Source organism: Synechococcus sp. NOUM97013 (genome assembly GCF_014279815.1).
In the GTDB taxonomy this organism is placed as follows: domain Bacteria; phylum Cyanobacteriota; class Cyanobacteriia; order PCC-6307; family Cyanobiaceae; genus Synechococcus_C.
In genome coordinates, this window is sequence record NZ_CP047941.1 from 1,905,403 (window position 1) to 1,959,012 (window position 53,610).

Consider the following 53,610-nt stretch of genomic DNA (forward strand, 5'->3'; position numbering starts at 1 on the left):
GGCTGGCATCGGACCCCGCCGTCCTTTCGAGATCGAACCTTCCAGGAACGTGCAGAGATGATCCGCCAGGGGCATCAGCGTCTGCTCCCGCGCCAGACGTAGACCGTCGGCAATCACGTGATCCGAGCGGTAGAGCAGCGACCACACCTCCTGCAGCTGCTTGAGCTCCTCGCCATCAAGGCCCCGTCGCCGCAGACCCACGCGGTTCAGGCCACGAACGCGGCCGGGGTGACCCTCCACCAGGCAATAGGGGGGCACATCCCGATCCACCCGGGTCATGCCGCCCACCATGGCCATGCCACCGATGTGCACGAACTGGTGAATGCCCAGGCAACCGCCGATCACGGCCTTGTCTTCGATCAGCACATGGCCAGCCACCTGAATGCCGTTCGACATCACGATGCCGTTGCCCAGGACGCAGTTGTGGCCCAGATGGCAATAAGCCATCAGCAGGTTGTGATCACCGATGCGGGTCTCCTCGCCCTCTTCAGTGGCCCGGTTGATGGTCACGCATTCACGAATGGCGTTGTGATCACCGATCACAACCTGCGTCGGGGCACCTTTGTATTTGAGGTCCTGAGGCTCGAGCCCCAGACAGGCACCCGGAAAGATCTTGTTATGCGCACCGATCGTCAGCCGACCATCGAGCACAGCATTGGGGCCCACCCAGGTGTTGGCTCCGATCCGCACCTCAGGGCCTACGACGGCACCAGGGCCGATCACCACCCCGTTCGCCAGTTCAGCGCCAGGGTCGACCGCTGCCAGGGGGTGAACCTGTGGAGGACGGTCCTCAGCAGTCACGGCGGGAGATCGCTGTTCGCTCATCATGCTCAGTCCACCAACGAGAACATGAGATCGCCAGAACACACCAGCTGGCCGTCCACCTTGGCCTCGGCTTTCACCTTGCCGAAACGCTGACGCTTGAGACTGATCAGCTCACAGGTGATGCGCAGCTGATCGCCGGGCACCACCGGACGGCGGAAGCGCACACCGTCGATGCCTGCAAACACGAACAACCCCTTGGGCAGATCCGGCATCTGGGTGACGATCAATCCACCCACCTGGGCCATCGCTTCAACAATCAGCACGCCCGGCATCAACGGTCGCCCGGGGAAATGCCCCTGAAACTGCGGCTCGTTCATGGTGACGTTCTTAAGCGCCACCGCTTTTTCACCGGGGACATGCTCAATCACGCGATCCACCAGCGCGAAGGGATAGCGATGCGGCAGCAACCCCATGATCTGCTCGGCATTGAGCAAGGTTTCAGGAGCTGGTGCAGCAGCAGTGGCGTCGGTGGTGGAGGTGGAAGTCAAATCAGTCAGAGCTGAACAGCGGAACAATCGGCCAGGGCCGCCGCGAGGTCGGTGTGCAGACCATGGGAGCCGCGGTAGACCAGCACCTGGGCACGTGGGAAACCCACCAGTGCCAGATCACCGATCAGGTCCAGCAGCTTATGGCGCACCGGCTCGTCGGCAAAACGCAGGGGTGGATTGACCCAATGATCCCCGTCGCAGACCAGAGCATTGTCCAAAGCCCCGCCTTGAATCAAGCCCGCGGCACGCAACTGCTCCACCTGTTCACGGAAACCGAAGGTGCGGGCGGGGGCGATCTCCGCAACGAAACGCTCTGGGGTGAGCGCCACGGTGCATTGCTGACGGCCAATCGCCGGCTGCGGGAAATCGATCACACCCACCAGCGTGAACTGATCCGCAGGCGTCGCGGTGATCACACTGTTGCCACGGTGAAGTGCCACTGGACCCTCCAGCACAGGGCGACGGGCCGCGGGTGTGGCGGCATGCGTGATCCCCGCCTCAGCGATCGCCTCAACCCAGCCCTGGGCTGAACCATCCAGCAACGGCACTTCACCGCCGTCCACCTCCAGATGCACATGGGTCAGGCCGCAGCCAGCCAACGCCGCCAGCAGGTGTTCCACAGTGGCCAGTCGCCGATCACCCAGCTCCAGCGTGGTACAGAGCTGACTGTCGCGCACCTGAGAGGGCTGGAGACGCACGGGGGGTTGGGCATCACCTGACCAGCTCACCCAGACGCCAGCCTCAGGCCAGGGATGCAGCACCACAGCCACCTCATCGCCGCTGTGGAGACCGATGCCGCTGCGACGGGCTGAACCGGCCAGGGTCCATGCACCGTCGTAATCAGTGGGCCAGGAGACCATTAGAACTTCCAGCCGACACCCAGGTTGAAGCGGTACTCATCGGTGAAATTCTGGCTGGCCACCTCCAAACGCAGGGGACCCACCGGCGTAGTCATGATCACACCGATACCCGGTGACACACCAGAACCGGGCTTGTCGAGCAAATCGCCGGGCCTGCCGGGAACATTGCCCTGGGAGCCGAAGTCGGTGCCGGCATCAAGGAAGACTTCACCCGCAAAGATGCTGATCAGTGGGAAGCGGTATTCGATCGTGGCTTCACCGAAGCTGCGGCCCACAGCCAGGTCGCAGTCAAACCAACCCCGCACAGAGTTGGAACCACCCAGACAGAAAGCCTCATAGGGCGGCAGCTGACCCAGCACGGTGCCAGCCTTGAACTGGAAGGCCAGTGCCTGCGGGCAGTTCTCCGGCTCACCCTCCTTCGGTCGGCAACCCTTGAACAGCTTCAGCCAACGCACTGGAATGAAGTGTGTGTAGGTGCCGCGAACACGGTTGAAGGTGGGTGAGTTCTCACCCACGGAGACGTACTGCTCCGTGCTCACCGTGAAGAAGTTGCCCGATGTTGGATTGCGGGCATCGTTCAGGTTGTTGTACGAGGCGGCCAGACGCACACTGGCAAGATTGTTCTCGTTGGCGCAGTTGAACGCCACGCAGATAATTTCATCGTCGGGGATCTTGCCGTCGCGGAAGCGATCGTTGGGGATGCCGTAAGGACGCGTATCGCCACTGAAGTTGATCGGGCGAACGTTCTGCAGATTCAAACCGGCCAGCACAGACCAGGGCACCCGCTTGAAGGGATCACCACCGTTCAACGGTCTGGCAAAGATCACATTGCCGCCAACCCGCTGGAGGGCCACGGAATCGCCTTCGTAATCAAACCAACTGACGTTGGGAAATTCATTGCCAGCCTCAGCGACATTGTCGAACTTGCTATCAGCCGGGTTGTTGTCGGAGTTGATCGAGTAAGCGTTCCTGGAGCCGTTGTCCTCGTAGCCCTCCAGGGTGCGGATGTCGCCGTCGTTCTGGCTCTGGAACACCTGCGGCACTTCACGGCTGAGGAACAGCGAGGTGCGGAAGGACGTGCGGTGCGAATCGCCTTTGATCCAGGGATCGGAGAAAGTGAGGTTCGCCAGGCCACCGAACTGGCCGTAGGTGATGTTGAGCGCAAGATTCCAGGCACGTCCGAACAGGTTGCTGTCTGACAGCTGAACCTGACCGAACACACCCTGGCTTTGGCTGTAGCCAAGACCGCCGGAGAGCGAGCCTGTGGACTGCTCAACGATGCCGAGCACGATGGTGATCGCTCCCGGCTCACCGGTCACAGGCTTCAGGGTCACCTTCACGTCGCTGAACAGTGAGGTGGCGTAGAGGCGACGAATGTCGCCCTCAAGCTGCGTTCGATTGAATGGCTCGCCCGGTTTGAGGGAGATTTCGCGGGAGACCACCCAGGGTCTGGTCTTGCCTTTGAGGGGCTCGCCCTTCTCGTTGGTGTCTTCACCCTCCTTGTTGACGAATTTGACCTCCACGCCGGCGACGGTGCCGATCAGCACCTTGAGCTCCACCACACCATCCGGGCTCACCCGAGTCGGTCCGCTCACCCGAGCGAGGGAGTACCCCTGGTCGGCGTACCACTTCTGCAGCTCCTTCATGCGCAGCTGCAGCTCACTGAGATTGAGCGTGCGGCCATAGTCCGCACTGAAGGTGTCCTCAATCACCTGAGGCTCGATGTAACTGTCCTCCGGCTCAAGCACCACCTTGCTGAGCACCGGATTGGGCATCACCTGCACCACCAGCTGCACGCCCAGCGGGCCGTTGATCGGCTCGATGCGCACATCGGAGAACCAACCAGTGGCGTAGATCGCATCGAGGTCGAGCTTCAGCTCATCCCGGGTGACGCGGCTGCCAGGACGCACGGCCATGGCGTCATAGGCGGCCAGTTCAAGACGCTCCTGCTCGGGGTGACCATCGATGCCCTCAATGATCACCTCCGTGATCAGCACCCGCGCTTGCTCCGACGTCTCCGGGATCGGCTCGGCCACCGGACCGGAAGCGGGAGCGGGCACCACCTCGATGGGCTCGGCCGCACCAGGCTCCCCGCTCAGACCATCGCCCTGCACGTCTTCGAGCTGGGTCTCATCGCGTTCCGTTCCAGCGGCCTCGCTCTGGGCCTGCGTCGGCAAACCCGCGACCAGAGGCAAGGCCAGCGCCAGACCCAACGCACCGTGCCGAACGGCATTCCGGGTTCGGCGGGAGGAGAAAGCGGCCATGGGGGAGGGCGGAACTTGGCCGTAAAGGCCACAAACGTCGCCGAAATTAATCGCAGATGCGGGGTTTCGGGCACGCCCCTTGTACCCGTTTGCAGACCTCCCCGTAGGCCTCGATCACGCCACCGAGGTCTTTACGGAAACGATCTTTGTCCAGGATCCGCTCATTCACATCGGCACTGCGCAGATCCCAGAGCCGGCAGGTATCCGGGCTGATCTCATCAGCCACCAGCAGTTCACCGGCGGCATTCACCCCAAGCTCCAGCTTGAAATCAACAAGCTGCAGGTCGACGGATTGAAAGAAGGGAATCAGCACGGCATTCACCTGCCGGGCCAACACCTCGATCCGCTCCCGCATCTCCGCCGACACCACACCCAGCAGCGCCAGACGGGCATCGGTAAGCAGCGGATCACCTAAATCATCGTCCTTGTAATAAAGATCCAACAGGGCTGGATCGAGGGCTGTTCCCTGGGCAATCGGCGTTTCCCGGCAGAGGGAGCCGGTGGCGGTGTTGCGCAGCACCACTTCCACAGGGATCACAGCCACCCGCTGCACCGCCATCCAGGTGTCGTTCACCAGACCCTGGTAGTGCGTGGGGATGCCCTGCGCGTCCAGCAGCTCGAACAAACAAGCGGAGATCTGACAGTTCAGACGCCCCTTGTCGTCGAGCTGGGCCTTTTTTTGGGCATTGAAGGCCGTGGCGTCGTTCTTGAACTCCACCAGCACCTGTTGATCGTTGTCGCAGGAGTAGATGCGCTTGGCCTTGCCCTCGTAGAGGAGATCACCGTGGGGGATGGTCATGGCTGGTCGTCGACACCGGACGCGCCGGCTTCAGGATTCGGCGATTCTCCCAGCGCGGCGTGCCCCCCCGGCTCCCGGGGGGAGCGCAGCTGCTGCTCAAGCTGCTGACGTTGCTCCGGGTTCAGCCGTGGATCGTCCGTCTCCAGCTCGAGCAGGGTGAACTGGTCATCCACACGCGTGGCCAGACGACGCAGGCGCTGCCTCGGCCGCTCACCACTGCCGCCGTTGGCCAGCTCCAATCGCAATTGCAGACGCAGCAGCTCCTCCGCCAGGCTCCAGGCCTGTTCGGCAGCCGCCTGATCCAGCGCAGTCTCCAACAGAGGTGCGCTGCGATCCGGTTCGACTTGCGCCAGCAGGTCCGCGACGATCGCCAGCCGGCGAGCGGCCACCGTGCCGGGCGTGCGACCGGCCAGCAGTGTCTGCACCGCATCCAGCGGCTGGCCGGACGCGACCTGTGCCTGCGCCAGCACATCCAGGCCGGACCGCACCAGGGGCTGTCCCTGCGCGTCCCGACCCACCACCAGCTGCTCCGCTTCCAGACGACCGGGCTGTCCGTCGGCCAGTCGCAACAGCGCCAAGATGGCGCGCTCCTGATCCAGTGCTGCACTAGCGGCATGCCAGGAGAGCAGCAGCCATTCGCGCCGTTGACGCGCTGAACCTGGCCCGTAACGACTCAGCACGCGCTGCGCACCGACCGGGTCCTTGCAGGTCATCAGAGCCCTGGCGTTCTCCATCACCACCGAGAACGGCTGGGGAGCCGGCGCCACCTCCATCAGGCGATCGCGCAGCTGCTGCAGCCGCTCATTGACACCGAAACTGGCGGACTGCTCGCAGGCCTGCTGCAACGCAGACAGGTCACCCTCCAGCAGAAGCGCGTCAAAGGCCTCCTGTGCCATTGGCAGCGAGGCGGATGCAGGGGTGGACTGCAGCGGAGTCACCACAGGAGCCGCCGCCAGCAGCAATGACAGGGGCAAAGGGAGCAATCCCATGGGCTGGCAGGCGCTCAACAAAGATGGAACGGTCTCTCCAATGCCGACAGCGAAGGCTGACCGCGCCGGAGCGACGATCAAACCTAAGGGTCTTCGCCCGCCACGCCTGCCTCCATGGCCCATTCCAGTCCCCGTCCCCAAGCCCTGCCTTCTCTTCGACATCTGCTGGTGGTGGGCGGCGGCGGCCGCGAACAGGCCTTGGCCTGGGCCCTGCGCCGCTGCCCGGGAGTGGAGGCGGTCTGGGTGACGCCCGGCAATGGCGGCACTGCTGCGCTGGGTGACTGCAGGCAGTTGAATGTTGGCGAATGCGACGCCAACGGCCTGATTGCCGCCTGCCGCGAGCAGGCGATTGATCTGGTGGTGATCGGACCTGAAGCGCCCCTCGCGGCCGGGGTGGCCGATCGCCTGCGCGACGCCGGCCTGGCGGTCTTTGGACCTTCCGCCGCCGGCGCGCAGCTGGAAGCCAGCAAAGCCTGGGCCAAGGCCTTGATGCAGGAGGCGGACATTCCCACCGCAGGCCACTGGGCTGTGGCCGATGCCGACGAGGGCCTCGCGGTGCTCGAGCGCATTCAACGGCCGCTGGTCGTCAAGGCCGACGGCCTGGCCGCCGGCAAGGGCGTCACCGTGGCGGAAACCATCGAAGAATCCGCAACCGCCATCCGTGAAGCCTTCGCCGGTCGTTTCGGTGCTGCCGGCGAGCGGGTGGTGCTGGAGGAACGGTTGCAGGGGCCGGAAGTGTCGGTGTTCGCCCTCTGTGATGGGAAGCGGATGGTGCTGCTTCCTCCCGCCCAGGACCACAAACGATTGCTGGAAGGAGATCGCGGCCCCAACACCGGTGGCATGGGTGCCTATGCCCCCGCCCCCCTTCTGGACCAAGCAGGACTCGAACAGGTGCGTGCACTGGTGCTCGAGCCCACGCTCAAGGCCCTGCAAGCCAAAGGGATTCAATACAGAGGCGTGATTTACGCCGGTCTGATGCTCACGGCAGAAGGCCCCCAGGTGATCGAATTCAACTGCCGATTCGGCGACCCCGAGTGCCAGACCCTGATGCCATTGCTTGGCCCGGAACTGGCTCAAGTGCTTCAGGCCTGCGCCTTGGGTTGTCTCGACCTCGCCCCCAGCCTGTCGATCACCGAGGCCTGCAGTGCCTGCATCGTGGCCGCTGCCGAGGGCTACCCAGACGCACCACGCAAGGGGGATGCCATTCAACTTCAGAACGATGCCGATGCCAGCCGGCAGCTGTTCCATGCCGGCACACGCCTTCAGGACAACGGCGCGCTGGTGACAGCCGGGGGGCGAGTGCTGACCCAGGTGGCCCAAGCCGAGGACTTCGACCAGGCGTTTGCCCGTGCCTACGCGGCCCTAGACCTGGTGCAGTTCGACGGCATGCAATTCCGCAGAGACATCGGCCATCAGGTCCGCCGGTCCTAGGCTGCCATCATGCATCCCGGCGGCATGGCCAGCGATCCAGAAACGGCTCCGAACAACGTTCCGGCGGATTGGGCCGCCTCGATTTCAGGCTCGAGTGCAAGCGACGACAGCAGCCTCTGGCAGAGAACGTTGTCGTGGTGGGCTGAGTTCAGTCTTCAAACCAAGCTGCTGGCCGTGGCCACCCTGGTGGTGAGCCTGATGATGACCGGCATCACCTTCTTCTCGCTTAACGGCATCCAGCGCGATACGGCGATGAACGACACCCGCTACGCGCGGGATCTCGGACTGCTGCTGGCGGGCAATGTGACCGAGCTGGTCGCGGAGGGACGCGACCGCGAGCTGGCCAACGTCACCGAAACCTTCTGGCGCTCCAGCCGCAGCCTTCGCTACATCTTTTTCGCCGATCCGGACGGAATCGTCTACTTGGGGATTCCCATCAGCGGCAGTAACGACGCCAGCAGTGCCGACATGCGCCTGAGCCGCCGCCTCGAACTGCCGGATGAACTGCGCAGCCGTCCCCAGAACCCCCTGGTGCGTCAGCACATCACGCCCCAGGGCCAGGTCACGGATGTGTTCGTTCCCTTGGTGGACAACAAGAACTATCTCGGCGTTCTGGCCCTGGGGGTCAACCCCAACGAAACCGCCCTGGCTAGTGCCGCCCTTACCCGCGAAGTGACGGTGGCCGTATTCATCTCCATCTGGGTGCTGGTGATCCTGGGAGCCGTGTTCAACGCGCTCACCATCACCCGTCCCGTGAAGGAGCTGTTGCGGGGTGTGCGCTCGATCGGCGATGGAGACTTCCGCGCCCGCATCGGCCTGCCAATGGGTGGAGAACTGGGTGAATTGCTGGATGGCTTCAATGCAATGGCCTCCCAGCTGCAGGCCTACGACGCGGCCAATATCGAGGAACTGCAAGCCGCGCAGGTGAAGCAGTCATCACTGATCGCGACCATGGCCGACGGAGCCCTGCTGCTCGATGGAGACGGTCGCATCGTGTTAGCCAACCCAACAGCGCGTCGTCTGTTCCGCTGGGAAGGGCGCAATCTCGAGGGTCAGGAATTCCTCAGCGAACTCCCCGAACTGCTGGCGGTTGAGCTCTACGAACCGCTGGGAGCCGTGTTCGAGAACAAGACCGACACCAACGAACTTCGGAGCAGCGTCGGGGATCCGCCGCGCACACTGCGCTTCGTGTTGCAGGCCGTGCGCGAACCCAGCAGCGATGTACTCAAGGGCATCGCCGTGACCATCCAGGATCTCACCCGTGAGGTGGAGCTGAACGCAGCCCAGAGCCGTTTCATCAGCAACGTCTCCCATGAGTTGCGCACGCCGTTGTTCAACATCAAGAGCTACGTGGAGACACTCCACGACATGGGTGACCAGCTCAGCGAAGACGACCGCAAGGAGTTTCTGGGGGTCGCCAATTCCGAAACCGATCGACTCACACGGCTGGTGAATGACGTGCTCGATCTATCCCGCCTGGAATCAAACCGGTCGGTGGAATTCGCGCCGATCGATCTAAGGCCCGGACTGGAACAGACCCTACGCAGCTACAAGCTCAACGCCAACGACAAAGAGGTGGAACTGAACTTGGAAGCCGACGCCGACCTGCCTGAAGTGCTTGGCAACTGGGACCTGCTTCTGCAGGTGCTCGACAACCTTGTGGGCAATGCACTCAAGTTCAGCCGCAGTGGCGGTCGTTTGGTGATCCGGGCCTACACCTGGCCCGATAGCTGTCTGATGATGTCCCCAGCCACCAACAGCGTGGGGGAAGACGGACCGACCTGCACGCTGAGTTCACCGCTGCCGAAGATCCGGATCGAAGTGTGCGACACGGGATACGGCATCAGCGAAGCCAATCAGCAACGCATCTTCGAACGCTTCTATCGCGTTGAAAACGCTGTTCACACCGAAGTGGGAACCGGCCTGGGCTTGTCGATCGTGCGCGGGATCCTCGAAAAGCACGGCACCCAGATCCGCATGGTGAGCGAGCTGGATGTGGGCACCACCTTCTGGTTCGACCTGCCCCTCACCCTCGAGGATCCAGACGAATTGAGGTGGCGGGCCGAACGCCAGAACCCCGAAGAGCGCCGACCACTGAGCGCGTCGCCTGGCTCGATTGACTGATTGATCAGTCAGGCGCCACACCACGGGCGATGCGCGAGAGCTCACTGCGTTCATCGGTGCTCACCCGATGAGGGACACCCGAAATGATCCGCTCGAAGTTGGAGAAGGAATCTTTGATCTGCGGACCATTACCCGTAATCACGAACTCGCGGATGCCCTTGTCATGCCAAGAACCACGCATTTTGAACACATTCAGGGCCCGGGCCATCTCACCGCGGATCTCCACGTACTGCAGCATCAGGATCGTGTCGGTGATCGTGGAGATGTGGGAATCGGTGATCGAATGGCTACCCATGAACTCCTCTGAGGTGTTCGTGAAGAAGCCGGCGATCTCCTCCTGCTTGGCGTAACCCGTCACACCGATCACGAACTGGCGGAAGGCGTTGTGGCTGACTCCCCGTGCCAGAGCCGAGAGCGAATCGATCGCCATCCGTGAGGGCTTGAACTGGGTGATCTCCGTCTTGATGATCTGCAGGTGGTCCTCCAGACCAGTGGATTCCGGATAGGCACAAATGATCTTGAGCAAGCCATCCTGCTCCATCTGCTCGAAATCAATGCCCCAGCTAGTGGCGTTGCGCAGCAACTGCGCCCTGGATTCCTCGTAGGCGAACAGGATCGCGCGCTCCTTGTTGCGGCAGGCATCTTCGATGAACTTGGACACCAGCAACGTCTTGCCAGTGCCCGTAGCACCGGTGGCAAGGATGATCGAGTCCTTAAAGAATCCACCGCCGCACATCTCATCAAGGCGCGGCACACCGGAACTCACCCGCACGTTCGATGAACGCTGCGTGAGACGCATGGCTCCCAGCGGGAAGATGCTGATGCCATGGGCGCCCATGGTGAAAGGGAACTCCCCTTTCATGTGCGTAGTGCCGCGTAGCTTGAGAATTTCCACCGTCCGGCGGCGACGTTCGCCCTCCAGAACGTTGCGCAGGATCACCACGTTGTCGGAGACAAATTCCTCAACGCCGTAGCGCGCAATAGGACCGTACTCATCGATGCGTTCGGTGGTCATCACCGTGGTGACGCCAATCTCCTTGAGACGGGCAATCAGGCGGAAGATCTCACGACGCACCACGAAGACGGCGTCGTACTGCTGAAACACCGCAGTGATCGAGTCGATCGCCACCCGCTTCGCCTTGTATTTGCGGATGGCGTAGTTGATCCGCTCAATTAGTCCGGAGAGGTCAAAGCTACCGGCCACATCCTGGCCATCAGGATCGGGCGAGGCATCGAGGATGAACAGCTTGTCCTGCTCAACCATCTCCTGCAGATTCCAACCGAAGCTGGCGGCATTGCGCAGGATGTCGAGCGGTGACTCCTCAAAGGTGACAAAGATCCCCGGCTCATCAAAGTGCTGAATGCCGTTGTGCAAAAAGTGGAGCGAAAAGACTGTTTTTCCTGTCCCGGACGTGCCGCTGATCAGGGTGCTGCGACCGATCGGCAGGCCGCCTTGGCACACATCATCAAAGCCCTCGATCCCAGTCGGGAGCTTTTGAACCTGCATCTGTGGGGAACCACTGGAGCTGGAGATCTGCATAACGGCGACCTTATGGAGCCAAGCTAAAGAGAAAAGATGTGCTGATCTGCGGGTGCACCGTCGGGCTTAAGAATCTGATTCGACTGTGTCGACTTCCTCAAGCGACTCCATCAAGGAAGAGGTGAGGTTGTTGTCGGTGAGCTCGTCGTAGAGCAGATCAAGGCCGATCAACACCCGTTCCCGATCCGAGAGATCGCCGATGATGCGCCGCACCGGAGGTGGAAGAATCTTGGACAGGGTTGGCGTTGCCAGGATCTTGTCCTCCTCTGCCAGCTGCGGATTTTTGAGCACATCGATCACCTTCAGGGCATAAACCCCCTTGAACTCCGTTTCGAGGATGTTGCGCAGGGTTTTGAGCGCCCGCATGGAGTTGGGGGTGTTCCCTGCGACGTAGAGCTTGAGGATGTAGGTCTTGCGTGGGCTCATGGGGACACCTCCGGATCGTTGAGAACGCGACGTTCCCGGGCAGCGGGCGTCAGGGAGACCTCAGCGGGAATCGAACGTCGATACATCTCGCAGAGGTGAGCCATGACATCGAGCAACGCGAGGCGATAGTCCTGAAGGAAATCGTTCTTATGCCCCTCAAGTCTGAGTTGCTTCCAGAAGTCGTCAATCAGATTCATGTGGATCTCCACAGCGCGGGTGATCGGCAAGTCACCGAAAAAGGCCGTGTTCACAAAGCTTTCCAAGGCCTGGTTGGCAGCAGCCGGATCCCGGAAGTAGCTGATTAGCAGATCCCGATAGGTGCGCTGCAGCGACAGCACCAGATCGCGCTGTTCATCGGGGGGAAGATTGGCGAGAAACCGTGACGGATCTCGCTTGTAAAAAACACCGAGATAACCGAGCCGTTCTTGAAGGCGGCTGGACATCCTCCAGGCGCTGCCATCAATGGCAGGCTTGGAGTTCTGCTCGGCGCCATCCTCCGGTATCACCTCCTTCTGGCCTTGACGCAGAAAGCGTGAGATAGCGGCATCCACGTTGTAACCCAGCTGCTCCAGCTGATCAGCGGGCAGATGCACTTCCTCCGGGTGGCAATCCACCCGCCCCATCCGCTCCCCGACAACCACGGCCGGGAAGAGCAGACCCTCTTCGCCGAGAGATTCACGCGTGGTGTCATCCAGCAAGGACTGTTCGATCACCACTGCATCCACCGCCTCGCGCTGATGCGAAAGCAGCTCCAGCACCTGCTGACCCGATTGCACCTCCCCCAGATCCACTGGGGCATAACGATTCACCGGCAACCACTGACAACAGACATCAACCAGCGCTCTGGTGCGCAGCAGCAAGGCGATCGTGAGTGCCGGACGGGCCATCCACCGCGAAAGGGTCCTGAGTTGAATCTTGACGAAAGGCAGAGCGAAGAACGAAGATCTTTGTTTGTCTTTCGATTGCGGCTCAGGCCGAATCGGCTTGTCCGAGCCTGACCGCGTCTTTTCGTTTCATGGCCGAAACCAGTCCCACCACCTCTGCAGCCCCCGAAACGGGCAGCTACGCCATCGTTGAAGCTTCCGGCCAGCAGTTCTGGCTGCAGCCCAACCGTTATTACGACCTGGACCGCCTCCAGGCCGATGTTGACGCCACGGTGACGCTCGACAACGTTCTCCTCGTGAAGGACGCCAAGGGCACCACTCTGGGCAAGCCTTATGTGAAGGATGCAAGCGTCGAACTGAAGGTGATGGCTCACCGTCGCGGTCCCAAGGTGATCGTTTACAAGATGCGCCCCAAAAAGAAGACCCGTCGCAAGAATGGTCATCGTCAGGAACTGACCCGCGTCATGGTTCAGTCCATCTCTGTCGGCGGCAAGGCCATCAGCTGATCAAGCCAGTTTCAGCTCGCTTCTCACCTCTCCACTTCGTTCCATCTCATGGCTCATAAGAAAGGCACAGGTTCAACCCGAAACGGTCGCGATTCCAATTCCAAGCGCCTGGGCGTCAAGGCCTACGGCGGCGAATCCGTTACCGCCGGTTCCATCCTGATCCGCCAGCGCGGCACCGCCGTGCTGCCCGGCGTCAACGTTGGCCAAGGCAAGGACGACACCCTGTTCGCCCTCACCGATGGCGTGGTCAAGTTCGAGACCATCCGTCGTGGACTGCGCAACCGCAAGCGCATCAACATCACGGCCACGGCCTGATTGACTGCCTGATCGGGCCAGCGCAGCGGCGGCATCAATGTCCGCGCACCGAACGCAGAGCCTGACGGGTGGTAAGTACCAACCCAAGGACAGTGAGCCCCAGGACGACCAACGTCCTGGGGCTTTGTTCATGCAGGGCATGCATGATTTCCAGGGGAAGAGCCAAGGCCAGGACCCCGACTAACAACCACTCACCCCAACGGCGGCCAACCCAGGTAGCCCAGGCGGCCACAAGGATCAACAACGCATAGAAGCCCGACACCACCGCCAGTCGCATCAGGCGGGTGGGCCCCAGCACCGTGCCCTTTTGGGCCATCGCGGACAAGAACTGGCGATCAGCCTGCCCCCAGCTGTCAGCAAAGTCCGAAAGCTGCGCGTAATGGACGTCACCGAACAAGGCCGCCAGGCTGATCAACAACAGCACAAGCGCGAGCAGGACTTTTTTGATCACGATCAAACGGATCAGCCAACGTCCTTGGCCCGCGGATTGGCTCATCGAGGCATCAGACGCCACTGTCCAGCGGACGGTAAGCCCGGGTTGTGATCAAGAGGGGATGGAACACCTCCAGGTAATGGCGCTGCAGGGTGCGGAAGAAGTGGTCTACCAGCTGCGGGTCATCGAAATGGAACGGATACTCGCCGTCATGACCCTTGAAGAAGTACCAGTTCAGCAGGGCTCGGCCATCAGGAGTCAAACGCTGGTGAAACTCCATCAGCTGCGCCGAAGGCTCGGGGAGGTGCTCCAACACATCGAGGCACACGACGGTGTCGAATGACTGATCAGGAACACTGGCGAGATCGCGATGCACCGACACCCGGTCGGACAGACCGAGGCGCGCGGCACGATCCTTCACAAACGCCCGGTTCTGCGGATTGAGATCCACGAACCACACATGACGCACGCTCTCCAGACCGGCCGCCGCTAACGCATGCGTGCCGATGCCGCCGCCGAAGTCGAGCACATTCCCACGGGCGAACTGCTGCTGCAGACGCAAGGTGTCGGCGATGTAATCCGCACTGCTCAGATGCCAGGCCGCAAGCTCGAACAGGTGACCGGTGCCCACCGTGTCTTCGTAGAAATCCTCAGCCCGATCCGGATCAAAGGCACCCGGATGCATCGCAGCGAGGTCTTCTTTGCTCTGCGGAAGCCGCTGGCACACCTCCTCAGCAGTTAAACCCAAATAAGAGGCCAAATGCTCCTTCACCGCAAAACCGCTGGCCAGGAACTCCTCGATGCCCACAGGGGCTGAAGCGTGAACAGGCGGCATGGAGCATCACGGGCGATCTCGCAAACCTACGCGCGAGCCGGTAGCAGCCGAGGGCTAGGTGCCACAGTCAGAGGCCCAGGACCTCTCGCACGTTGACAGCGCCCATCGGCTTCGCCGTGATCGACAAGCCGGCGGGGCTCACCTCCCATGCCTGTGTGGCCCGCATCCGCAGGGTGCTGGGCACCCGCCGCGTCGGCCATGGAGGCACCCTCGATCCGGCCGTGACGGGCGTGCTGCCGATTGCCGTCGGACAAGCCACTCGGCTGCTGCCCTATCTGCCCGGAGACAAGACCTACCGCGGCGTGATCCAGCTCGGAGTGACCACCGGCACCGATGACCTACAGGGAGAGGTGCTGAGCCGCAAGCCGCTGCCGGAGCTGAACCGCATCAGCCTGGAGCAGGCCCTGTCAGCGTTCCGCGGCAGCATCCGTCAACGTCCTCCCCAGGTCTCCGCCGTGCACGTGAATGGGGAAAGGGCCCACGCCCGGGCCCGACGCGGTGAAGTGATGGACCTGCCGGCCCGGACGGTGACCCTGCATCGGCTGGAGCTACTGGACTGGGACCCGGCGCAGGCTCAGCTGGAGGTGGAGGTCCACTGCACAGCGGGCACCTACATCCGATCCCTGGCCAGAGACCTGGGCGACGCGCTCGGTTGCGGTGGCGCCCTCGCCCAGCTCCGGCGCATCCAAGCCCTGGGGTTCAGCGCTGATCAGGCCGTCCCCCTGCCTGAAGCACCCGATGACGTGGGAGCTGGAAACCTGACGCTGCTGCGCCCGGAATTAGCGCTGCCGCACCTGCGGCAGCGGACGCTCAATGCCAGCGAGCAGGAGGACTGGAGCTGTGGCCGCAGGCTCGGAGCTGAACCCCATGAAACGCCGCCAGCCGATCCGGTAGTGGTGCTCAGCGAAGGGGGGCGAATGCTCGGACTGGGACTGCCAGATGGCGACGGTGGACTGAAACCCAAAGTGGTGTTCGAGGCCAGGGGCTGAAGCCAGAAGCCTGGTTAGGTTTCAGACATAGACAGACTTCAGAGCGGCCAATGGCAGGCCACAGCAAATGGTCCCAGATCAAGCGCACCAAGGCCGTGGTGGATGCCAAGCGGGGGGCTGTGTTCACCCGCATCGGACGCGAAATCACAGTGGCCGCACGCCAGGGCAGTGACCCTGAGGGCAACTTTCAACTGCGCACCGCCATTGCCAAAGCCAAAGCAGCCGGCGTGCCGGCGGGGAACATCGAACGCGCCATCGCCAAGGGCTCCGGCCAAAGCGGGGAGGGCATGCAACTGGAAGCGATGCGCTACGAGGGCTATGGCCCCGGTGGCATGGCAGTGCTGGTGGAAGTCCTGAGCGACAACCGCAACCGCACGGCGGCGGAACTGCGTCTGGCCTTCAGCAAGCACGGCGGAAACCTGGGCGAAACCGGTTGCGTCAGCTACCTCTTCCAGCACAGAAGCGAAGTGCTGATCAAAGCCAACGCCTTGGATGAGGACGCTCTACTGGAAGCGCTGATTGAACTGAATGCCGACGGCTACGAGCTCACCCAAGCCGACCAGGCTCTGGTGCACGGCCCTTACGAAGCACTCGAAACGCTGCAGAACGGCCTTCGAACACGAGGCTTTGAGGTGGAGGAATGGGAACACTGCTGGCATCCCCTCACCCAGGTCGCACCCAGCGATCAGCCCACAGCGCAGCAAAGCCTCAAGCTGCTGCAGGCCCTCGAAGACCTGGAAGACGTGAGCAGCGTCAGCGCCAATCTGGACCTGCCTGCAGAGATGCAGCTCCACTGACCAAGCAGCACTTAGGCGGGCACTGCTCAACAAAGCTCTGAAACGACGTGAACAGCAGAACGCATCAAGAGTTTTGATGCGCTTCGCCCGCGAAAGCCTTGCATCGTGCTTACAACCCCGCTCGCGGCGGGGCAGGCGCGTTCATACAGAGTGATGAATGCGTTGTTGATAATCCAAATACTCTCTGACTTGAAGATCAGGCATTGCCATCACCTTTTTGATGAGATCTTGCCTGTAGTTATACAGACCTTTGCATCCTTTCAGTGGTTCAAGCAGCATCTCAACGAGCTGCGCTTTCGCGGTAGTTCCAGTCATCAATGAATTCGTTGGTTGCATAATGCTCAGAGCGATTAACTCGATTTTTTATCGGGAGATTGGGCGCAAAATCAGCAACACCCTTCCTCAATCTCGAACATCATTCCACTCATTCGTCTTAATTTGATAAGCATGACTCTCACTCTTTGACAATGATGAGCCAGCACCCTTTGCAAACAAACTGATCTTGACAGTGAATCCAATGAGAACTGACTGAGGGAAAGACTGTTGAGCCCTTCTTCCCTCAATGACACCTTCTCAGCTCGAACCGGAATGTTCATCACTCATTCGAGTGAAACCGGCTCCTCCTCTGATCCCCCTTTCGAGGGATCGCCTCCATACGTAAGCCGCTCGCCGCCCCGCCTCCCCCAACCTCAAGGTTGAGACAGCCAAGAGAGCCCAAGGGATATCGCCAGACTGTTGGAATCAAAGCCAGACCCATGCAGCCAACTCCAGAAGCAACGCGTGAAGCCCTGCTGAAACTGCTGGCACTCGCCGCTGGCCCAGGCTTGTCTGACGACAAAGGAACCGAGATTGTGAACGATCAGATTGAACGCTGCATCGAACGCACCAAAGCCGAAGCGTCCGAAGGCGCTGCTCTGGTTGATGCCTGCGCACCGCATGGGAAAGCGATGCTCACACAGGCGCAAAAGCGACTCGAACAACTCCAAGCCGTCAAGACACTGGAGATCGTTGCCCGTGAAAACTTTGGGGTGCTTTAGTCAATCCATTGTCCAAAAGCACAGATCCATCCCTGACAGACCTGAGGCCTAAAGGACTTCTTTGACTGCAACAAAACCCAAGACTCAAACTCCCTCAGAAATTCAACAGTGCTGGTACTTTCACCAGACATGCAAGCAGCCTGCACGTCTCGGACGAGCAAAAGCAACTTCGGTACTCAGCGAACGGGCGCTGCACAACGCCGCCAACCCAAATTGAGCATGTGCTGCCAGGCATCAACGGCGCTGGAACGAGGCATGCGGCGTTGACTTTGAGGAACCGGCAGATGAGGGCGCACCCACCGGAACGTCCTCAACTCCACCCATTGGGACTGGGGCGCTGCGCCGAAGGGCCTGAACTGCACAACAAGCTCCTGCGCACCATTGACCAACCAGCCTTCACCGCCGCGCTGATGAAGGGATCGATCGGTAGTCAGGTCAGAACGATCCTGCATGCGGACCAGCTTGATCGAAAAAGGAGCGCACTCAGCTCTGCAGCACAGCCAATCCAACCGAAATCAGCACGCAAGGGACCAGGAGCATCCCCCCTCAAAGCATCCAGACAACCAGCCCACATCAACAGATCTGCCACAGCACAGGTGACAGCAATCGCAAGATCAACCTCAGGAGCACACGATCAAGGCCATTATTTTTCATCTTTCAAGCATTAACTTCTCTAAAGACAGGGGCCGATTCTGACCACCTCATCACAGGAAATTCATGAAGTGAGGTAACAAGCGGATGTAATCTGGTCGGAATAGCAATCTTCCGAAACGTTGGAGCTGCTGATTCCCTTTCGATTCTTTGGTGCATTGCTGGTGGGCTCATCCCTTCTGCTCATGGCACAGAGTCCGAAAGAATTTGCACTGCTTGGAGGAGTGTTCCTCTTTGGTCTCGGAGCACTTGAAATCTGTCTGCGACTGGTCGGCTACTGAAACAGCGAATAGTCAATCCTGATCGACGCACTTAGGCGGCATTCTTGCGAGACCTGAAACACCGTTGTGTTTGGGAATCAACAGCCGAGACGGCGACCACGGAGAGGGTGACTGCAGATGCGAACAGAACCATGGACCGCGCTCAAAATCTCGCCGCTCTCGAGACCGTTCTCGAAGCCATGCGCACACAACAGACGGACTCCCAGGGCATGGATCACCTGCGCCAGGCTGCCTATCTGCACACGATTGTCGCGGCCATGCTCAGTGACCAGGTTGCTTGCCTTCCTGACACCGGCAAGGTCTGCTCCTGACGCGACAACCATCAGACGTCCTCTGACTCGACCACAGCAGCAGTGGATCCCCAGCCACCACCACCCGGCGTGGCAATCAGCAAGCAATCGCCAGGACTGACGGCAATCTGCACACAGCCACCAAGCGCTTCCACCGAGCCATCGGCGCGGGTGAGCCGAGCGCTACCTGGGGCCCCAGGATCACCGCCAGCCAGTCCGAAAGGGGCCACCGTTCTCGACCCCGACAGCAACGCCGCCGTCATCGGCTGCAGAAAACGGATTTCACGCAGCAAACCATCACCGCCCTTCCAGCGCCCGTAGCCACCGCTGCCGCGGCGGAAACCGAACCGTTTCAGCTGCACCGGAAAACGCTGCTCAAGAATTTCAGGATCGGTGAGTCTGGAGTTGGTCATGTGGGTCTGCACACCGCTGGACCCCCTGAATCCCTCTCCAGCCCCGCCGCCTCCAGCGATGGTTTCGTAGTACTGGCGGCGACCGTCACCGAAGGTGAGATTGTTCATCGTTCCCTGAGCGGCAGCCATCACGCCGAAACAGGCAAACAGCAGGTTGCAAACCGCTTGAGAGGTCTCCACATTGCCTGCGACCACTGCGGCTGGCGGCTTGGGATTCAGCAGAGACCCCTCAGGAACCACCAGCGTGAGCGGCAGGAAGCAGCCTGCATTTAACGGAATGGGCTCATCCACCAGACAACGCAGGACGTAAAGCACCGCAGCCTTGGTGACCGCCAGTGGGGCATGGAAGTTGTGATCCCCCTGGGCACTGGTGCCGCTGAAATCGAGCGTGGCGCTGCGTTGATCCCGATCCATGCGCACGGCGAGCTTCAGGCAGGCGCCGTTATCCAGCTCCACCTGAAACGCCCGATCCTGAAAGCCATCGAGCAGCCGACGCACGGTGGCAGCCGCATGATCCTGCACATGCTGCAAATAACTGAGCAGACGGGCTTCACCCTCGCTCTGCAGCAACTCCTGCAGCAGATCCACCCCCAGACGATTGGCAGCCGCCTGGGCCTGCAGATCGGCCCAGAGCAGCGCAGGATCGCGGGGCGGGACCGCCGCCTCCTGCAGACAGGAGACCCATGACTTCTTGCACAGCTCATCCGCACGGATGAGCCAGTGATTGCGCACCAGCCACCCCTCCTGATCAATCGTCTGGCTGAAAGGAGGCATTGACCCAGGGGTGAGCCCACCTACATCAGCGTGGTGACCACGGCAAGCCACAAAGGCCAAGGGATGGGGTGCTCCCGGCGCAAACACCGGCGTGATGGCGGTGATATCGGGCAGATGGGTGCCGCCATGAAAAGGGTCGTTGCTGATCACGGTGTCGCCAGCCACCAGGGCCGGACGCTCACCGCGCCGAATCTGCTCCAGCAGATCGGCGACCGCATCCCCCATCGAACCCAGATGCACGGGGATGTGCGGCGCGTTGGCCACCAATGCCCCACGGGCATCAAACAGCGCACAGGAAAAGTCCAGGCGCTCGCGGATGTTCACGGAGCGACTGGTCTGGCGGAGGCGCTCGCCCATGCGCTCCGCGATCTGCATGAAGCGGTGATGGAAGAGGCTCAGATCCACGGGATCCGGCCGAGCGTCCACCGCATCGGGCGTGATCACCGCATCGTTGCTGCTGGATGGCCGGGGGGCCGGCGCGGACGGATGGTGTTGCAGCAACACGCTGCCATTGCTCGAACGGCAAGCCGTCCAGGCCGGTTCCAACACGATGCCGGCAGTGGAATCCAGGATCAGAGACGGACCCTCCAGGGGCTGATCCAGCGGCAGCTGCCAACGCCGCAGCACCGGCACATCGCACCATCCAGCCTCTCGCCAATGCACACGCGCATGCCGCGGGGCCGCTGGCGAGGGCGTGCCTCCCTCCGCCTCTGCAGCCGCAACGCAGCCGTCATCCAGTAGCTGCATCTCCAACACCTCCACCTCCAGGCGCTCGGCCATCAGCGGTGCTGTGCGAGAGGCGACGTAACCGAAGCGTTGCCGATGGGCGCGATCGAACTGGTCCTCCAGTACGTGAAGGGCCAGGCCTTCTGGGCTGGTCTCCAGGCTCAGCATCAGGCCCTGCTCCGATGACGCATCGCGAAGCTCGAGCCGGATCTGATGGTCCACGGCGTCCGCGCTGCCGCTGCCTTCCCGACGCAGGGCATCCGTGGCGCTGACCAGGTCGGCGCGGACCATCGATGGCAACCGCTTCAGCAAGTCAGCGTCCAGAGGACGGCGGATAGCCCGTTGATGCAGCTGCCGCTGCCGCGCCTGGCCGATGCCATAGGCCGAGAGCACACCCGCCAACGGGTGCAGCAGCACCGCATGCAATCCCAGGGCTTCCGCCAATCGACAGGCCAGCTGACCTGCGGCACCGCCGTAGGCGATCAAGACGCCCCCACGGATGTCATGCCCACGAAACAACGACACCTGACGGATGGCCGCAGCCATGGCATCGACCGCCAGATCGAGCGCGCCTTCCGCCAGTTGTTCCGGGGTCTGGCCCAGCTCCGCGGCAAGCCTGTGAAAGCCCGCACGGGTGGCCTCCAGGTCTGGGCGCTGATCCCTGGAAGGACCGAACACGGCAGGAAATGCGCCTGCCTGCAGCCGGCCGAGCAGCAGGTGGGCATCGGTGATGGTGAGCGGACCGCCCCTGCGGTAACAGGCCGGGCCTGGATCGGCTCCGGCGGAGCGAGGCCCCACCAACAGTCGTCCGGCATCCGGCTCAATGATCGAGCCACCTCCGGCCGCAACGGTATGAATCGGCAGGCGCGAGGCCGTCAACAGCAACCCTGCGATCTCGGTCTCGGCACTGCGTTCCCAGTCGCGATCAGCCGCACCGGCCGGCAGGCAGAACACATCCGCGCTGGTGCCGCCCATATCCACCCCCACCAGCGCCTTCGCCCCGAGGCCAGCCTGCTGGGCGGCAGCCACCGCGCCGACCATGCCGCCGGCAGGCCCCGACAGGATCGTGTCCTTGGCCAACAAGGTCCCGGAGGACTGCAACGCCCCGCTCGAGGTCATCACTTGCAGTTGAGTGCGCTCCCCGAGTGCCCGTTGCACCTGATCCAGATACGCCGAGAGCACCGGCCGCACCGCGGCCTCCACCAGGGTCGTCTGACCGCGCGGGACCAAACGCGGCATCGGGCTGGCCTGGTGCGAACACACCACCGTCTCGAAACCAAGCGCACGCACCAGCTCCGCCAGCGACTGTTCATGCACCGGATCACGCCAGGCATGCATCAGCGCAATGGCGCAGCAGCGGATTCCGGCCTGATGGTGACGACGCAAGCGCTGGCGTAACTCGGCCCCCAACTGCAATGCAGCGATCTCATGGCCCTCCGCATCCAGACGGCCCTCCACCTCTTCCACCGCCGTGATCAGGGATGGCGGCTCGGGGATCGCCAGGGCAAAGAGATCCTGGCGGTGCTGATCACCGATGCGCAGCAGATCCGCCAGACCCCTGTTGGCAAGGAGCAGCACAGGCTCCCCGGCCCCCTCCAGCAGGGCGTTGGTGGCCACGGTGGTGCCAAGCCGAACTGCATCAATCACCCCGGAAGCGATGGCCTGGCTTGGTCCGAGGCCCAGCAGCTCACGGATCGCCGCCACCGCGGGGTCCCCAGGGACACCCGGTTGCACGGACAGCACCTTGCGCACCACCAGCTGCCCATCGGGTTGCCGACCCACCAGGTCGGTGAAGGTGCCACCGCGGTCAATCCAGAACTTCCAACCGCTCAAGAGCTGGGGAGATGTGCACTGGCCGCATCATCCACCCACAGATGCACCCGGGGATGGCGCTGCAGCCAGCTGGCCGGCACCGCCTCCTGGCAGGGCTCCAGCAAGGACCTGCGCAGGATCTCCGCCTTGGCGGCACCGGTGACGATCAAATGGATTTCGTCAGCCGAGAGGATGTCGTCGAGGCCGAGGGTGATCGCCCGCGACGGAACGGCAGCGGGATCGCCCCCGAAGGCTCCGGCGTTCTGCTGCCGCGTGGCTGGCTGCAAGGTCACCACACGGCAAACCGCGTCAGAGGCGGACGGCGGTTCGTTGAAGCCCACATGTCCATTGCCACCGAGGCCCAACAACTGCAGCCCGATGCCCCCAGCGCGGTGCAGATCGGCGCGATAGCGCAGAGCCTCATCGGCAGGATCCGCAGCCATGCCATCAGGCAGCCGCAATTGGGAAGCAGGCAGTTGAAGAGGACCACCGAGCTGCGACTGCATGTAGAAGGCAAAACTTGTTGGATCGCTGCTGGCCAATCCCACATATTCATCGAGGTTGAAACTGCTCCAACAACCTCTCAACTGCGCAAGGCGCTGCTCGGGCCACTGCGACAGACGTCGCACCAGCTCCCGATAAAGGGGTTCCATCGTGCGCCCGGTCGCCAGTCCCAATGGTTTGAACGATTGCTGATTCAGAGCCGCAGCCAGATGCGTCTCAAGGTGATCAGCAACCGCCTGCATCAAGGCTTCCGGCTCTGGCCGGCGTTGCACCACAAGACGGGTGGAAAGCAGAGGCACGCAGCGTCAGGACAGCTCAACCCCTCCACACTGGCCCGGGTGGAGGGCTCGCTGCCACCGAGGGGTCATCACTCGGGCGATAGGGCCTGATCTGGGCACCGCGGTAGTAGTGACGAAGAATTTCGCGGAAATCAGCACCCTTCAGTGCCAGGCCGTGCGCTCCCCACTGGCTCATGCCAACACCGTGGCCGAAACCTCGCCCCTGTGCCTCGAGCACTGGCGCCGTAGCGGGAGCGATCACGCGGGCAGGCGCCGAGATGAGGAGCTCTGGCAGCGGTGGCGGCGCCGGTGGTGGCGTCGGCGACCCGGCCAGCGAGGGCTGTGCGAGAGAGCGTGATGGCAATGGTGAAGGCGACACGCTGGGACCACTGGCGGAGTCACGCCAGAGCCCAATCAGCTGTGGTGCGGGCTCAGCCCTGTCAGGTCCCGCGCGCCGTTCCAGACCATCGCTGGCACCAGCACCCTGGAGCATCGAAAACTGCACCATGGTGCTCTTCAAACCAAGCCGTTGACGCAGCTCACGCCCTGTCAGCACCAGGGATCCACGCGGCCCCTGAATCCGGGCTGAACGCACCCTGCCCGTGGAACTGGTGGCGAGAACGCTCAACTGGTCGACGCCTCCGGTTTCCTGAAAACGACGACGCAACTCCAGGGCATCGAACCGTTGATTCCAGCGATGCACCGGACTGTGGTCGTCGTGGTCCGCGACGCTCACCAGGTAGGGAAGCTGGGTTCTCCAGACCTCACCGCTGGGCTCGGTGGCCCCACCGGAGCTGCTGTGAAACACAGCGTTGATGAGGCGTCCGCCATGCACCAGCACCAGGGAGCGGGTCGTGGCCACCGCTTCGAGGGTGCTGGGGGTCTCCGATTCAATGCCTTTATAAACCTGGCTGCTCACCGTGGCCCGCACATCGAAATCCCCCTTGCTGCCGCGTTGGCGCAGGGCATAGGTGCGAGCCGCCACAGCCTGGGCCTGAAGAGCGGCTAGAGGCCACTTCGACGGCATTTCGCTGCCGACAACGCTGGGCAGGTAGGTCTCGATGCCCAGCTGGTTGATGGCCAGGATCCTGCCATCACGCACGAGCAGTCGCAGGTCTCCGCGGTAGCGCCGCGTGCCCAGCCAGATGCCGCGGGGATCACTGCTGCTGATGCGCAGGGAAGTCGCCACACCGCCTCCGGCCAGATGCAGTCGACCACCACGCAACTGCACCTTCAACCGCTTCAGCCGCCGCTCCTGTCGTCCAAGACCACGCACCCGCAGGGGCTCATCCGCATCAGCCCGCAGCAACAGCTGCGAGCCCTCTGCCACCAGCACACGCATCTGGGGCTCCTGGGCGCTGATCGCAGCCCGCGGTTCAGCCGCCAGCACCACCAGAGCCATGGAGAGGGGCAGGAGCACTCCAGTGATGGGCGAGGGGGCTCAGTGTGCCCCGCATTCAGCCATGCAGCCAGGCCTGCATGGCAGATTGACCATTGAGCCCGCCCGATCGTGCAGGTCACCTTTCTCGGCACCAGTTCCGGAGTTCCAACGCGCGCGCGCAACGTTTCAGCAGTGGCAGTCCGCCTGCCTCAGCGCGCCGAACTGTGGTTGTTCGACTGCGGTGAAGGCACCCAGCACCAGTTCATGCGCAGTGATCTGCGCCTGTCCCAGCTGCGCAGAATCTTCGTCACCCATATGCATGGGGATCACGTGTTCGGGCTGCCTGGCCTGCTGGCCAGCCTCGGGCTCAGCGGCAGCAGCAACGGCGTGGATCTCTACGGGCCGGATCCGCTCGACAACTATCTGCAGGGAGTACTGCGCACCAGCTCCACACGGATCGGTTACCCCCTGGCGGTGCATCGCGTGCGCGAGGCCGCCGAAACCGATCGGATCGTCTTCGAGGACGACGACCTCCGCGTGCGCGCGACACCGCTTCACCATCGGGTGCCGGCCTATGCGTACCGCATCGATCAGAAACCGCGTCCTGGTCGATTCGATGTGGACAAAGCCCGGGAGCTCAACATCCCGCCCGGTCCGATCTATGCCGCCCTGAAACGCGGCGAGACCGTGACCCTGGAAGACGGACGCCGCATCGAGGGACAGGAGCTGTGCGGACCTGAACGCCCAGGCTCCAGCCTCGTTTATTGCACCGACACGGTGTTCTGCGAATCAGCCGTGAAACTCGCTGAGGGGGCGGATCTATTGATCCATGAATCGACCTTCTCCCACGCCGAAGCTGACATGGCTTTTCAGAAACAGCACTCCACGAGCACCATGGCGGCGCAGACGGCCAGAGAAGCCGCCGTGGGCCAGCTCGTACTGACCCATCTCAGCCCCCGCTATGCCCCTGGGAACGCAGTAACAGCAGACGATCTGCTGACTGAAGCGCAGGCGATCTTCCCTAACACGATCCTGGCTAAGGACTTCCTCTCTGTGGACGTGACCCCCAGCATCCAGAACTCCGGCTGCAACAGTTCGTGATCGCCGGAGCGGAATCCCCCACGCGTGGTTCCCACTCCGTGATACAAGAACGTGTGCGCTGTATTCGTCAGTTTCTGGCATCCTTCATGGCCTCTCTTTTTTCCAACCTGCGTCAGTCGCTGAGTCGACTGCTGATCGTGCTGCCTGTACTGGCAGGTCTCTGGATCAGCGCCCCCGCCCAGGCCGCCCAGTGGGATGCCGAAACGCTCACCGTTCCGTCCAATCCAGACGGAAGCCTGGTCACCTTCAGTGAGCAGCAGGTGAAAGCAGGACGCAAAGTGTTCAACACCAGCTGCGGCACCTGCCATGCCGGTGGCATTACCAAGACCAATCACAACGTCGGCCTTGACCCCGAGACGCTGGCGCTGGCTACTCCTTCCCGCGACAACATCGCGGCCCTGGTGGATTACTTGCAGGACCCCACGTCTTACGACGGTGAATACAGCATCGCCGACTTGCACCCCAGCATGCGCAGCCGCGACCTCTATCCCGCCATGCGTGATCTCACCGACGAAGACCTGGAGCTGATGTCGGCCTACATCCTTGTGGCTCCTAAGGTTCTCGGTCCCGAGTGGGGCGGCGGCAAGATTTACTTCTGATCCGCAGCTCTACCGACCAGTCGTTCAGCGCGATCCAACAAAAGCCTGCCCGTATGGGCAGGCTTTTTTAGTGGGTTCCCGCGACACACCCCTCGCTATGGAGAGAGATTGCTGGCCTCCATGGAGCTGGGGCGGCGGCTGTACCACCACTCCTGCATCTCTGGAGTGAAGCGCTGCGGAAAGAGCGTCAACACCGTCTGCGTGGGCCGGGATCCGGGCTGGAGCAGCTCCACGGCGTAGGACGGACAGCGACGCGACGCCAGATCCGGCACGAAACGGCGACCGACGCGGCGCCAGCTGGGCTCCTTGCTGCGCCAGGCGAGACGACAACAGGGCCAGGGCAGCTCCTCCCGATCAAACAAGCGGCAGCATGGGCCGATCACCCGAAAGCTGTATTGACCTCCAGGACTGGTGTGAACCGTGCCGTGATCCAGAAGGCTGACCATCTCAGTGCCCAAGGATGCAGCAGAAACAGCCGTCATCAGCGAAGGATCGGTGCCGCACCACCCTGACAGCAAAAAGCCACCCCTGTGGAGGGGTGGCTGGAGTCTCCGACGATGAATCGCTTGGAGCGGAGCTGATGGCTCAATAGAGCTCTTCTTCAGCGTGGGTCTTGATGGTGCAATCAGAAGTGGGGTAGGCCACGCAGGTCAGCACGAAACCAGCTTCGATCTGGTCGTCGTCCAGGAAGCTCTGATCGGACTGATCGACGGTGCCAGCGGTGATCTTGCCTGCACAGGTGGAGCAGGCACCGGCACGGCAGGAATAGGGGAGGTCAATGCCCTGCTCTTCAGCGGCATCGAGGATGTACTGATCGTCGGGCACTTCGATGGTCTTGTTGAGACCTTCGCTTTCGGCGACCAGGGTGACCTTGTAAGAAGCCATGAGTGGGGAGAATTTGCAGAGGCTCGTATCAAACGAACCTGCAGGACGGCATATATCTACATCCTCCAAGCGTCCAGACAGTCACTTGATGGCCCGTTTGCAGGCAAGGCCAATCAAAGCGGAAACACCCATAAGGCCCGCTTATCAAGCCTGACGTTGAATCTCCAGCAGACCCCAGCGACCCTGCTCAGCCAGCGGCTGCACCGACCAGCCAAGGCCCTGTAGCACTTCAGTGAGCCGGGGAGCCTGTTCCACCAGCAGACCACTGAGCAGCCCTCGTCCACCGGCACGCAAGACCCCTTGAAACTGGGGTGCCAGCGCCTCGATCACCGGAGCAAGGATGTTGCAGAGCAACAGATCTGCCGGCTCCCCAGACAGAAGCTCCTGAAGCACCTCCACCGATCCCTGACGCACTCTCAGGGTGTCAGGCGCCAGAGCATTGATCGCAGCGTTATCGGTCGTCGCACGCACCGCAAGGGAGTCCGTATCGGCAGCCAGCACTTCACGGGCACCCAGCCCCAGGGCGGCCAGTCCCAGCACACCGCTACCGCAGCCCAGATCAGCCACACGCAAACCTTTTGGAGGCGTCGCTTCAAGCGCTTCCAGGCAGAGCCGGGTGGTGGGATGACTGCCCGTTCCGAAGGCACTACCGGGGTCCATCTTCAAAACAAGGCGGCCGGCATGTTCCTCGGGCACCTCCAACCAGGCCGGCAGGATGAGCATGCCGCGGCCGACGGGATCCGGCTGCCAGTGCTGCTTCCAGCTCCGGCTCCAGTCCTCATCAGCCAGCTCATCCCACTGGGGCGCCGCGAGAGCCAGGCCAAAGGTGTCTGCGAGGGGCGCAAGACTGGCGAGGAGTTGATGGCGCTGATCTTCCGGCCACTCATGGGCTGGCAACCATGCCAGCAAGGTCCGCTGATCGGGTGTCTCCGGTGCGTGTTGCACTGCAACCCGATGCAGACCAAGCGCGTTGAGCTTCCAGAGAAGCGATTCCTCAAGCTCGGGCTGAACCGGAAGGGACAGTCGCCACCACATCACAGCGTCACGGGGTGAGCTTCCTGGATGCCATTGATGCTGTTGATTGTGGCCAGCAGAGCCGGCGGGATCGGATCATCAATGCTCAGGACCATCACGGCATCACCCCGGACGATGCGGCGACCCACCTGCATCGACGCGATATTCACATTGTGTTCACCGAGCAGAGAGCCAAGGTGGCCGATGATCCCGGGCATGTCCCGGTGACGGGTGAACAGCATGTGGCGGCTCGGCGGCACGTTCACCGGAAACTCATCAATCGTGGTGACACGCAATTCCCCGTCCGCAAACACTGCACCAGTGACGCTGTGTCCCCCCTGAGAGCCACGGGTGGTGAGCTGCAGGGAACCGCCCGCAAAATCACGACTGGCGTCATCCTTCACTTCCACAACCTTGATGCCACGCCCCTTGGCCTCAAGGGAGGCATTGACGTAATTGATGCGGTCACCAAGGGCACTGGTGAGCAGTCCCTTCAAGGCCGCCACCACCAGAGGCTGGGAGGGATGGTTGGCGAATTCACCCTGGAGGCGCACCTCCAGTTCCTGAAGCTGCCCACCACTGAACTGGCTCACCAGCAATCCAAGGGTTTCCGCCAGCTGGAGATGCGGCTTCAGCCGCTCCATGATCTCGGCGCTCAGCCCAGGAATATTGACGGCACTGCGTGCCGGCAACCCAAGCAACACGTCTCGGATCTGCTCGGCCACGTCAACGGCCACATTTTCCTGCGCCTCTTCGGTGGAAGCCCCCAAGTGGGGCGTCAGCACCAGGCCGCGCTCCACGGCGCGCAGCGGAGAATCCTGAGCGAGTGGCTCCGAGGCAAACACATCGAGCCCAGCACCAGCGATCACACCGGTCTCAATCGCTTCCGCAATGGCGGCCTCATCCACGATGCCGCCGCGAGCACAGTTCACGATGCGCGCCGTGGGCTTCATCGTGCGCAGCAACTCGGCGTTCACCAGGTTTTCGGTGTCGGGAGTGCGCGGGATGTGCAGGGTGATGTAGTCCGCCTGCCGGAACAGATCCTCCAGGGTCGTCAGACGCACTTGCATCTGCTGCGCACGCTCGGCGGACACGAAAGGGTCGAAGGCGATCACATCCATGCCCATCGCCTTGGCGACCTTGGCCACATGGGAACCGATCTTGCCCAGACCGACCACACCGAGAACCTTCTTGTAGAGCTCGTTGCCGACGTATTTCTTGCGATCCCAAGCGCCGGCACGCATCGACCCATGGGCCTGGGGCACATGGCGGGAGAGTGAGAGCAACAGCGTCAGAGCATGTTCGGCGGCGGCAATGGTGTTGCCTTCGGGAGAATTCACCACCAGCACACCGCGCTGCGTGGCCGCCGGCACGTCCACGTTGTCGACACCCACGCCGGCTCGCCCAATGATGCGCAGACGATCAGCCGCCTCGATCACATCAGCGGTGACCTGCGTTCCGGAACGGATCATCAGGGCGTCGTACTCGCCAATGATCGCCTTGAGTTCATCAGCGGAGAGGCCGGTGCGTTGGTCCACCTGGGCTACCTGCCCCAGGATGTCTAGGCCCGCCTGATCGATGGGGTCTGAAACGAGAACTTTGGTCATCCAGCGGCGGGGAAAAAGCCGTCATTCACTCTAGAGATCGGCCTGAACAGCTCCCGCCACCGAGCCGCCAGCGACGGAAAGCAGCATCGAGCCCTCAAGAACCCACCACAGATCGGGTTCACCATGGAGAATGGCGGCCCGCACCGATCCGCTCATGCCTGCCTGCGTCCTGGTGCTCAAGCAACGCGCCTCCGCCGAGACCCTGTATGGATCGCTGCAGGACGCTGGCGTCCCCTTGACCCGTGTGGCCCTGGTGGCCCCCGATCAAGTGGATCCAGGCCAGGGAGTGCTCACGCCTGAACCTATGGAGCAGGTTGAACTGCTCAACCCCAGCATCGCCCGGAACCGCCGCCAGAAGTCGATGTCGCGCTGGCTGCTGCCGTTCGGGTTCATGGCCGGTCTCACCTTCACGCAGATCACCACCCTCGATACCTTCTCCCAATTCGGCCCGGTCGGCGAAGCCCTGATCGGCGGACTGCTGGGCATGGGGTCGGGCCTGATGGGCAGTTACGCCGCCGCCGCCAGCGTTCCTTCGGAAAACGAAGACGGTGTACGCATCCTGCGCAACCGTCACAAGGAACAACTCTGGTTGCTGTTGCTGGAAACACCCGCCGGACGTGAGGTGCCCTGGCAATTAGTCCAGAAGACACGTCCCCAGCAAGTGGTGCGCTTGAGCGAACTGTGAGCCTCCCCCGCGATCAGCTGCTCAATGGCGCCTCACATCCCGAACGGATGGCGCAACTGATCGACCAAGCCGAGGAGACCCTACGCACCTGGCAGCCGAGCTGGAGCCCCTTTCTCAGCGGACCTGAGCTAGAGGAAGCAAGACGCCTAGAGGACCTCAGCGAACTGCGACTGGTGCAGGACGGAGGTCGTGCCGACGCGGAACGTTGCCGTTTGCAATTGAGCCGCAGCGATCAGGAGACCACTCCGACGCCAGCCCCCATGGCCGGCCTGCGCCTGGAGGGCAACTTTCTATTCGACCGCGCCGAGCCTGAAGACATGCGTCAGGCCCTGATCGAACTGGGAGCGACAGCCGAGTCCATCGGCGATCTCTGGCTGCGGGGCGACCGTGGGGCCCAAGCGGTTTGCACCCCGGAGGCGTCAACACTGCTCAACGGTCGAACCGGACAGGTCCGAGACGTTCCCCTCCTGGTGGAAGCGGTGACATTGGAAGAGCTGCAGTGGCCAGCGCAGAGATCCCCGAAAACGTTCCACAGCGTGGAGGCCTCCTGCCGGCTGGATGCCATCGCATCAGCTGGATTCGGCCTGTCACGGGCCAAGGTCACTCGGCAGATTCGCGAAGGGCGGCTTCGGCTGAACTGGCAACCCGTACGCCAGGCCAGCCGTGATCTGAAAGTGGGTGATTGCCTGCAACTGCAGGACCGAGGCAGCGTGGAGGTCTTGAGTCTTCAGCTGACCAAACGTGATCGCTGGAGGGTGGAGATGCTGCGCCGGTGAGCTGCTAGCTTCAGTCGCATCCGGTTGAGGGAATGCTCAGCCGAGCCATGGATTCACTCGAAGAGTGAACTTTCGGGCGATTAGCTCAGAGGTAGAGCACTACCTTGACACGGTAGGAGTCACTGGTTCGATTCCAGTATCGCCCATTTCCCTTGTGGGGACAGGAGTCAGGCCATGAGCTGCACCATCGTCGTCGGGCTCGGACGCTCGGGAGTCGGTGCCGCACGGCTGCTCAAGGCCCATGGCGCTGAAGTGATCGTGCTGGAGCGTGCCAATGACGCGGCGGCCCAGCGCAAAGCCACTGCCCTGGAAGAGCAAGGCATTGAGGTCAAACTCGGGCAGGCGCTGGAACTCGCCAGTTTCGAGCCCTGGCTCGGTGCAATCGACCAGGTCGTGATCAGTCCAGGGATTGCCTGGACCCATCCAACCCTCGCAGCGCTGCGTGAACGCGGTGTGACCATCCGAGGAGAGATGGCCATCGCCTGGCAGGCGCTCGGTCATCGCCCCTGGATCGGCATCACCGGAACCAACGGCAAGACCACCGTCACGCACCTGCTGCACCATGTGCTCACCCAGGCAGGCCTGGAAGCACCGATGGCAGGCAATGTGGGCTTCTCGGCCGCGGAACTCGCCCTGTCCTGCAGGGATGGCTCAACACCTCCACCCGATTGGGTGGTGATGGAGATGAGCAGCTATCAGATCGAAGCCGCCGCCGAGGTGGCACCCCGGATCGGGATCTGGACCACGCTGACCCCTGACCATCTGGAACGTCATGGAACGCTGGAGATCTACCGCTCGATCAAGCGCGGGCTGCTGGAGCGCTCTGAGCTGGCACTGCTTAATGGCGATGATCCCGACATCAGCCGCAGCCGAGACCAGTGGCGTCATCCACAGGTGCGTTGGGTCAGCACCCAGGCCGAAAGCACAGACACCGACCTGAGCATCAGCGCAGATCACTGGGTGTGTCGCGGCAAGGAGCGACTCTTCAGCGCCGACGCTCTGCCGATGCAAGGAGCGCACAACCGTCAGAACATGCTTCTGGTCACCGCGGCTGCACTGGAGGCCGGACTGTCGCCGGCCAGCATCGAATCGGGCCTGCGCAGCTTCCCCGGAGTGCCCCATCGGCTCGAACCGCTCGGATGCCTGCACGACGTGGCTGTCTTCAACGACAGCAAAGCCACCAATTACGACGCCGCAGCCGTCGGCCTGCGCTCCGTGACAGCGCCCGTCGTGCTTCTGGCCGGCGGACAGACCAAGCAAGGCGACGCTCAGGATTGGCTGCAGCTGGTGAATCAGCGTTGCAGTGCTGTGATCTTGTTTGGAGCGGGTGCCGAAGAACTGCGCACCCTGATTGCAAGCACACCGTTTTCAGGGTCTGTGGCGATGTTCGAGGGGCTGGAGGCGTCCCTTGACCATGGTTTGTCATTAGCCAGGGAGCAGAAGGCGGCAAGCCTTCTGCTATCACCCGCCTGTGCCAGCTTCGATCAGTACTCGGATTTCGAAGCGCGCGGAGATCATTTCCGATCGCTGATCGAAGCCAGACAAGCCGCTTAGGCTGAGCACAGCTTCCTCGAGCCTGTGGCCTACTGGCTGATGAAAAGCGAGCCCGATGTTTACGGGATCGATCATCTACAGAAGGAACAGACCACGCTCTGGGATGGCATCCGCAACTATCAGGCGCGCAACTTCATGCGCACGATGGCCGTGGGTGACCAAGCATTTTTTTATCACTCCAACTGCAAGCCGCCCGGGATTGTGGGCCTGATGGAAGTGGTGGAAACAGGCCTGGTGGATCCGACCCAGTTCGACCCTTCATCGAAATATCACGACGCCGCCTCGAAACCTGAGGCACCACGCTGGGACTGTGTGCGCCTCGCTTATCGCGGCCGCTTTCAGACGATGCTCAGTCTCGAAGAACTGCGCCAGGCATACGAGCCAGAGCAACTAACCGTGGTGCGTCGCGGTAACCGACTGTCCATCCTTCCCGTGGATGAACCGATCGCCCGCGATCTGCTCGAACGCCTTGGCGAACTCCATTGACAACGCTGGATGTCGTCCGATCGAACGACTTCCCATCACCACGATCATCCCGCGGGCCTGGATCGGTTTCAGTAGGGCCCCCTGGCGATGCGTCGGCTTGACCGCACTGATGCTGATCATCCTGACGGGCCTTGGGGTGACTGCCGGCGATCTGCAGCAGAGCAGCCACTGGTGGCTGGCCACGCTCGGGGATGCGCTGTTAGTGATCAGCATTCCGGCAGCATTGATGCCTCTGGTCGCCCTACTGCATCTGGCTGACAGGCTTCTGCCTCAAGGCTCATCGAGTGAGGTCGGCGCTGTCCCTTCTTCAACCCGGCAGCTGCTCTGGCTGTTCAAACAGACCGCTGCCCTGGCGGTGCTCGAAGGCGTGATTCTGATCGGGGCTCTGAATCTGATCAGGGTGGCCAGTGCTGTCGTCGCGGACCACAGCGGCGTTCTCTCCAATCTAATTCTGGCTGCCGGAGTCGCGGCCCTTGCCATCTGGACCTTGGGGCAATCCCTAGCACTGCCCCTGCTCGTGCATCACGGCCACCGCCCTCTGGCAGCCATGGAACACAGCCGCAGGCTGGTGCAGACCAATCGACTGAAAGTTCTGGCCCTGCTGGGATTGCTGCTGGGGATCAATTTGGTGGGCCTAATGGGTGCCTGTCTCGGCCTGCTTCTCAGTCTCCCCATCAGCGCTCTGTTGCTGATGGCCAGCTGCCGCACTCAGACGCCCTGGGTAAGGGAGTCTCGCCGGAACATGTTGCCCACGTAAAGGCGGGTGATCTCACGGGATTCCACCCCGTTCTGAATGAGGAAGCCGGCGAGAGCCGCCTGCACAAGGCGGTACTGGTCCCAGTTCGGACAACGCTCGATAAAGCTCACCATGGCTTGCTGAAGGGGCTGAGGGAGCTCGGAATGAAAGCTCACCACGGACTCCTCCGGCGGGCTGGTCTCTGCGGAGGACACGCGGAACTGGTGCGTCTGCACCGGTGTGGAGGCCTTGGATTGTGAGGCCTGGAACTGCCCAATTCCCTGCATTCGTTCCGTTCAAGTGAGCACTAGTTCTCCACATCCCGGCGCTGGAGTCAAGGCACCGCAAAAAGCCCGTTCTCAGCTCGTCTCAACACAAGACTTCAGACCTTGGAACCATTTCCAGCCTGAGATTTTCGCCAGGCAAGCCTGAAGAGACAGGCCGAACATCCGTCAACCAACAACTTCTCCACAAAGAGGGTTTTCCACAGAAGTCCATCAAATGGACCAAACACGCCGCAAGCCTGTGGAAAACCATGCCAGAGCCGTGGGGAATCCCCGGGGAAAATCAATCAGGAGCGATTGATTAGCCGCCCTAATCATGAGTGCTGTCCCACATGGTTCTCATCGCCGCGGCCATCGCCTGAGCGGCGGGCGCCGGCCAACTCACCTCCAGGCCACGGGCACCCGAGGCCCCAGCACTCAAAATCACCCTCAGTGACCAGGTCGAACGGTCTCCATCCAGACAAGCCCACCACTGCAAACACTCAAGTTCAAGGGTGATCGCCTCATCAGGCATCAGCTGATCCCGGATAGACCGGTGCTGATCAACAAGCCGTCGAAGGACGGAAGCCAACGCGCAGGCTTCCGACTCGGTTAATTCCAGAGCCCAGGCTTCCCCTCCGATCAGAATGGGGAAGCCTGAACGCTGCGGATCACGGGCCAACCTCCAGCCCGGCCCCTCCTGCTGGATCATCCAGGCAGAAGATCAGGCTGATCTTGCTCATCGCTGAGTTCGACGATGGCGCGCTGAACGGGCTTCACGCTGGATTCTTCCAACAGCCCGTCGAAGTCGTCGAAGCGACGCTGCTTGGCGCGAAAAGCAATCCGTACTGTCGTCAGGTAACGGTTGCTGGACTGACGGATCAGACTTTCTCCGCGCTTGGCGAGATCCTGATGATCGACTCCTGCCGTGAGCATGCCCAAACCTCAGCAATTCCCAATCTTAGGAGAAGAGATCGCTGTGGAAAGGAATGCGCATTGGGTAACAGCGTTGAGGCCGTCCCGGCACCCGCAGAATGATTTGCCGTCCCAGCCCCATCGCGACCAGGGGCCGCCGCAGGTGACTGAGCAGAGCACTCACTTCCTCGAGATGCTGGGCATCGACGCACTCAATGCGAATGGTGCCCCAGCTTCGAGACATGCGGCAATCCCGCAGCGGTTCCAGCTCCGCTTCGATCTGAGGATCTTCCCGATAAAAGGAAAACACCAGCCGTCTTAACCGATCCATCGTTGACCCCCGTAGCCTCGACCTATCCCCAACCTGCCCATAGCGGTGGTTCAGCCCCCTGCTGGCGAACAAAACCTTCATCTTTCGGATCCACCCGTGCGCGTCGGAACCCTGGCGATCGATCTGGGCAGCTCCACCACGGTGGTGGCCTTCCAACGCGCCAACCAGTCGGAAATCGAACTACTTGAGCTGCCCGCGATCACGCGCGAACCAGGGTCGGTCCCATCCCTGATCTGGGCCGAACATTCCGGTGACGGAGCCGTGCTGGTGGGACGCCAGGTGCTCGAAGGAGGTCTGAATGAACGCGATGCCCCTCAGTTACATCGCGACTTCAAACGGCAGATCGGTCAGGCCGCAATCGCCGAGACAACAACGCGGCGTCTCAGCCCAGAGCAGGCCGGTGCGCGCTTGCTTCTGGAGATCTGGAAGCGCATGCCGCCTGAACTCACCATCGAGCGCCTTGTGCTCACCGCTCCTGTGGATCAGGGCTCTGCCTACTGCGACTGGCTTGTTCAAGCCTGCGCCCCCATGGATGTGGACGAGGTCGCGCTGGTGGATGAGCCCACTGCCGCAGCGCTGGGTGCAGGCCTTGCGGCGGGATCCAGGCTGCTGGTCGTGGATCTGGGAGGGGGCACCCTCGACCTGTCATTGGTGGCTCTCGAGGGAGGAGAAGGCCGGGCAGCTCCCTTAGCTCAGCTTCTGCGCTTCCGCGGAAAAGATCTGAAGGACAGCCGTCAGACCCTGCGTCAGGCGAGAGTGCTGGGCAAAGCAGGGATCAATCTCGGCGGTCGGGATTTCGACCGCTGGATTCTCGACGCCTTACAACCGGCTGGACTGCCTGCGGAGGGCGATGGACTGATGGCGCTGCTCAATGCAGCGGAACGTCTGAAGTGCCGCCTGAGCGAGAGCGCTCTCTCCGAGCGTGAAACGATCACCGAGCTAGCGAGCAGCAGGGATCTGGACCGCCCGGCGTCGCTGAGCATGAACCGACAGACCTTCAGTCAGCTGCTCAGCGATCGGGGATTATTCACCGCGCTCGAAGGGCTGCTGGAGCAGACCCTGAAGGATGCCGAACTCCAGGGCTGCCGCAGTGAGGATCTCGATGCGGTGGTGCTGGTGGGCGGTGGCGCCCACCTGCCCCAGCTGAGGGCGTGGCTGGAGCAGACCCTGATCTCCACACCGATGCTCACCCCTCCACCCATGGCAGCCGTGGCCCAGGGGGCCTTAAGCCTCACGCCCGGGGTGCGCATGCAGGACCTGCTCCAGAAGGGGATTTCCTTGCGCTGCTGGAATCGACGCAGCCATGCTCATCACTGGCACCCCCTGTTTCTGCGTGGCCAGCCTTGGCCTTCCAGCCAGCCACTGGAGCTCGTTCTGAGCGCCAGCAGCCCCGACCAGAGCAGTGTGGAACTGGTGCTGGGCGAAGCACAACCCCAAATGCGCCACGAGGTGGTGATGGTTGACGGTCTGCCGCGAGTGCTGGAAACCAGCGACAGCTGGACCGACGTCATCCGCCGTGATGGCATCACCTGTGAGCTGCCACTGGTGCCTGCGGGGCAACCGGGTGAAGACTGCCTGAAGCTGCGTTTTCACCTGAGCGACAAAGCCGAGCTGATCCTGGAGGGAGACGATCTGCGCACTGGGGCGCCATTGGAGCGCCAGGTTCTCGGCACCGTGCGGTGAGCGGGCCGTCCACAGAAACGTGTGCGCTCACAGAGTCATCCATAGAAAGGTGACTGTTTGCCATTCAGCCTTGGCGCTTCGACGCCATCTGCCACGTTTCTGGTTAATCGCCACATTGAGTGGTGTGGCAGGTCTGTGCGGAGTTGCGTACTGGTGGGAGCAGCAGCTGCCGGCTCGCCTGCGAGACGCAGCCTCAAGTGGTGATTTCGAAGCTTGTCTGCGCTACGGAGAACAGTTGGCAGCCTTGCGCTGGCTCGCGCAGGATGCACCGACGGAACAGGCCGTGTGTCGACGCCGCCAGGCGGAACTGGCCTGGGAAGCTGGCGACGCCGACAAGGCACTGCAACTTCAGTCGCAGTTGGTGATTTCAGAGGTTGGCTCGGAAACACAACGCCAAGGGGATCGCGAGCGCTTGAGCCGCTGGCGCAAGCAATTGCAGGATCGTGCCTTGGAACAGTTTCGTGCCGGCGATTTGGACGCAGCGCTAGCCACGCTCCAGCCGCTCGAACTCAAAGGCCAGCGACCCGGCAGCCAGCTGAGTGACAGCCTTCGCGAAACCTGGAACCGCAATCGCGTTGACCACGAACGCCTGAAGAGCAAGGTGAAGCGGCAGCAGTGGTGGGAAGCACTCAGCGTGCTCAATCAGCTTGATCATCCCTGGTGGCAGACCCATGCGCTGCCCCTGCGGCAAGAGGTGGAGCAGGCGATTCAGAGTCTCCGGGACCAGCAGGAACACCACAGCCATGGAACCCTCCCTGCCCATACCGTCGACGCAGAGCGCCTGAATGGAGCTGTCGAAGATCGTCTGGCCAGTGGCATGGATCCCTGGAGTGCATTCGTTGCAGGTTGCTCAGATCTGGGCGGGGTTCTGGTGGAAGAAGGTCCCGAGAGCCTCTGCAAGGCGAAGCAGCCATGAGCGTGCAGCCATAACCACCTGCGAACCAGCCATCTGCGAAGCAGCCATCTGCGAAGCAGCCGTGACAGGATGAGCCCCATTGGGATCAATCGCGCATGCAGCCGGGTGACAAGGTCGTGGTGACCTCATCAGTGATCGTCTACAACCACCCTCAGCATCGAGGCGAAGCCTTCGATATGAAAGGAAGCGAAGGCGACGTAGTCAACGTGCTCTCGGAATGGAAAGGGCGTCCGATCAGTCCGACGCTTCCGGTGATCGTGGCCTTCGGTCGCTACAAGGCCCACTTCCGCGACGACGAACTTCAGTCCGCCTCCTGAAGGCTGCGGAGGAAGACGCCTTCCTCCCCATCCACATCCAGCAAACGCAGCTCGATCGTTTCTGTGCGCCGTGTGGGCACCGCCCTTCCGCAGAAGTCAGGCTGAATCGGCAGTTCGCGATGGCCACGATCGACCATCACGAGCAATAAAACCCTTCGGGGCCGCCCCCAGGCCTGAATCGCCTCAAGGGCGGCACGAATCGTGCGCCCGGTGAAAATCACATCGTCAACCAGCAGAACGTCACGTCCTTCGACGCTGACGGGAAGGTCGGTGGCCTGCACGGGACGCATCGCCACCCGCTCCAGATCGTCGCGGTGAAAGGTGGGATCCAGGCTTCCCTGTGCCACCGGATGACCGGTTTGCTCTTCGAGACAACGGGCGAGCACTGCGGAGAGCTGAACTCCGCGAGTGGGAATCCCCAGCAGCACAAGTTGGTCAACGCCGCCAACGCATTCGAGCACCTGTGAAGCCAGCCTGGACAGGGTTCTCCTGACGTCATCAGCGGAAAGAATCTCGATTCGCTCACCATTCCCGGGGAACACCATGACCGAAGCGATGGAAGGCAGGACTTTATGCCGTTTTTCCGCCTGCAAATGCGCAAAAGCTGACGGTTCCGCGCTTAACCATTCCCTGAGAGAGGGATCCGGAGGTAACTTGTGAATCTGGAGAAGACCTTAAGAACGGATAGAGCGTTTTGACCGTTGCTGAAAGTGATACGCGAAATCCATTCAAAGAACGGGCTGTAGCACCGGTGGTGCTGGCAATCCTTGATGGATGGGGCGAACGCACTGACACCGAACACAACGCGATCCGGTCAGCCGAAACCCCTGTGATGGATGCACTGCGGCATGCATATCCCCAGACGTTGATTCAGGCCAGTGGTTCCCATGTGGGCTTGCCCGATGGCCAGATGGGTAACTCCGAAGTCGGCCACCTCACCATTGGCGCCGGACGGATCATTCGCCAGGAATTGGTTCGAATCGGCGATACGGTCCGCGACAAGCAGCTGGGCGCCGTCCCCAGCCTTCAGGCCCTGGCCGATCGACTTCGGACGAAGGGTGGAACCCTTCATCTGCTCGGACTCTGCTCCGACGGCGGCGTTCACAGCCATGTGGATCACCTCTGCGGATTGCTCCAGTGGGCCGCTGAACAGGGACTGAACGATGTCGCCATCCATGTGGTCACCGATGGACGCGACACGCCCACCCAGAGCGGACCCACTTACCTGAACCAGATCGAGAACGCCATCACCTCGAGTGGCGTCGGCCAAATCGTGAGCATGTGCGGCCGCTACTGGGCCATGGACCGAGATCAGCGCTGGGAGCGCACGGAAAAGGCCTATGACTTGCTGACCAACCCCGTCTTGCCGGTGAGTCCGCTCGCGGCCACTGAGGCCCTTAAGGCGAGCTACGCGAGCGACATCACCGATGAGTTCGTGGAACCCATCCGGCTCGCCGACAGCCACCTCAAAGACGGCGACGCGCTGCTGATGTTCAACTTCAGACCGGATCGAGCGCGCCAGATCGTGCAGTGTCTGGTTCGCGAGAGCTTCGATGGGTTTGAGCGGCCCCAACAGCCCCAACTCGATGTGGTGACCTTCACCCAATACGAAGCGAGTCTGCCGGTTGAGGTCGCCTTCCCACCCGAATCGCTTGATGACCTGCTGGGACAAGTGGTGTCAGCACAAGGTCTACGTCAGTACCGAACAGCCGAAACCGAAAAGTACCCCCACGTCACTTACTTCATGAACGGCGGGGTGGAGCAACCTCTTGAAGGAGAAGATCGCCATCTTGTGCCCTCGCCTCGCGTGGCGACCTACGACCAAGCTCCTGCGATGGCTGCGGACACATTGACCGACAGCTGCATCGAAGCCATTCAGAAAGGCGTGTATTCGCTGGTGGTGATCAACTATGCGAATCCAGACATGGTGGGGCATACCGGCGTGATGGAAGCCGCTACCGAGGCCATCCAAACGGTGGATCGATGCATCGGCAGGCTCCTGGATGCCGTCGGCCGCATGGGAGGAACGCTGATGATCACCGCCGATCACGGCAACGCCGAGCGGATGCAAGGTGACGATGGCCAGGCCTGGACGGCGCACACCACCAACCCCGTGCCGTTGATCCTCGTGGAGGGAGAACGCCGCAAAGTGCCGGGCATGGGCAATGCCATCCGCCTCAGAGAGAATGGCGGCCTTGCGGATATCGCCCCGACCCTGCTTCAGCTCCTGGATCTCGACAAACCTGCCGCGATGACCGGAAGCACTCTGATCGAACCGATCGAGACCGCTGTGCCAGCAACGGCTCGCCTTCCCCAGCCAGCCTGAACCACCTGCCCATAAGATCAGGTCATGATTACAACCGTCCTCTCCTGGGTCTGGATCGGCAGCGGCCTGCTGCTGATCCTGTTTGTGCTCCTTCACAGTCCGAAGGGGGATGGCATGGGAGGCCTTGCCGCAAGTGGCAGTTCGTCGTTCACCAGCGCCAGCAGTGCTGAGGCGACGCTGAACCGCTTCACCTGGACCACACTGGCCATCTTCCTATCGCTCGCGGTGATCCTGAGCGCCGGCTGGCTGAGCTGAACTGAGCTGAACTGAGCTGGGCTGAGCTGGGCTGAGCGCGACAGACACGCCGAACCCAGAGCCGTAGAGGGGGCTGAATCAGTTACAACCCCCGTTGAATGCATCAAAGATCGGCTTCGGTGGAAGGCCGGTTGCGCACCTTGTCCATACCTGCTTCAGCCAGGCGCTGAGAGCGATTGATTGCTTTGACAATCATGAACAACGCCCAGCCCACCAGGACGGAGTTCAAGAGCACATTCAGGGCATGGCCAATCAGAAGCTCCCCGCCGCCGAAAGGGATTCCCCAGGTCTCCCAACCACCGCGACGGATCAAGGGGTTAAGCAGGGGCATGAGCAGATCCTTGGTGAGCGCATCGACGATCTGCTGAAACTGGCTGCCAACCACCACCGCGATGGCCAGATTCAACGCGTTGCCCTTCTGGAAGAAGAATTCCGTGAATTCGCGAAGCCAGCGACGGAAAAACATGGGAGGCCTGGAAAAGGACCTTCCATTGCACCACAGGCATAAAAAAAGCCCCCGCTTGCACGGGAGCTGAACTGACCGCCAAAACCTTGGCGGCCATAGGAGTTGGGATCAGTAGTCGAAGTCGCCGCCGCCCATGCCGCCGCCGGCTGGAGCTGCTTCCTTCTTCTCGGGCATGTCAGCCACGATGCATTCGGTGGTCAGCACCATGCCAGCGATGGATGCCGCGTTCTGCATTCCGGAACGTGTCACCTTGGCGGGATCCACGATGCCGGCGGCGAGCATGTCGACATACTCACCGTTGGCCGCGTTGTAGCCATCGTTGAAGGCCTTGGCCTTCACGTTCTCAGCCACCACAGCGCCGTTCACACCTGCGTTCTCGGCGATGCGCATCAGAGGCGCCGTCAGAGCGGCCGCCACGATGTTGGCACCGATCAACTCTTCGCCGCTGAGGTTGGCAGATGCCCACTCTTCCAGGGCGGGCGCCAGGTGAGCCAGGGTGGTGCCACCGCCAGGGACGATGCCTTCTTCAACAGCCGCCTTGGTGGCGTTGATGGCGTCCTCGAGGCGAAGCTTTTTGTCCTTCATCTCGGTTTCGGTGGCCGCACCCACCTTCACCACAGCCACGCCACCGGCCAATTTGGCCAGACGCTCCTGCAGCTTCTCCTTGTCGTAGGTGGACTCGGTCTCGTCCATCTGCTTGCGGATCTGCTCACAGCGCGCTTTCACAGCCACATCATTGCCTTCGGCAACGATGGTGGTGGTGTCCTTGTTGATCGTGATGCGACGGGCCGTGCCCAGCATCTCGATCTTGGCGTTCTCCAGCTTCAGACCGGCGTCTTCAGTGATCAGCTGACCATTGGTCAGAACGGCCATGTCTTCCAGCATCGCCTTGCGACGGTCGCCGAAACCGGGGGCTTTCACGGCCGCCACGTTCAGCACGCCACGCAGACGGTTGACCACGAGGGTCGCCAGGGCTTCCTTCTCGATGTCTTCAGCAATGATCAGGAGCGGCTTGCCGGTGCGGGCGATCTGCTCGAGCACCGGGACCAGATCCTGCACTAGTCCAATTTTCTTGTCGGTGAGGAGGATGTAGGGCTCGTCAAGGACGGCTTCCATCCGCTCGGTGTCGGTGGCGAAGTAAGGGGAGATGTAGCCCTTGTCAAAGCGCATGCCTTCGGTGACCTCCAGTTCGGTGGTCATCGACTTGCCCTCTTCCAGGGAAATCACTCCTTCCTTACCGACCTTGTCCATGGCGTCGGCGATCATCCGACCCACTTCCTCGTCATTGCCAGCAGAAATGGTGCCCACCTGAGCGATGGCATTGCTGTCAGCAATCGGCTTGGCGTTTTCCTTGATTTTTTCGACCAGGAACTCGGAAGCCTTATCAATGCCTTTCTTCAGGGTGATGGCATTGGCACCGGCAGCGACATTGCGCAGACCGGCTTTGACCATGGCATGGGCCAGAACAGTGGCGGTAGTGGTGCCATCGCCTGCGGCGTCATTGGTCTTGGAAGCGGCCTGACGGATCAGGGCAACACCAGTGTTCTCGATGTGATCTTCGAGTTCGATCTCCTTGGCGATGGTGACGCCATCGTTGATGATCTGAGGAGCACCGAACTTCTTCTCCAGCACCACGTTGCGACCCTTAGGGCCGAGCGTCACGGCGACGGACTCAGCCAGGATGTCGATGCCTTTCTCGAGCGCGCGACGGGCGTTCTCGTTGTAAATGATGCGCTTAGCCATGGGAGGCAGGAAATCAGTGAAATGGGAACAACAAACAACTGCCCTTCAAGGAACGGGCAGACGCAAATCGATCAGTTGACGACGGCGAGGATGTCCTTCTCGGACAGCAGCACGTATTCATCGCTGCCGAGCTTGATGTCGGTGCCGGCGTACTTGCTGTAGAGGACCTTGTCGCCCACGCCCACCTCTGGAGCCTGACGGGATCCGTCGTCGTTGGGCTTGCCGGGTCCGACCTGAACCACCTCACCCACCTGGGGCTTTTCTTTGGCGGTGTCAGGAAGAAGGATGCCGCCGGCGGTCTTCTCTTCGGATTCAGAGATCTTGACGAACACGCGATCGCCGAGGGGCTTAACGGTGGAGACGCTGAGGGAAACAGCAGCCATGGGTTCTTGCAGGAGCAGGGACAGGGCGCGTTGGCGCCGGTTCGACTCGAGCTGGCACTCAAGGTCGACGACTGCCAACCTATGTCCGGGCTTCGCCTTCCGACCATGCGCCAGGCGTGCGGGTGACCGAACCCCCCGAGATCAACCGTGGCGGTGGTATCGTTGCGCCGCTCAGGAAGGGAAAGCTTTACCCGCCTCCCTCTCACATCTCCTTACTTATGGCCGCTGCTGCTCCTGCTTCCGCCGGTACCAAGGGCGTTGTTCGCCAAGTGATTGGCCCGGTGTTGGACGTGGAATTCCCCGCCGGCAAGCTGCCCAAAATTCTCAATGCCCTTCGGATCGAAGGCAAGAACCCCGCAGGCCAGGACGTGGCTCTGACTGCCGAGGTGCAGCAGCTGCTGGGCGATCACCGGGTTCGCGCCGTGGCCATGAGTGGCACGGATGGACTGGTCCGAGGCATGGAAGCCGTCGACACTGGTGCTGCCATCTCCGTTCCCGTGGGTGAAGCCACCCTCGGACGCATCTTCAATGTGCTGGGTGAGCCTGTTGACGAGCAGGGTCCCGTCACCACCAAAGAAACTGCCCCGATCCACCGCGAGGCTCCCAAGCTCACCGAGCTCGAAACCAAGCCCAAGGTGTTCGAAACCGGGATCAAGGTGATTGACCTTCTGGCTCCCTATCGACAGGGCGGCAAGGTCGGCCTGTTCGGTGGTGCCGGTGTGGGCAAGACCGTTCTGATTCAGGAGCTGATCAACAACATCGCCAAAGAGCACGGCGGAGTGTCCGTCTTCGGCGGTGTGGGTGAGCGCACCCGTGAGGGCAATGACCTCTACGAGGAATTCAAGGAGTCCGGAGTGATCAACTCCGAGGACCTCTCCAAGTCGAAGGTGGCTCTCTGCTACGGCCAGATGAACGAGCCTCCCGGCGCCCGCATGCGCGTGGGTCTCTCCGCTCTGACCATGGCCGAGCACTTCCGTGACGTAAACAAACAGGACGTGCTGCTGTTCGTCGACAACATCTTCCGCTTCGTCCAGGCCGGCTCCGAAGTGTCTGCACTGCTGGGCCGCATGCCCTCCGCTGTGGGCTACCAGCCCACCCTGGGCACCGACGTGGGCGCGCTCCAAGAGCGTGTTGCCTCAACCGTGGAAGGTTCAATTACCTCGATCCAGGCCGTCTACGTTCCGGCTGACGACCTCACCGACCCGGCACCTGCCACCACCTTTGCTCACCTTGACGCCACCACGGTGCTGAACCGTGCCCTGGCCTCCAAGGGCATCTACCCCGCTGTGGATCCCCTGGATTCCACCAGCACCATGCTTCAGCCCGCTGTCGTCGGGGACGAGCACTACCGCACCGCCCGTGCCGTGCAGTCCACCCTGCAGCGTTACAAGGAGCTTCAGGACATCATCGCCATCCTGGGTCTCGACGAACTTTCCGAAGATGACCGTCAGACCGTGGACCGCGCTCGCAAGATCGAGAAATTCCTGTCCCAGCCCTTCTTCGTGGCTGAGATCTTCACCGGCATGCCTGGCAAGTACGTGAAGCTGGAAGAAACCATCAGCGGTTTCAACCAGATCCTTGCTGGTGAGCTCGACCACCTACCCGAGCAGGCCTTCTACCTCGTGGGCAACATCGAGGAAGTCAAGGCCAAGGCCGCCAAGATCGCTGAAGAAGCCAAGTGATCATCTGGGGAGCATGAAGTCATGCTCCCCGTTGTTTCACTCAGCGCCACCGCTCCTCCACCAAGCTCTCCTTACCCATGTCCCTCACCCTCCGCGTGCTGGCACCCAACCAGAGCGTGTTCGACGGCCCTGCCGATGAGGTGATCCTGCCCAGCACCACCGGCCAGCTCGGCATCCTTCCCGGTCACGTCTCCCTTCTGGCAGCGCTTGACGTGGGTGTGCTGCGCGTCCGCGATCAAGGCACCTGGCAATCCATTGCCTTGATGGGCGGATTTGCTGAAGTTGAAGCTGACGATGTCACCATCCTGGTGAACTCAGCTGAGCTGGGCACATCCATCGACAGCAGCACTGCAGACAGTGAGCTCCAAGCCGCGCGCAGTGCTGTGAGCAAGATGGAAGGTCAACCTGCTTCTGCAGAGAAAGTCAAAGCTCAACAGAGTCTCGATCGCGCCCGTGCTCGCGCCCAGGCCGCCAAGAATCAAGACTGAATCATTGGATTGGAAACAACCCTTGGTTCACTTCCGGGAACGCCAGTTCCCGGATTTTTTTGACTTGAATTAATTAGCGGATATTGTCCAACACCTGCATTTTGAGTTCGTTCATGCTCTGAGCATTGTCCGAATCCCAGGTGATGTCCCACACCGGAACGTCCAGGAACTGCGCCAGCCTGTGCGCATCCTGCCGCAGCCAAATCAAGATGGCGTGATCAATCAGATTCAGTCGCCCGCCAAGATGATTGACCAGATTCAGTTCATAACTCATAAAAAATGTGCGCCGATAAGTCATCCCGTAGGTCTCACCAGTAAAAACCCGTTCAGGAATCACTTGAACGGCATGGATGCTGGAAAGACGACCCTCCATTAAGCGCTTCGAGGGTGCAACCAGTCGTTGTTCCCAAAACCAGCCTGATCGAGAATCAAAGACCACTGTGCGCAGGGTGAAGCCAAAAACAGGCGTGGCAATCAACAGCATCGTCAGCAACGCGACGGCTGATCCCTGCCCATCCGTGATGAATTGCCAGATCAATAACACCAGTCCACTGACCTCACTCAGGATCAACAGCGGCCTGTTCAGCGGAACATTGGGTCGCAACTCCGCCCAACCCCCAGCCTCATCAATCACCAGGCGATGCGTCGGCCAACTGTGCCCACGCAAGGCAAGCGGAGTCCAGTTCGTGCGCGTAATGACTGGATCATCGTTCTCCATCAACGCATGATTTCAGACGATTCGTGCTCAACTCTGAACCACCAGACAAAAAAAAGACCTGCTGATGCAGGTCGTGGCGGAACGATGGAAAACCTGGAGATCAGGCGGTGCCACAGAAGGTGACATCGGGGAACTTGAGCTTCGCGTCGTCGAGGCTCTTGCCCTTGCCCTCTTCCTGCCAGTAGTTGATCACCTCAGTGGCCTTGTTCAGCACTTCAACGCGCTCATTGTCGGTGATCCAGCTCTTGCCTTCCAGCTCACCCTTCAGGGTTTCCCATGCATCTTCACGGGGCCAGAAGAAGTAGGCGGTGAGGGGGCTCGGACCACCACCGACGATCTGATCGACAGCCAGAGCGACATTGTCGGGCAGCCAGAGGATCTTCAGAAGGAAGCGTCCTTCATCAGCCTTCGGGGTGTAACCGGAGGGCACACCGTCAGCATCGATGGTGGCCGAAGCGAGAGCAGCGTTACCGCCACGCATCACCGGACGGCCTTCCTTCGGCTCCTGCTGCTGATCAGCGTCACTGCTGGTGCTCTCGGGAGCCTGATCAGCTGTCGCTGCCTCGGTGGTGACCTCCTGGTCGACGGCAGCGCCTTCGGAAACCGTCATGGTGTCAGCGCTCAAGAATCAAGGACAAACAACTAACCTACCAGCCGCCTTAACCCTGCCCCCTGATCTGGCAACCGCTCATGAGTCAACTGCTGCTGTTTGACATCGACGGAGTGATCCGCGATGTGGCTGGCAGCTACCGCAGAGCCCTCCAAGCCACGGTGAAGCACTACAGCGGCTGGACGCCGAGCCCAGCGGTCATTGATGCCCTCAAAGGCGAGGGGCGTTGGAACAACGACTGGGATGCCAGCCTTGAGCTGCTGCGCAGGCATGGCGTCAATCTGCCCGAACGCCAGGCGCTGATCGAGATCTTTAGCGGCTTCTATTTCGGCGGTGACCCCGATGGTGATCCCAGCGGCTGGCAGGGTTTCATCCGCGATGAACCGCTGCTGGTGAGCGCTGATTTCTTCAGGGTGATCCATCACCTGGGATGGATCTGGGGCTTTGTCAGCGGCGCCGAGCCGCCCTCGGCCCGATTCGTGCTGGAGCAGCGACTGCAGCTGGAGACACCACCGCTGATCGCCATGGGTGATGCGCCTGACAAACCGGATCCTCGCGGCTTGATCCAGCTCAGCAACAGCCTGTTGAACGACAAAACCGGCGGTAGCGTCGCCTACCTGGGCGACACGGTTGCCGATGTGCAAACCGTGGTTAATGCACGCACGACCTGCCCTGAGCGTTGCTGGATCAGCCTGGCTGTCCCGCCCCCCCATCTCCAACCAGGCAGTCCTGAACGCCAGGCCTATGAGCAGCAACTGCGCGATGCCGGAGCAGACCACATCCTCCCCGACACCCGTTCCGCCATTCAATGGCTGGAACGGCAAACAGGACGCTGAGGATCGTGCCAACGGGAGAGGAGCCTCCGGATTTCACGAACAGCACACCTCACTGGTCTCAGCATGTCCAGGACATGCAAACAGGGCTTTTGACACTCGCTCTGGGTATCGGCGCCGGTGGTGCTGGGCAACGAGCTGATGCTGCTGGTGGTGGTGCTGTTCTGGCTGGTGCTTGACCTGGTGTAAGTCAGCCCTCCATGGCCTGCACGGCCTTCAGGGCATCCACGCTGAGCACTTCATGGCCACAGGCCACCTCCTGACGATCACGGACTGCCACATCGTCCTCAATGCGGATGCCGATGCCCTTCCAGCGATCGTCAATGGACGGCTGACCTTCAGGGACCGCCAGACGATCACTCACATAGAGGCCAGGCTCCACAGTGAGCACCATGCCGGGCTCCAGCTCAACGTGATGCTCACCGAGGCGGTAAGCGCCCACATCGTGCACATCCAGCCCCAGCCAGTGACCGGTGCGGTGCATGTAGAGGTGGCGATAAGCCCCCTGTTCGATCAAGCCATCGACATCCCCGAGGAGCAGGCCTAGGTCCACAAGTCCTTCCACCATCACCCGGACGGCTGTGGCATGCACATCTTCGGCCGTCTGACCTGGATGGACGCTGTCGATCGCCGCTTCCTGCGCAGCGAGCACCAGCGAATAGAGCTCACGCTGCTCACCGGTGAACCGACCACTGATGGGGAAGGTACGAGTGATATCGCCGTTGTAGTAGTCCGGCAGCGAACAACCGGCATCGATCAGCAGCAGATCTCCCTCCTGGAGCACGTCGCGGTTGTCGATGTAATGCAGAACGCAGGCGTTGTCTCCTCCCGCAACGATGGAGCTGTAGGCAGCACCTCGGGCTCCTTGCTCGAGGAAATGCTGCTCAATCAAGGCCTGCACCTGCCGCTCCGTCATGCCCGGACGAACGGCGGCTCTGGCCAACTCATGGGCTGAGGCGGAAATCCTGCAGGCCTCGCGCATCCGCTCCAGCTCCGAAGACTCCTTACGCAGACGCATGCGATGCAGCACCGGACAGGGCGCCACCAACGCCAGTGCCGCTCGGCCGGTGCGCGGTGCCCGGTCCAGCTGCGTCGCCCAGGCGCGCAGCACCAGCGGCTCCACCAGCGGGTGACTGCCGATGCGGAAGGCAATCCCCTCGGCACCCTCCAGATACTGCGGCAGAAGGGCATCCAACTCGATGCGCGGGTGGGCACAATCTGCGCCGAAGCGCTCGATCGCCCCTTCACACCCCCAGCGGCGGCCGGTCCAGACCTCGGCGGAGGGCTCACGGGGATTCACGAAAAGGACAAAGCGTTCACCCTCGGGGCGATGGGGCAGAAACAGGGCCACCGCATCAGGCTCATCAAGACCGGTGAGATACCAGAAATCACTGTTCTGACGGAACGGCCACTCGGTATCGGCATGGTGGGTGACCAAGGTTGAAGCGGGAATGACCGCAGCGGCCCCACCGAGTTCGGCGATGAATCGCTTGCGACGGTCCGCGAAGACCTGAGCATCAAAAACAGGAGCGAGTGCAGCCACGGCAGAGACAGGTCACCGGAGAAACGTCAGGATGGCAGGCAAAGCGTCTTGGCATGACCTCCGACCTGCTCATCCTTCTGCTGCTTGTGGTGGTGGTGCTGACCGGATCGGCGCTGTGCTCAGGCGTTGAAGCGGCATTGCTCACGGTGAATCCCGTGCGCGTGCATGAACTCGCGGCCCGCCCTCGGCCGGTCACCGGCGCCCGCCGACTGGCTCAGCTTCGCCAGCGACTGGGACGGACGCTCTCCGTGCTGGTGATCGCCAACAACGGCTTCAACATCTTTGGAAGCTTGATGCTGGGTGGCTATGCCTCCGTTGTCTTTACCGAACGGATGGATGCGGGAAGCATTGCCCTGCCGCTCTTCTCCGTGAGCCTCACGGTGTTGGTGATTCTGCTGGGCGAAATCCTGCCCAAGGCGATTGGCAGCCGCCTGGCCCTGCCTGTCTCCCTGGCGAGCGCTCCAGTCCTGCACTGGCTCGGCGTGATGATGCGCCCACTCGTGCTGCTGCTGGAACGTCTGCTGCCAGCCATCACCGAGGAAAACGAGATCAGCACCGATGAGGAGGAGATCCGGCTGCTAGCGAAGCTCGGATCACAGAAGGGGCAGATCGAAGCCGATGAGGCCGCGATGATCTCCAAGGTGTTCCTCCTCAATGACCTCACGGCGAGGGATCTGATGACACCGCGTGTGGCGGCACCCACCCTGAATGGGGCAACCCGTCTGGAGCAGCTACGCGCTGAGCTGCTCGACAATGAGGCCCAGTGGTGGGTGGTGCTGGGCGACGCCGTCGACAAGGTGTTGGGCGTGGCCAGCCGTGATCGCTTGCTCAGTGCGCTTGTGCGCAGCCAAGGGCAACTCACTCCGGCCGACCTGAGTGAGCCTGCTGAATTCGTCCCCGAAATGATCCGAGCCGACCGCCTACTCACCGCCTTCCGACGGGACAACAGCGGTGTTCGCGTCGTGGTGGATGAGTTCGGTGGGTTCGTGGGTGTGATCGGGCCGGAAGCGGTGCTGGCCGTGCTGGCGGGGTGGTGGCGCAAAACGGCCGCAGGTGTCGCACCATGAGCGGCATCGGAGATCAGTGCCGCGACCGCCTGCTGGGGTGGCGTGCACAACTCGATCTCACCCCCCGGGAACAAGGCTTGCTCTCAGGAGCCCTGCGCCTGCTGGACCTGCAGCTGCAACGGCTCGACAGCCACAGGCTGCGCATCGCGGTGTTCGGCCGGGTGGGTGTGGGCAAGTCCAGCCTGGTCAATGCGCTGGTGGGTCAAGACGTGATGGCCACCGACGTCGCCCATGGCTGCACACGCCATCAACAGGCGGTGCCCTGGCCACGTCCGGTTCCGGGATTGCAATCCGTGGACCTGGTCGACACACCAGGAATCGATGAGGTCGATGCGCCGGCCCGGGCACGCCTGGCCGCCCGCGTCGCGCTGCATGCCGACCTGGTGTTGCTGGTGCTGGATGGAGACATCACCCGGGTGGAACTGGATGCCCTGGAAACACTGCAGGCGATGGGCAAACCGGTGCTCACGGTGTTGAACCGCAGCGACTGCTGGCCCAGCGAGCAGCTGCCGGATCTGCTGCGCAGCATCCACGGTCGTTTGCCATCGGGGCTGCCTGCTCCCTTGGCCGTCGCCGCCGCTCCAAGACGTGCTGAGCAGCGACCCGATGGCCGCATCCGCAGCCGGCAGCAGCCCGCCGATGTGGCGCCGCTGGAAATCTGTCTGGACACCCTTCTGGAGCAGCATGGCCACAGCCTGCTGCTGCTGAACACCCTGCGCCAGGCCGCCAAAATTCAGCAGCAGCTCGAAACCGGGCGTCTGCAACGCCGACGTCGGGAAGCCCAGGGCTTGATCGGTCGTTACGCCGCCCTCAAGGCCACCGGCGTGGCTGCCAATCCCCTGATGCTGCTGGATCTGGCGGGCGGTATGGCCTGTGACGCCGCCCTTGTCCGCCATCTTTGCGAGCTCTATGACCTGCCCCTCGGAGGCCCGGCAGCCCGTCGGTTGCTCCGCCAGCTGAGCGGACAAAACGCCTTGCTGGGCGGCGCTCAGCTGGGTCTCCAGGTCGCCCTTGGCTCCCTGCGGCAACTGCTGTTGCTGGCGGCTCCCTTCAGTGCAGGACTCACCCTGGCTCCGGCTGCTCCCGTGGCCGTCGCCCAGGCCGCACTCGCTGTTCACACCACCCGTCGCACAGGACGTCTGACGGCGCGCTGGTTGCTCGAGGAGCGGGGCCGGGGCCGCCGCCAACAACCTGGTCCTGCCACGTTGCTGCGGCGACTGGCCCGATCAGACCACGGCATCCTTCAGCTGATGCAGGACTGGCCTCAGCCGCAATCCCGCCCGCCGCTGCCGTCACTGCTGCCCTGACCATGGCCGACATCGCCTTGCTCGGCACCAGTGCCGACCCTCCAACTCGAGGCCATCAGGCGCTGTTGACCGGCCTGCTGGAGCACTATCCCCGGGTGGCCACATGGGCCAGCGACAACCCTATGAAACAGCATGCGGCTGATCTGAGCATGCGACGCGATCTGCTCCAAGCCCTGGTGCACCACATCGCCGATCCAAGGCTGGAGCTGGCCCAGGAGCTCAGCAGTCCCTATGCGATCACCACGCTGGAACGTGCAAAGAAGCGCTGGCCAAGTCAACACTTCTGTTTCGTGGTGGGCAGTGATCTGGCCGCACAGATCCCCAGCTGGAAAAACAGCCGGGACTGGCTGTCGCACTGCGAGCTCGGCATCGTGCCGCGAGAAGGCTGGCCTCTCGCGGACAGTGCACTCAACGCTCTGAACGCGTTGGGAGCCCGACTGCAGGTGTTGCCGCTCAGCATCCCTGGCACAGCCAGCTCCAAGGTGCGTCAAGCCGGTGAACGGGACCAGGTGCCCGAAAGCCTCAGGCCGCTGCTGCTGAAGCACAATCTCTACGGATACAGCCTTCCCACTGCCTGACTGCCGATGCGTGTCGCTCTGGCCCAGATCAATCCTGTGGTGGGCGATCTGCTTGGCAACGCCGACCGCATCCTGCAGGCCGTCGACGATGTGACCCGCAACGAAGCGACGCCGCCGGCCCTGATGGTGACGCCGGAGCTGTCGCTATGGGGGTATCCACCGCGAGATCTCCTGTTCAGCTCTGCTCACCTTCAGCAGCAGACGGAAGCCCTAGAAGTGCTCTGCAGGGGCCTGACCAGCCGTGGTTCGGCCATGGCCTTGCTGGTGGGCTTCGCGGATGCAGCGGAGGATTCCCTGCATCCATCGCTGTTCAATGCCCTCGCACTGGTGGAGGCAGGGGGGTGGCGTGTGGCAGCCCGCAAACAGCTGCTGCCCAGCTACGACGTGTTCGATGAGACGCGCTATTTCCGCCCCAGTCAGGGAGCCGCAAACATCACGCTGCGCCAGGGGGGGCGGGACTGGCGGATTGGCCTGACCATCTGCGAAGACCTCTGGGTGGAGGACGAACTGCACGATCGCCGACTGGTGGGACCGGATCCTGTGGGGGGCCTGATCGACCAACACATTGACCTGCTGATCAACTGCTCCGCCTCACCCTTCGGACGTCGCAAAGCTGCACTGCGGCAGCGTCTGGCCTTCCGGGCTGCGCAACGGCTGCGCTGCCCTGTGGTCTATGTGAACCAGGTGGGGGGCAACGACGAACTGGTGTTTGATGGCGCCAGCTTCGTGATGGGCAGCAACAGCGAGACGCCGCTGCTGCAGCTACCGAGCTGTGTGACCACCGCCGCAATCTGGAATCCAGAGGGAGACGCCACTGACCAGGACACCACCGACCAGAACGCCAGGGACCATGAAGCCAGTGACGAACTGGAGCTGCTGTTCCGCTCTCTGGTGACCGGGGTGAGGGACTACGCCGGAAAGTGTGGATTCGGCAAAGCCCTGCTCGGCCTCAGCGGAGGCATCGACTCCGCGCTGGTGGCGGTGATTGCCGCCGCAGCGCTTGGCGCCGAGCAGGTGCAGACGCTGCTGATGCCATCGCCATGGAGTTCCTCCGGATCGATCACTGATGCACTCACGCTCAGCGAGCGTCT

General features: G+C 62.0%; 59 protein-coding genes and 1 tRNA gene (2 of these 60 cut by a window edge). 28 read left to right on the top strand and 32 right to left on the bottom strand.

Annotated features, from left to right (window positions below; translation table 11 throughout):
• The 6 genes from lpxA to SynNOUM97013_RS10445 all read right to left on the bottom strand — a co-directional run.
• Positions 1-825, bottom strand: partial view of an acyl-ACP--UDP-N-acetylglucosamine O-acyltransferase gene (gene lpxA, locus SynNOUM97013_RS10420; protein WP_186479687.1) — the 5' portion only. 15 nt of this gene lie to the left of the window's left edge; only the first 825 of its 840 coding nucleotides appear in the window; it begins with the start codon at positions 823-825; the stop codon falls past the left edge of the window.
• 5 nt (positions 826-830) lie between these two features.
• Positions 831-1,238, bottom strand: a complete 408-nt coding sequence (gene fabZ, locus SynNOUM97013_RS10425) for a 3-hydroxyacyl-ACP dehydratase FabZ (protein ID WP_186481579.1) — start codon at positions 1,236-1,238, stop codon at positions 831-833.
• A gap of 80 nt (positions 1,239-1,318) precedes the next feature.
• A complete protein-coding gene (lpxC, locus tag SynNOUM97013_RS10430) occupies positions 1,319-2,173 on the bottom strand; it encodes a UDP-3-O-acyl-N-acetylglucosamine deacetylase (RefSeq protein ID WP_186479688.1) in 855 nt (284 codons plus the stop codon).
• Positions 2,173-4,437: a BamA/TamA family outer membrane protein gene (locus SynNOUM97013_RS10435; protein WP_186479692.1), complete on the bottom strand. Its 2,265-nt coding sequence runs from the start codon at positions 4,435-4,437 to the stop codon at positions 2,173-2,175. The genes lpxC and SynNOUM97013_RS10435 overlap by 1 nt, the downstream gene beginning before the upstream one ends.
• Positions 4,438-4,483: 46 nt before the next feature.
• Entirely contained in the window at positions 4,484-5,236 is a 753-nt protein-coding gene (gene purC, locus SynNOUM97013_RS10440) for a phosphoribosylaminoimidazolesuccinocarboxamide synthase (RefSeq protein ID WP_186479693.1), read from the bottom strand.
• A complete protein-coding gene (locus SynNOUM97013_RS10445; protein ID WP_186479694.1) occupies positions 5,233-6,225 on the bottom strand; it encodes a hypothetical protein in 993 nt (330 codons plus the stop codon). The genes purC and SynNOUM97013_RS10445 overlap by 4 nt, the downstream gene beginning before the upstream one ends.
• A gap of 114 nt (positions 6,226-6,339) precedes the next feature.
• Here SynNOUM97013_RS10445 and purD point away from each other — a divergent pair, with 114 nt between their 5' ends.
• Both purD and SynNOUM97013_RS10455 read left to right on the top strand, forming a co-directional pair.
• Entirely contained in the window at positions 6,340-7,656 is a 1,317-nt protein-coding gene (gene purD, locus SynNOUM97013_RS10450; protein WP_186479696.1) for a phosphoribosylamine--glycine ligase, read from the top strand.
• Positions 7,657-7,680: 24 nt separating this feature from the next.
• Entirely contained in the window at positions 7,681-9,780 is a 2,100-nt protein-coding gene (locus tag SynNOUM97013_RS10455) for an ATP-binding protein (RefSeq protein WP_186479698.1), read from the top strand.
• A gap of 4 nt (positions 9,781-9,784) precedes the next feature.
• Here SynNOUM97013_RS10455 and kaiC read toward each other — a convergent pair whose 3' ends face one another.
• The 3 genes from kaiC to SynNOUM97013_RS10470 all read right to left on the bottom strand — a co-directional run bounded on the left by kaiC (position 9,785) and on the right by SynNOUM97013_RS10470 (position 12,633).
• Positions 9,785-11,320, bottom strand: a complete 1,536-nt coding sequence (gene kaiC / locus SynNOUM97013_RS10460) for a circadian clock protein KaiC (protein ID WP_186479706.1) — start codon at positions 11,318-11,320, stop codon at positions 9,785-9,787.
• A gap of 66 nt (positions 11,321-11,386) precedes the next feature.
• On the bottom strand, positions 11,387-11,746 hold the full coding sequence (gene kaiB / locus SynNOUM97013_RS10465; protein WP_186479709.1) for a circadian clock protein KaiB: 360 nt from the start codon (positions 11,744-11,746) through the stop codon (positions 11,387-11,389).
• A complete protein-coding gene (locus SynNOUM97013_RS10470) occupies positions 11,743-12,633 on the bottom strand; it encodes a circadian clock protein KaiA (RefSeq protein WP_186479710.1) in 891 nt (296 codons plus the stop codon). The genes kaiB and SynNOUM97013_RS10470 overlap by 4 nt, the downstream gene beginning before the upstream one ends.
• Before the next feature lie 128 nt (positions 12,634-12,761).
• Between SynNOUM97013_RS10470 and rplU the strand changes: the two genes are divergently transcribed.
• Together rplU and rpmA are read left to right on the top strand one after the other, a co-directional pair.
• Complete coding sequence (rplU, locus tag SynNOUM97013_RS10475; RefSeq protein WP_186479711.1) at positions 12,762-13,136, top strand: 50S ribosomal protein L21; 375 nt, start codon at positions 12,762-12,764, stop codon at positions 13,134-13,136.
• A 48-nt stretch (positions 13,137-13,184) separates the two neighbouring features.
• Positions 13,185-13,451, top strand: coding sequence for a 50S ribosomal protein L27 (gene rpmA / locus SynNOUM97013_RS10480; RefSeq protein WP_186479713.1), 267 nt, complete (start codon positions 13,185-13,187; stop codon positions 13,449-13,451).
• Between the two features lie 34 nt (positions 13,452-13,485).
• Here the strand turns inward: rpmA and SynNOUM97013_RS10485 are convergent, their stop codons facing one another.
• Positions 13,486-13,947: a DUF2127 domain-containing protein gene (locus SynNOUM97013_RS10485; protein ID WP_186479715.1), complete on the bottom strand. Its 462-nt coding sequence runs from the start codon at positions 13,945-13,947 to the stop codon at positions 13,486-13,488.
• A 7-nt stretch (positions 13,948-13,954) separates the two neighbouring features.
• A complete protein-coding gene (locus tag SynNOUM97013_RS10490) occupies positions 13,955-14,719 on the bottom strand; it encodes a bifunctional 2-polyprenyl-6-hydroxyphenol methylase/3-demethylubiquinol 3-O-methyltransferase UbiG (protein WP_186479717.1) in 765 nt (254 codons plus the stop codon).
• Between the two features lie 92 nt (positions 14,720-14,811).
• Here SynNOUM97013_RS10490 and truB point away from each other — a divergent pair, with 92 nt between their 5' ends.
• Entirely contained in the window at positions 14,812-15,708 is an 897-nt protein-coding gene (truB, locus tag SynNOUM97013_RS10495; protein ID WP_186479719.1) for a tRNA pseudouridine(55) synthase TruB, read from the top strand.
• Between the two features lie 50 nt (positions 15,709-15,758).
• Positions 15,759-16,505, top strand: coding sequence for a YebC/PmpR family DNA-binding transcriptional regulator (locus SynNOUM97013_RS10500; protein WP_186479721.1), 747 nt, complete (start codon positions 15,759-15,761; stop codon positions 16,503-16,505).
• A gap of 141 nt (positions 16,506-16,646) precedes the next feature.
• On the opposite strand, the gene SynNOUM97013_RS10505 is transcribed toward SynNOUM97013_RS10500, so the two are convergent.
• Positions 16,647-16,820 carry a hypothetical protein gene (locus tag SynNOUM97013_RS10505; protein ID WP_186479723.1) on the bottom strand — a complete coding sequence of 58 codons (174 nt, stop codon included), beginning with the start codon at positions 16,818-16,820 and terminating at the stop codon, positions 16,647-16,649.
• Between the two features lie 440 nt (positions 16,821-17,260).
• Between SynNOUM97013_RS10505 and SynNOUM97013_RS10510 the strand changes: the two genes are divergently transcribed.
• On the top strand, positions 17,261-17,542 hold the full coding sequence (locus SynNOUM97013_RS10510) for a hypothetical protein (RefSeq protein WP_255442742.1): 282 nt from the start codon (positions 17,261-17,263) through the stop codon (positions 17,540-17,542).
• 176 nt (positions 17,543-17,718) lie between these two features.
• Here the strand turns inward: SynNOUM97013_RS10510 and SynNOUM97013_RS10515 are convergent, their stop codons facing one another.
• Positions 17,719-17,994, bottom strand: a complete 276-nt coding sequence (locus SynNOUM97013_RS10515) for a DUF1651 domain-containing protein (RefSeq protein ID WP_186479725.1) — start codon at positions 17,992-17,994, stop codon at positions 17,719-17,721.
• A 611-nt stretch (positions 17,995-18,605) separates the two neighbouring features.
• On the opposite strand from SynNOUM97013_RS10515, the gene SynNOUM97013_RS10520 reads away from it, so the two are divergent.
• Entirely contained in the window at positions 18,606-18,785 is a 180-nt protein-coding gene (locus SynNOUM97013_RS10520) for a hypothetical protein (RefSeq protein WP_186479727.1), read from the top strand.
• A gap of 11 nt (positions 18,786-18,796) precedes the next feature.
• Here the strand turns inward: SynNOUM97013_RS10520 and SynNOUM97013_RS10525 are convergent, their stop codons facing one another.
• From SynNOUM97013_RS10525 to SynNOUM97013_RS10535, 3 genes are read right to left on the bottom strand one after another with little or no spacing between them, the layout of a single operon-like run.
• On the bottom strand, positions 18,797-22,510 hold the full coding sequence (locus SynNOUM97013_RS10525) for a hydantoinase B/oxoprolinase family protein (protein WP_186479734.1): 3,714 nt from the start codon (positions 22,508-22,510) through the stop codon (positions 18,797-18,799).
• The gene (locus SynNOUM97013_RS10530; RefSeq protein ID WP_255442743.1) at positions 22,507-23,292 is read right to left on the bottom strand and encodes a glucosamine-6-phosphate deaminase; all 786 of its coding nucleotides are present in this window, start codon (positions 23,290-23,292) and stop codon (positions 22,507-22,509) included. The genes SynNOUM97013_RS10525 and SynNOUM97013_RS10530 overlap by 4 nt, the downstream gene beginning before the upstream one ends.
• A gap of 16 nt (positions 23,293-23,308) precedes the next feature.
• Positions 23,309-24,673 (bottom strand): SpoIID/LytB domain-containing protein, encoded by a 1,365-nt coding sequence (locus tag SynNOUM97013_RS10535; RefSeq protein ID WP_186481582.1) that lies wholly within the window; start codon positions 24,671-24,673, stop codon positions 23,309-23,311.
• 108 nt (positions 24,674-24,781) lie between these two features.
• Between SynNOUM97013_RS10535 and rnz the strand changes: the two genes are divergently transcribed.
• Complete coding sequence (rnz, locus tag SynNOUM97013_RS10540; protein WP_186479735.1) at positions 24,782-25,753, top strand: ribonuclease Z; 972 nt, start codon at positions 24,782-24,784, stop codon at positions 25,751-25,753.
• Between the two features lie 86 nt (positions 25,754-25,839).
• Positions 25,840-26,352, top strand: a complete 513-nt coding sequence (gene psbV / locus SynNOUM97013_RS10545) for a photosystem II cytochrome c-550 (protein WP_222929824.1) — start codon at positions 25,840-25,842, stop codon at positions 26,350-26,352.
• A 95-nt stretch (positions 26,353-26,447) separates the two neighbouring features.
• On the opposite strand, the gene SynNOUM97013_RS10550 is transcribed toward psbV, so the two are convergent.
• From SynNOUM97013_RS10550 to SynNOUM97013_RS13795, 5 genes are all read right to left on the bottom strand, one after another.
• Positions 26,448-26,834: a hypothetical protein gene (locus SynNOUM97013_RS10550; RefSeq protein WP_255442744.1), complete on the bottom strand. Its 387-nt coding sequence runs from the start codon at positions 26,832-26,834 to the stop codon at positions 26,448-26,450.
• 103 nt (positions 26,835-26,937) lie between these two features.
• A complete protein-coding gene (locus SynNOUM97013_RS10555; protein WP_186479736.1) occupies positions 26,938-27,237 on the bottom strand; it encodes a ferredoxin in 300 nt (99 codons plus the stop codon).
• 144 nt (positions 27,238-27,381) lie between these two features.
• Positions 27,382-28,272, bottom strand: a complete 891-nt coding sequence (prmA, locus tag SynNOUM97013_RS10560) for a 50S ribosomal protein L11 methyltransferase (RefSeq protein ID WP_186479737.1) — start codon at positions 28,270-28,272, stop codon at positions 27,382-27,384.
• Positions 28,272-29,858 (bottom strand): phosphoglycerate dehydrogenase, encoded by a 1,587-nt coding sequence (serA, locus tag SynNOUM97013_RS10565; protein WP_186479738.1) that lies wholly within the window; start codon positions 29,856-29,858, stop codon positions 28,272-28,274. Before serA ends, prmA begins: the two co-directional genes overlap by 1 nt.
• Positions 29,859-29,888: 30 nt before the next feature.
• A complete protein-coding gene (locus tag SynNOUM97013_RS13795) occupies positions 29,889-30,014 on the bottom strand; it encodes a hypothetical protein (protein WP_255442745.1) in 126 nt (41 codons plus the stop codon).
• Between SynNOUM97013_RS13795 and SynNOUM97013_RS10570 the strand changes: the two genes are divergently transcribed.
• The 6 genes from SynNOUM97013_RS10570 (at position 30,013) to SynNOUM97013_RS10595 (ending at position 34,116) form a co-directional block, all read left to right on the top strand.
• Complete coding sequence (locus tag SynNOUM97013_RS10570; RefSeq protein WP_186479739.1) at positions 30,013-30,543, top strand: hypothetical protein; 531 nt, start codon at positions 30,013-30,015, stop codon at positions 30,541-30,543. The genes SynNOUM97013_RS13795 and SynNOUM97013_RS10570 overlap by 2 nt on opposite strands.
• Positions 30,540-31,319 (top strand): photosystem II S4 domain protein, encoded by a 780-nt coding sequence (locus tag SynNOUM97013_RS10575; protein WP_186479740.1) that lies wholly within the window; start codon positions 30,540-30,542, stop codon positions 31,317-31,319. Before SynNOUM97013_RS10570 ends, SynNOUM97013_RS10575 begins: the two co-directional genes overlap by 4 nt.
• Positions 31,320-31,393: 74 nt before the next feature.
• Positions 31,394-31,465 (top strand) — tRNA-Val (locus tag SynNOUM97013_RS10580).
• Between the two features lie 28 nt (positions 31,466-31,493).
• A complete protein-coding gene (gene murD / locus SynNOUM97013_RS10585; protein ID WP_186479742.1) occupies positions 31,494-32,873 on the top strand; it encodes a UDP-N-acetylmuramoyl-L-alanine--D-glutamate ligase in 1,380 nt (459 codons plus the stop codon).
• 39 nt (positions 32,874-32,912) lie between these two features.
• Positions 32,913-33,359 (top strand): EVE domain-containing protein, encoded by a 447-nt coding sequence (locus tag SynNOUM97013_RS10590; protein ID WP_186481585.1) that lies wholly within the window; start codon positions 32,913-32,915, stop codon positions 33,357-33,359.
• Entirely contained in the window at positions 33,343-34,116 is a 774-nt protein-coding gene (locus SynNOUM97013_RS10595; protein WP_186479744.1) for a hypothetical protein, read from the top strand. Before SynNOUM97013_RS10590 ends, SynNOUM97013_RS10595 begins: the two co-directional genes overlap by 17 nt.
• Here the strand turns inward: SynNOUM97013_RS10595 and SynNOUM97013_RS10600 are convergent.
• The 4 genes from SynNOUM97013_RS10600 to SynNOUM97013_RS10615 all read right to left on the bottom strand — a co-directional run bounded on the left by SynNOUM97013_RS10600 (position 34,068) and on the right by SynNOUM97013_RS10615 (position 35,604).
• On the bottom strand, positions 34,068-34,382 hold the full coding sequence (locus SynNOUM97013_RS10600) for a DUF2811 domain-containing protein (RefSeq protein WP_186479746.1): 315 nt from the start codon (positions 34,380-34,382) through the stop codon (positions 34,068-34,070). The genes SynNOUM97013_RS10595 and SynNOUM97013_RS10600 overlap by 49 nt on opposite strands.
• A gap of 307 nt (positions 34,383-34,689) precedes the next feature.
• The gene (locus SynNOUM97013_RS10605) at positions 34,690-35,070 is read right to left on the bottom strand and encodes a DUF1818 family protein (RefSeq protein WP_186479748.1); all 381 of its coding nucleotides are present in this window, start codon (positions 35,068-35,070) and stop codon (positions 34,690-34,692) included.
• On the bottom strand, positions 35,067-35,294 hold the full coding sequence (locus SynNOUM97013_RS10610; protein ID WP_006043334.1) for a DNA-directed RNA polymerase subunit omega: 228 nt from the start codon (positions 35,292-35,294) through the stop codon (positions 35,067-35,069). The genes SynNOUM97013_RS10605 and SynNOUM97013_RS10610 overlap by 4 nt, the downstream gene beginning before the upstream one ends.
• Positions 35,295-35,319: 25 nt before the next feature.
• Positions 35,320-35,604 carry a hypothetical protein gene (locus tag SynNOUM97013_RS10615; protein WP_186479750.1) on the bottom strand — a complete coding sequence of 95 codons (285 nt, stop codon included), beginning with the start codon at positions 35,602-35,604 and terminating at the stop codon, positions 35,320-35,322.
• Positions 35,605-35,643: 39 nt separating this feature from the next.
• On the opposite strand from SynNOUM97013_RS10615, the gene SynNOUM97013_RS10620 reads away from it, so the two are divergent.
• The 3 genes from SynNOUM97013_RS10620 to SynNOUM97013_RS10630 all read left to right on the top strand — a co-directional run bounded on the left by SynNOUM97013_RS10620 (position 35,644) and on the right by SynNOUM97013_RS10630 (position 38,520).
• Entirely contained in the window at positions 35,644-37,287 is a 1,644-nt protein-coding gene (locus SynNOUM97013_RS10620) for an Hsp70 family protein (RefSeq protein WP_186481586.1), read from the top strand.
• A 70-nt stretch (positions 37,288-37,357) separates the two neighbouring features.
• Positions 37,358-38,203 (top strand): hypothetical protein, encoded by an 846-nt coding sequence (locus SynNOUM97013_RS10625; protein WP_186479756.1) that lies wholly within the window; start codon positions 37,358-37,360, stop codon positions 38,201-38,203.
• Positions 38,204-38,298: 95 nt separating this feature from the next.
• Positions 38,299-38,520, top strand: a complete 222-nt coding sequence (locus SynNOUM97013_RS10630) for a ferredoxin-thioredoxin reductase variable chain (protein ID WP_186470335.1) — start codon at positions 38,299-38,301, stop codon at positions 38,518-38,520.
• On the opposite strand, the gene pyrR is transcribed toward SynNOUM97013_RS10630, so the two are convergent.
• Positions 38,505-39,065: a bifunctional pyr operon transcriptional regulator/uracil phosphoribosyltransferase PyrR gene (pyrR, locus tag SynNOUM97013_RS10635; RefSeq protein WP_186479758.1), complete on the bottom strand. Its 561-nt coding sequence runs from the start codon at positions 39,063-39,065 to the stop codon at positions 38,505-38,507. The genes SynNOUM97013_RS10630 and pyrR overlap by 16 nt on opposite strands.
• A 149-nt stretch (positions 39,066-39,214) precedes the next feature.
• Here pyrR and gpmI point away from each other — a divergent pair, with 149 nt between their 5' ends.
• Positions 39,215-40,846, top strand: a complete 1,632-nt coding sequence (gene gpmI, locus SynNOUM97013_RS10640) for a 2,3-bisphosphoglycerate-independent phosphoglycerate mutase (protein ID WP_186479760.1) — start codon at positions 39,215-39,217, stop codon at positions 40,844-40,846.
• Between the two features lie 24 nt (positions 40,847-40,870).
• Positions 40,871-41,101 carry a preprotein translocase subunit SecG gene (gene secG, locus SynNOUM97013_RS10645; protein ID WP_186479762.1) on the top strand — a complete coding sequence of 77 codons (231 nt, stop codon included), beginning with the start codon at positions 40,871-40,873 and terminating at the stop codon, positions 41,099-41,101.
• Positions 41,102-41,204: 103 nt separating this feature from the next.
• Here secG and SynNOUM97013_RS10650 read toward each other — a convergent pair whose 3' ends face one another.
• From SynNOUM97013_RS10650 to groES, 3 genes are all read right to left on the bottom strand, one after another.
• A complete protein-coding gene (locus SynNOUM97013_RS10650; RefSeq protein WP_186479763.1) occupies positions 41,205-41,567 on the bottom strand; it encodes an MscL family protein in 363 nt (120 codons plus the stop codon).
• 108 nt (positions 41,568-41,675) lie between these two features.
• Positions 41,676-43,310, bottom strand: coding sequence for a chaperonin GroEL (groL, locus tag SynNOUM97013_RS10655; RefSeq protein ID WP_186479765.1), 1,635 nt, complete (start codon positions 43,308-43,310; stop codon positions 41,676-41,678).
• Between the two features lie 71 nt (positions 43,311-43,381).
• The gene (gene groES / locus SynNOUM97013_RS10660) at positions 43,382-43,693 is read right to left on the bottom strand and encodes a co-chaperone GroES (RefSeq protein ID WP_186479767.1); all 312 of its coding nucleotides are present in this window, start codon (positions 43,691-43,693) and stop codon (positions 43,382-43,384) included.
• 218 nt (positions 43,694-43,911) lie between these two features.
• Here groES and atpD point away from each other — a divergent pair, with 218 nt between their 5' ends.
• Both atpD and atpC read left to right on the top strand, forming a co-directional pair.
• Positions 43,912-45,375, top strand: a complete 1,464-nt coding sequence (gene atpD / locus SynNOUM97013_RS10665; RefSeq protein ID WP_186479769.1) for a F0F1 ATP synthase subunit beta — start codon at positions 43,912-43,914, stop codon at positions 45,373-45,375.
• A gap of 77 nt (positions 45,376-45,452) precedes the next feature.
• On the top strand, positions 45,453-45,863 hold the full coding sequence (atpC, locus tag SynNOUM97013_RS10670) for an ATP synthase F1 subunit epsilon (protein ID WP_186479770.1): 411 nt from the start codon (positions 45,453-45,455) through the stop codon (positions 45,861-45,863).
• A 73-nt stretch (positions 45,864-45,936) separates the two neighbouring features.
• On the opposite strand, the gene SynNOUM97013_RS10675 is transcribed toward atpC, so the two are convergent.
• Positions 45,937-46,401: a hypothetical protein gene (locus SynNOUM97013_RS10675; RefSeq protein WP_186479772.1), complete on the bottom strand. Its 465-nt coding sequence runs from the start codon at positions 46,399-46,401 to the stop codon at positions 45,937-45,939.
• 280 nt (positions 46,402-46,681) lie between these two features.
• A complete protein-coding gene (locus tag SynNOUM97013_RS10680; RefSeq protein ID WP_186479774.1) occupies positions 46,682-47,191 on the bottom strand; it encodes a 30S ribosomal protein PSRP-3 in 510 nt (169 codons plus the stop codon).
• An 80-nt stretch (positions 47,192-47,271) separates the two neighbouring features.
• Between SynNOUM97013_RS10680 and SynNOUM97013_RS10685 the strand changes: the two genes are divergently transcribed.
• Complete coding sequence (locus SynNOUM97013_RS10685) at positions 47,272-48,027, top strand: TIGR01548 family HAD-type hydrolase (protein ID WP_186479776.1); 756 nt, start codon at positions 47,272-47,274, stop codon at positions 48,025-48,027.
• A 187-nt stretch (positions 48,028-48,214) separates the two neighbouring features.
• On the opposite strand, the gene SynNOUM97013_RS10690 is transcribed toward SynNOUM97013_RS10685, so the two are convergent.
• A complete protein-coding gene (locus SynNOUM97013_RS10690) occupies positions 48,215-49,567 on the bottom strand; it encodes an aminopeptidase P N-terminal domain-containing protein (RefSeq protein ID WP_186479782.1) in 1,353 nt (450 codons plus the stop codon).
• A gap of 53 nt (positions 49,568-49,620) precedes the next feature.
• Between SynNOUM97013_RS10690 and SynNOUM97013_RS10695 the strand changes: the two genes are divergently transcribed.
• The 4 genes in view from SynNOUM97013_RS10695 to SynNOUM97013_RS10710 are tightly spaced (at most 6 nt apart) and all read left to right on the top strand, a layout consistent with a single transcriptional unit that may run on beyond the window.
• Entirely contained in the window at positions 49,621-50,634 is a 1,014-nt protein-coding gene (locus SynNOUM97013_RS10695) for a CNNM domain-containing protein (protein WP_186479785.1), read from the top strand.
• Positions 50,631-51,941, top strand: a complete 1,311-nt coding sequence (locus tag SynNOUM97013_RS10700; protein ID WP_186479786.1) for a GTP-binding protein — start codon at positions 50,631-50,633, stop codon at positions 51,939-51,941. The genes SynNOUM97013_RS10695 and SynNOUM97013_RS10700 overlap by 4 nt, the downstream gene beginning before the upstream one ends.
• A gap of 2 nt (positions 51,942-51,943) precedes the next feature.
• On the top strand, positions 51,944-52,519 hold the full coding sequence (locus SynNOUM97013_RS10705; RefSeq protein ID WP_186479787.1) for a nicotinate-nucleotide adenylyltransferase: 576 nt from the start codon (positions 51,944-51,946) through the stop codon (positions 52,517-52,519).
• Positions 52,520-52,525: 6 nt separating this feature from the next.
• Positions 52,526-53,610, top strand: the 5' portion of a protein-coding gene (locus SynNOUM97013_RS10710) for an NAD+ synthase (protein WP_186479788.1). Its footprint extends 646 nt past the window's final position; only the first 1,085 of its 1,731 coding nucleotides appear in the window; it begins with the start codon at positions 52,526-52,528; its stop codon lies beyond the right edge, outside the window.

What these genes read in the sequence shown, in the direction of transcription:
- fabZ (WP_186481579.1), bottom strand. Translation starts at nt 1,238, where the DNA reads ATGGGGTTGCTGCCGCATCGCTATCCCTTCGCGCTGGTGGATCGCGTG.
- lpxC (WP_186479688.1), bottom strand. Translation starts at nt 2,173, where the DNA reads ATGGTCTCCTGGCCCACTGATTACGACGGTGCATGGACCCTGGCCGGT.
- SynNOUM97013_RS10435 (WP_186479692.1), bottom strand. Translation starts at nt 4,437, where the DNA reads ATGGCCGCTTTCTCCTCCCGCCGAACCCGGAATGCCGTTCGGCACGGT.
- purC (WP_186479693.1), bottom strand. Translation starts at nt 5,236, where the DNA reads ATGACCATCCCCCACGGTGATCTCCTCTACGAGGGCAAGGCCAAGCGC.
- SynNOUM97013_RS10445 (WP_186479694.1), bottom strand. Translation starts at nt 6,225, where the DNA reads ATGGGATTGCTCCCTTTGCCCCTGTCATTGCTGCTGGCGGCGGCTCCT.
- purD (WP_186479696.1), top strand. Translation starts at nt 6,340, where the DNA reads ATGGCCCATTCCAGTCCCCGTCCCCAAGCCCTGCCTTCTCTTCGACAT.
- SynNOUM97013_RS10455 (WP_186479698.1), top strand. Translation starts at nt 7,681, where the DNA reads ATGGCCAGCGATCCAGAAACGGCTCCGAACAACGTTCCGGCGGATTGG.
- kaiC (WP_186479706.1), bottom strand. Translation starts at nt 11,320, where the DNA reads ATGCAGATCTCCAGCTCCAGTGGTTCCCCACAGATGCAGGTTCAAAAG.
- kaiB (WP_186479709.1), bottom strand. Translation starts at nt 11,746, where the DNA reads ATGAGCCCACGCAAGACCTACATCCTCAAGCTCTACGTCGCAGGGAAC.
- SynNOUM97013_RS10470 (WP_186479710.1), bottom strand. Translation starts at nt 12,633, where the DNA reads ATGGCCCGTCCGGCACTCACGATCGCCTTGCTGCTGCGCACCAGAGCG.
- rplU (WP_186479711.1), top strand. Translation starts at nt 12,762, where the DNA reads ATGGCCGAAACCAGTCCCACCACCTCTGCAGCCCCCGAAACGGGCAGC.
- rpmA (WP_186479713.1), top strand. Translation starts at nt 13,185, where the DNA reads ATGGCTCATAAGAAAGGCACAGGTTCAACCCGAAACGGTCGCGATTCC.
- SynNOUM97013_RS10485 (WP_186479715.1), bottom strand. Translation starts at nt 13,947, where the DNA reads ATGAGCCAATCCGCGGGCCAAGGACGTTGGCTGATCCGTTTGATCGTG.
- SynNOUM97013_RS10490 (WP_186479717.1), bottom strand. Translation starts at nt 14,719, where the DNA reads ATGCCGCCTGTTCACGCTTCAGCCCCTGTGGGCATCGAGGAGTTCCTG.
- SynNOUM97013_RS10500 (WP_186479721.1), top strand. Translation starts at nt 15,759, where the DNA reads ATGGCAGGCCACAGCAAATGGTCCCAGATCAAGCGCACCAAGGCCGTG.
- SynNOUM97013_RS10505 (WP_186479723.1), bottom strand. Translation starts at nt 16,820, where the DNA reads ATGACTGGAACTACCGCGAAAGCGCAGCTCGTTGAGATGCTGCTTGAA.
- SynNOUM97013_RS10510 (WP_255442742.1), top strand. Translation starts at nt 17,261, where the DNA reads ATGCAGCCAACTCCAGAAGCAACGCGTGAAGCCCTGCTGAAACTGCTG.
- SynNOUM97013_RS10515 (WP_186479725.1), bottom strand. Translation starts at nt 17,994, where the DNA reads ATGCAGGATCGTTCTGACCTGACTACCGATCGATCCCTTCATCAGCGC.
- SynNOUM97013_RS10520 (WP_186479727.1), top strand. Translation starts at nt 18,606, where the DNA reads ATGGACCGCGCTCAAAATCTCGCCGCTCTCGAGACCGTTCTCGAAGCC.
- SynNOUM97013_RS10535 (WP_186481582.1), bottom strand. Translation starts at nt 24,673, where the DNA reads ATGGCTCTGGTGGTGCTGGCGGCTGAACCGCGGGCTGCGATCAGCGCC.
- psbV (WP_222929824.1), top strand. Translation starts at nt 25,840, where the DNA reads ATGGCCTCTCTTTTTTCCAACCTGCGTCAGTCGCTGAGTCGACTGCTG.
- SynNOUM97013_RS10550 (WP_255442744.1), bottom strand. Translation starts at nt 26,834, where the DNA reads ATGACGGCTGTTTCTGCTGCATCCTTGGGCACTGAGATGGTCAGCCTT.
- SynNOUM97013_RS10555 (WP_186479736.1), bottom strand. Translation starts at nt 27,237, where the DNA reads ATGGCTTCTTACAAGGTCACCCTGGTCGCCGAAAGCGAAGGTCTCAAC.
- prmA (WP_186479737.1), bottom strand. Translation starts at nt 28,272, where the DNA reads ATGTGGTGGCGACTGTCCCTTCCGGTTCAGCCCGAGCTTGAGGAATCG.
- serA (WP_186479738.1), bottom strand. Translation starts at nt 29,858, where the DNA reads ATGACCAAAGTTCTCGTTTCAGACCCCATCGATCAGGCGGGCCTAGAC.
- SynNOUM97013_RS10570 (WP_186479739.1), top strand. Translation starts at nt 30,013, where the DNA reads ATGCCTGCCTGCGTCCTGGTGCTCAAGCAACGCGCCTCCGCCGAGACC.
- SynNOUM97013_RS13795 (WP_255442745.1), bottom strand. Translation starts at nt 30,014, where the DNA reads ATGAGCGGATCGGTGCGGGCCGCCATTCTCCATGGTGAACCCGATCTG.
- murD (WP_186479742.1), top strand. Translation starts at nt 31,494, where the DNA reads ATGAGCTGCACCATCGTCGTCGGGCTCGGACGCTCGGGAGTCGGTGCC.
- SynNOUM97013_RS10590 (WP_186481585.1), top strand. Translation starts at nt 32,913, where the DNA reads ATGAAAAGCGAGCCCGATGTTTACGGGATCGATCATCTACAGAAGGAA.
- SynNOUM97013_RS10600 (WP_186479746.1), bottom strand. Translation starts at nt 34,382, where the DNA reads ATGCAGGGAATTGGGCAGTTCCAGGCCTCACAATCCAAGGCCTCCACA.
- SynNOUM97013_RS10605 (WP_186479748.1), bottom strand. Translation starts at nt 35,070, where the DNA reads ATGATCCAGCAGGAGGGGCCGGGCTGGAGGTTGGCCCGTGATCCGCAG.
- SynNOUM97013_RS10610 (WP_006043334.1), bottom strand. Translation starts at nt 35,294, where the DNA reads ATGCTCACGGCAGGAGTCGATCATCAGGATCTCGCCAAGCGCGGAGAA.
- SynNOUM97013_RS10615 (WP_186479750.1), bottom strand. Translation starts at nt 35,604, where the DNA reads ATGGATCGGTTAAGACGGCTGGTGTTTTCCTTTTATCGGGAAGATCCT.
- SynNOUM97013_RS10630 (WP_186470335.1), top strand. Translation starts at nt 38,299, where the DNA reads ATGCAGCCGGGTGACAAGGTCGTGGTGACCTCATCAGTGATCGTCTAC.
- pyrR (WP_186479758.1), bottom strand. Translation starts at nt 39,065, where the DNA reads ATGGTGTTCCCCGGGAATGGTGAGCGAATCGAGATTCTTTCCGCTGAT.
- secG (WP_186479762.1), top strand. Translation starts at nt 40,871, where the DNA reads ATGATTACAACCGTCCTCTCCTGGGTCTGGATCGGCAGCGGCCTGCTG.
- SynNOUM97013_RS10650 (WP_186479763.1), bottom strand. Translation starts at nt 41,567, where the DNA reads ATGTTTTTCCGTCGCTGGCTTCGCGAATTCACGGAATTCTTCTTCCAG.
- groL (WP_186479765.1), bottom strand. Translation starts at nt 43,310, where the DNA reads ATGGCTAAGCGCATCATTTACAACGAGAACGCCCGTCGCGCGCTCGAG.
- groES (WP_186479767.1), bottom strand. Translation starts at nt 43,693, where the DNA reads ATGGCTGCTGTTTCCCTCAGCGTCTCCACCGTTAAGCCCCTCGGCGAT.
- atpD (WP_186479769.1), top strand. Translation starts at nt 43,912, where the DNA reads ATGGCCGCTGCTGCTCCTGCTTCCGCCGGTACCAAGGGCGTTGTTCGC.
- atpC (WP_186479770.1), top strand. Translation starts at nt 45,453, where the DNA reads ATGTCCCTCACCCTCCGCGTGCTGGCACCCAACCAGAGCGTGTTCGAC.
- SynNOUM97013_RS10680 (WP_186479774.1), bottom strand. Translation starts at nt 47,191, where the DNA reads ATGACGGTTTCCGAAGGCGCTGCCGTCGACCAGGAGGTCACCACCGAG.
- SynNOUM97013_RS10685 (WP_186479776.1), top strand. Translation starts at nt 47,272, where the DNA reads ATGAGTCAACTGCTGCTGTTTGACATCGACGGAGTGATCCGCGATGTG.
- SynNOUM97013_RS10695 (WP_186479785.1), top strand. Translation starts at nt 49,621, where the DNA reads ATGACCTCCGACCTGCTCATCCTTCTGCTGCTTGTGGTGGTGGTGCTG.
- SynNOUM97013_RS10700 (WP_186479786.1), top strand. Translation starts at nt 50,631, where the DNA reads ATGAGCGGCATCGGAGATCAGTGCCGCGACCGCCTGCTGGGGTGGCGT.
- SynNOUM97013_RS10705 (WP_186479787.1), top strand. Translation starts at nt 51,944, where the DNA reads ATGGCCGACATCGCCTTGCTCGGCACCAGTGCCGACCCTCCAACTCGA.